This is a genomic window from Paenibacillus senegalensis JC66, from assembly GCF_000285515.1.
GTDB classification, from domain to species: Bacteria; Bacillota; Bacilli; order Paenibacillales; family NBRC-103111; genus Paenibacillus_L; species Paenibacillus_L senegalensis.
Window position 1 is genome coordinate 338,989 of the sequence record NZ_HE610960.1, and the last position, 43,837, is coordinate 382,825.

The 43,837-nt window shown below is 50.5% G+C and carries 42 protein-coding genes and 1 pseudogene (1 of these 43 cut by a window edge); 2 read left to right on the top strand and 41 right to left on the bottom strand.

Annotated features, from left to right (window positions below; all coding sequences use genetic code 11):
- The 7 genes from PSHG_RS17180 to PSHG_RS17210 all read right to left on the bottom strand — a co-directional run.
- Positions 1-972 carry the 5' portion of a helix-turn-helix transcriptional regulator gene (locus tag PSHG_RS17180; RefSeq protein WP_010275206.1) on the bottom strand. 42 nt of this gene lie to the left of the window's left edge, so 972 of the gene's 1,014 nt are visible here — the first part of the coding sequence; the start codon lies at positions 970-972; its stop codon lies off the left edge, out of view.
- Between the two features lie 301 nt (positions 973-1,273).
- The gene (locus tag PSHG_RS30650; RefSeq protein ID WP_157213465.1) at positions 1,274-1,432 is read right to left on the bottom strand and encodes a hypothetical protein; all 159 of its coding nucleotides are present in this window, start codon (positions 1,430-1,432) and stop codon (positions 1,274-1,276) included.
- A gap of 15 nt (positions 1,433-1,447) precedes the next feature.
- Positions 1,448-2,269, bottom strand: coding sequence for an ABC transporter ATP-binding protein (locus PSHG_RS17190; protein ID WP_010275209.1), 822 nt, complete (start codon positions 2,267-2,269; stop codon positions 1,448-1,450).
- Between the two features lie 144 nt (positions 2,270-2,413).
- Positions 2,414-3,454 (bottom strand): FecCD family ABC transporter permease, encoded by a 1,041-nt coding sequence (locus tag PSHG_RS17195; protein ID WP_010275211.1) that lies wholly within the window; start codon positions 3,452-3,454, stop codon positions 2,414-2,416.
- Positions 3,455-3,458: 4 nt separating this feature from the next.
- Positions 3,459-4,475, bottom strand: a complete 1,017-nt coding sequence (locus PSHG_RS17200; RefSeq protein WP_010275214.1) for a FecCD family ABC transporter permease — start codon at positions 4,473-4,475, stop codon at positions 3,459-3,461.
- Between the two features lie 110 nt (positions 4,476-4,585).
- A complete protein-coding gene (locus tag PSHG_RS17205) occupies positions 4,586-5,644 on the bottom strand; it encodes an ABC transporter substrate-binding protein (RefSeq protein WP_010275217.1) in 1,059 nt (352 codons plus the stop codon).
- 127 nt (positions 5,645-5,771) lie between these two features.
- Positions 5,772-7,394 (bottom strand): AraC family transcriptional regulator, encoded by a 1,623-nt coding sequence (locus tag PSHG_RS17210; RefSeq protein ID WP_010275218.1) that lies wholly within the window; start codon positions 7,392-7,394, stop codon positions 5,772-5,774.
- A 341-nt stretch (positions 7,395-7,735) separates the two neighbouring features.
- On the opposite strand from PSHG_RS17210, the gene PSHG_RS17220 reads away from it, so the two are divergent.
- Positions 7,736-8,281 (top strand): dihydrofolate reductase family protein, encoded by a 546-nt coding sequence (locus tag PSHG_RS17220; protein WP_010275220.1) that lies wholly within the window; start codon positions 7,736-7,738, stop codon positions 8,279-8,281.
- Here the strand turns inward: PSHG_RS17220 and PSHG_RS17225 are convergent.
- The 16 genes from PSHG_RS17225 to PSHG_RS17300 form a co-directional block, all read right to left on the bottom strand.
- Positions 8,251-8,784 carry a GNAT family N-acetyltransferase gene (locus tag PSHG_RS17225; protein WP_010275222.1) on the bottom strand — a complete coding sequence of 178 codons (534 nt, stop codon included), beginning with the start codon at positions 8,782-8,784 and terminating at the stop codon, positions 8,251-8,253. The two genes, PSHG_RS17220 and PSHG_RS17225, sit on opposite strands and share 31 nt — an antisense overlap.
- A gap of 850 nt (positions 8,785-9,634) precedes the next feature.
- Complete coding sequence (locus tag PSHG_RS29480; protein WP_052310075.1) at positions 9,635-10,081, bottom strand: hypothetical protein; 447 nt, start codon at positions 10,079-10,081, stop codon at positions 9,635-9,637.
- A 19-nt stretch (positions 10,082-10,100) separates the two neighbouring features.
- Complete coding sequence (locus tag PSHG_RS29485; RefSeq protein ID WP_052310076.1) at positions 10,101-10,445, bottom strand: hypothetical protein; 345 nt, start codon at positions 10,443-10,445, stop codon at positions 10,101-10,103.
- Between the two features lie 605 nt (positions 10,446-11,050).
- On the bottom strand, positions 11,051-12,328 hold the full coding sequence (locus tag PSHG_RS17240; RefSeq protein ID WP_010275227.1) for a glycosyltransferase family 2 protein: 1,278 nt from the start codon (positions 12,326-12,328) through the stop codon (positions 11,051-11,053).
- Entirely contained in the window at positions 12,321-14,066 is a 1,746-nt protein-coding gene (locus tag PSHG_RS17245) for a polysaccharide deacetylase family protein (protein WP_010275231.1), read from the bottom strand. Before PSHG_RS17245 ends, PSHG_RS17240 begins: the two co-directional genes overlap by 8 nt.
- Positions 14,056-14,832 (bottom strand): GGDEF domain-containing protein, encoded by a 777-nt coding sequence (locus PSHG_RS17250; RefSeq protein ID WP_010275233.1) that lies wholly within the window; start codon positions 14,830-14,832, stop codon positions 14,056-14,058. Before PSHG_RS17250 ends, PSHG_RS17245 begins: the two co-directional genes overlap by 11 nt.
- Entirely contained in the window at positions 14,813-15,892 is a 1,080-nt protein-coding gene (locus PSHG_RS17255; protein WP_010275236.1) for a hypothetical protein, read from the bottom strand. The genes PSHG_RS17250 and PSHG_RS17255 overlap by 20 nt, the downstream gene beginning before the upstream one ends.
- 279 nt (positions 15,893-16,171) lie before the next feature.
- Complete coding sequence (locus PSHG_RS17260; RefSeq protein ID WP_010275239.1) at positions 16,172-16,999, bottom strand: ABC transporter ATP-binding protein; 828 nt, start codon at positions 16,997-16,999, stop codon at positions 16,172-16,174.
- Between the two features lie 26 nt (positions 17,000-17,025).
- Positions 17,026-18,069 (bottom strand): FecCD family ABC transporter permease, encoded by a 1,044-nt coding sequence (locus PSHG_RS17265; RefSeq protein ID WP_010275243.1) that lies wholly within the window; start codon positions 18,067-18,069, stop codon positions 17,026-17,028.
- The gene (locus PSHG_RS17270) at positions 18,066-19,097 is read right to left on the bottom strand and encodes a FecCD family ABC transporter permease (RefSeq protein WP_010275246.1); all 1,032 of its coding nucleotides are present in this window, start codon (positions 19,095-19,097) and stop codon (positions 18,066-18,068) included. Before PSHG_RS17270 ends, PSHG_RS17265 begins: the two co-directional genes overlap by 4 nt.
- A complete protein-coding gene (locus tag PSHG_RS17275; RefSeq protein WP_010275249.1) occupies positions 19,097-20,191 on the bottom strand; it encodes an ABC transporter substrate-binding protein in 1,095 nt (364 codons plus the stop codon). The genes PSHG_RS17270 and PSHG_RS17275 overlap by 1 nt, the downstream gene beginning before the upstream one ends.
- Before the next feature lie 75 nt (positions 20,192-20,266).
- The gene (locus PSHG_RS17280; protein WP_010275253.1) at positions 20,267-20,740 is read right to left on the bottom strand and encodes a hypothetical protein; all 474 of its coding nucleotides are present in this window, start codon (positions 20,738-20,740) and stop codon (positions 20,267-20,269) included.
- A 49-nt stretch (positions 20,741-20,789) separates the two neighbouring features.
- The gene (locus tag PSHG_RS17285) at positions 20,790-21,986 is read right to left on the bottom strand and encodes a GTP-binding protein (RefSeq protein ID WP_010275255.1); all 1,197 of its coding nucleotides are present in this window, start codon (positions 21,984-21,986) and stop codon (positions 20,790-20,792) included.
- 23 nt (positions 21,987-22,009) lie between these two features.
- Positions 22,010-22,540 (bottom strand): dCTP deaminase, encoded by a 531-nt coding sequence (gene dcd / locus PSHG_RS17290; protein ID WP_010275257.1) that lies wholly within the window; start codon positions 22,538-22,540, stop codon positions 22,010-22,012.
- Between the two features lie 357 nt (positions 22,541-22,897).
- Positions 22,898-23,959 carry a CobW family GTP-binding protein gene (locus tag PSHG_RS17295; RefSeq protein WP_010275259.1) on the bottom strand — a complete coding sequence of 354 codons (1,062 nt, stop codon included), beginning with the start codon at positions 23,957-23,959 and terminating at the stop codon, positions 22,898-22,900.
- Between the two features lie 53 nt (positions 23,960-24,012).
- Complete coding sequence (locus PSHG_RS17300) at positions 24,013-24,390, bottom strand: (2Fe-2S) ferredoxin domain-containing protein (protein ID WP_010275262.1); 378 nt, start codon at positions 24,388-24,390, stop codon at positions 24,013-24,015.
- 363 nt (positions 24,391-24,753) lie between these two features.
- Between PSHG_RS17300 and PSHG_RS27980 the strand changes: the two are divergent.
- Positions 24,754-25,762 (top strand): annotated as a pseudogene (locus PSHG_RS27980) (CobW family GTP-binding protein).
- Between the two features lie 45 nt (positions 25,763-25,807).
- On the opposite strand, the gene PSHG_RS17310 reads toward PSHG_RS27980, so the two are convergent.
- The 18 genes from PSHG_RS17310 to PSHG_RS17385 all read right to left on the bottom strand — a co-directional run bounded on the left by PSHG_RS17310 (position 25,808) and on the right by PSHG_RS17385 (position 43,369).
- Positions 25,808-26,263 carry a Fur family transcriptional regulator gene (locus tag PSHG_RS17310; protein WP_010275267.1) on the bottom strand — a complete coding sequence of 152 codons (456 nt, stop codon included), beginning with the start codon at positions 26,261-26,263 and terminating at the stop codon, positions 25,808-25,810.
- 212 nt (positions 26,264-26,475) lie between these two features.
- A complete protein-coding gene (locus tag PSHG_RS17315; protein ID WP_010275273.1) occupies positions 26,476-27,165 on the bottom strand; it encodes a class I SAM-dependent methyltransferase in 690 nt (229 codons plus the stop codon).
- 45 nt (positions 27,166-27,210) lie between these two features.
- Positions 27,211-28,086, bottom strand: coding sequence for a class I SAM-dependent methyltransferase (locus PSHG_RS17320; RefSeq protein WP_010275275.1), 876 nt, complete (start codon positions 28,084-28,086; stop codon positions 27,211-27,213).
- A 133-nt stretch (positions 28,087-28,219) separates the two neighbouring features.
- Positions 28,220-28,987 (bottom strand): ABC transporter ATP-binding protein, encoded by a 768-nt coding sequence (locus PSHG_RS17325; RefSeq protein ID WP_235782082.1) that lies wholly within the window; start codon positions 28,985-28,987, stop codon positions 28,220-28,222.
- Positions 28,988-29,005: 18 nt separating this feature from the next.
- Positions 29,006-30,121: a FecCD family ABC transporter permease gene (locus PSHG_RS17330; RefSeq protein WP_010275281.1), complete on the bottom strand. Its 1,116-nt coding sequence runs from the start codon at positions 30,119-30,121 to the stop codon at positions 29,006-29,008.
- Positions 30,121-31,326, bottom strand: a complete 1,206-nt coding sequence (locus PSHG_RS17335; protein ID WP_010275284.1) for an ABC transporter substrate-binding protein — start codon at positions 31,324-31,326, stop codon at positions 30,121-30,123. Before PSHG_RS17335 ends, PSHG_RS17330 begins: the two co-directional genes overlap by 1 nt.
- 75 nt (positions 31,327-31,401) lie before the next feature.
- Positions 31,402-31,551, bottom strand: a complete 150-nt coding sequence (gene rpmG, locus PSHG_RS27985; RefSeq protein ID WP_010275295.1) for a 50S ribosomal protein L33 — start codon at positions 31,549-31,551, stop codon at positions 31,402-31,404.
- Positions 31,552-31,598: 47 nt separating this feature from the next.
- Positions 31,599-32,822 (bottom strand): GTP-binding protein, encoded by a 1,224-nt coding sequence (locus tag PSHG_RS17340; RefSeq protein ID WP_010275298.1) that lies wholly within the window; start codon positions 32,820-32,822, stop codon positions 31,599-31,601.
- A gap of 484 nt (positions 32,823-33,306) precedes the next feature.
- On the bottom strand, positions 33,307-33,606 hold the full coding sequence (locus tag PSHG_RS27990; protein ID WP_454185240.1) for a DUF3024 domain-containing protein: 300 nt from the start codon (positions 33,604-33,606) through the stop codon (positions 33,307-33,309).
- Between the two features lie 205 nt (positions 33,607-33,811).
- On the bottom strand, positions 33,812-34,081 hold the full coding sequence (gene rpsN / locus PSHG_RS17350) for a 30S ribosomal protein S14 (protein WP_026021441.1): 270 nt from the start codon (positions 34,079-34,081) through the stop codon (positions 33,812-33,814).
- 339 nt (positions 34,082-34,420) lie between these two features.
- Complete coding sequence (locus PSHG_RS27995) at positions 34,421-35,854, bottom strand: ABC transporter ATP-binding protein (RefSeq protein WP_010275304.1); 1,434 nt, start codon at positions 35,852-35,854, stop codon at positions 34,421-34,423.
- Positions 35,851-36,546, bottom strand: a complete 696-nt coding sequence (locus tag PSHG_RS17360; RefSeq protein ID WP_148497781.1) for an energy-coupling factor transporter transmembrane component T — start codon at positions 36,544-36,546, stop codon at positions 35,851-35,853. The genes PSHG_RS27995 and PSHG_RS17360 overlap by 4 nt, the downstream gene beginning before the upstream one ends.
- Complete coding sequence (locus PSHG_RS17365) at positions 36,543-38,285, bottom strand: ABC transporter ATP-binding protein (protein ID WP_010275309.1); 1,743 nt, start codon at positions 38,283-38,285, stop codon at positions 36,543-36,545. Before PSHG_RS17365 ends, PSHG_RS17360 begins: the two co-directional genes overlap by 4 nt.
- Positions 38,282-40,126, bottom strand: a complete 1,845-nt coding sequence (locus tag PSHG_RS17370) for an ABC transporter ATP-binding protein (RefSeq protein ID WP_010275311.1) — start codon at positions 40,124-40,126, stop codon at positions 38,282-38,284. The genes PSHG_RS17365 and PSHG_RS17370 overlap by 4 nt, the downstream gene beginning before the upstream one ends.
- A gap of 2 nt (positions 40,127-40,128) precedes the next feature.
- Positions 40,129-40,734 carry an MptD family putative ECF transporter S component gene (locus PSHG_RS17375; protein ID WP_010275314.1) on the bottom strand — a complete coding sequence of 202 codons (606 nt, stop codon included), beginning with the start codon at positions 40,732-40,734 and terminating at the stop codon, positions 40,129-40,131.
- Positions 40,735-40,840: 106 nt separating this feature from the next.
- On the bottom strand, positions 40,841-41,008 hold the full coding sequence (locus PSHG_RS31215) for a hypothetical protein (protein ID WP_210436475.1): 168 nt from the start codon (positions 41,006-41,008) through the stop codon (positions 40,841-40,843).
- An 11-nt stretch (positions 41,009-41,019) separates the two neighbouring features.
- Positions 41,020-42,228 (bottom strand): MATE family efflux transporter, encoded by a 1,209-nt coding sequence (locus tag PSHG_RS28000; RefSeq protein ID WP_210436476.1) that lies wholly within the window; start codon positions 42,226-42,228, stop codon positions 41,020-41,022.
- A gap of 157 nt (positions 42,229-42,385) precedes the next feature.
- On the bottom strand, positions 42,386-43,369 hold the full coding sequence (locus PSHG_RS17385) for a helix-turn-helix transcriptional regulator (protein ID WP_010275317.1): 984 nt from the start codon (positions 43,367-43,369) through the stop codon (positions 42,386-42,388).
- Between the last annotated feature and the right edge of the window lie 468 nt (positions 43,370-43,837).

Consider the following 43,837-nt stretch of genomic DNA (forward strand, 5'->3'; position numbering starts at 1 on the left):
CAAATCTACGATTTCACCGGAAAGGGTTTCGGGGGATAGTACCCGGACTTGGCCGGCAAATCCCAGGATAAGCTCCAAAGCCTCCTGCTTATCGTTAAACCTCAGCGTAGTTCGGATCCAGTTGCTGCGATCCGCTGGACTGCTATCCGCCAAGCTGCTGCCGGCTGGACCATTGTCAGCTGGCGCCATCTGCTCCGCCTGAACAAACTTGCCGGAAAAGCGGAGTCTTTTATAAGCAGCTGGATCCATTTCAACCTGCACTTCATAGGTAGGCAGACTTTGGATAAACTCATCCTTGGACTTGCGCCAATAAGCCGCAAGATCGAAATTCGCCGGCCTGTTGAAGCTTTCCTCTTCAAGAACCGCAGAACGAATGCGTGATATGCGATAATTGCGCAGCTCTCCATTTCGGGATGCGACGAGATACCACCGGTTGCCTTTGGCCACCAGTCCTAATGGTTCGATCAATCTTTCACTCTTTTCCCCGTTGGCCTGTTCATAATGGATCGTCAGCCTTTTGCTTTCCCAGACAGCCCGCTGGACGATCTTAAATGCGTTAACGGTTTCTTTCGATGATCTCCATGTGCTCGTATCTATATAGACCCGCTCCCAAACCGCCTGGGCTTCGTTCCTGTAATGGACGGGCAGGGAGGCCAGCAGCTTTTGCCTCGTATCCAACGCCTGGCGGTTTAACCCCAAATCCTCGAGGAGCTCCCCCGGCGGAAACAAAAACATTGCCTTCATATCATCGATAGTCAAGCCGCTCAGTTTGCTTCGGAAGTTGTCCAGCAGCTTCCACCCCCCGCCTTTTCCTCTATCCGCCACTACAGGGATTCCAGACGAACCTAAGGCATCCATATCTCTCAGAATCGTGCGTTCAGACACCTCCAGCTCAGCTGCTAATTCTTTGGCTGTCATTTTTCCCCGGTTCTGAAGCAGAATCATAATGCTCATCAGCCTGTCCGCTCTCATGAAGCCACCCTCTCTATCAATCTCAGCAATACACTGTGCCAACCCGATTTTGGATTCCGGTTTGCTTGGGAATCTTCATGTTCCAAGTTATGATACGGGAACGATAGGAAGTCAGCTGGCAACGATTGTTGATTTAATTCTGTATAAATGTCGATATTCAACAAAGATTTATATGCGTATATGCGGTTGTTAAAATGAAAGAGTTTATTTTCGGAAAAATAACAGGCACAAAAATGGCGTAAGCAAAAAACATAACATGACAATTATTGACGTGTTTTTATTATACAACGGATGAAAAAGTTTAGAAAGACAGTGTGCGGCGAACAGCTCCGTTCCCATTTTTACAGCAAGGCCTCCCGTTCTTCATCGCCTCCGGCACCATCACCTGCCAGGATTGAATATGCATCCGGGGATACCATCGCCTGCTGGTTCCTCCATCGGTAAAGCTTGCCCTTCTCATATGCCGACCTCATCTTTACGCAGGCGAGCTGCTCTCCCTACTGCGTACGACATGCCGCCCTTTGCCATGCGGAATAAACAGTGGAGTTCCGAAGATTGGATCGAACGACAGTTCACACTGCATATTGAAGACGGCTGCGACTGTTTCCAATGTCATTACGTCCTCCGGTTTGCCGGCCGCATATACCGATTTGTTCTGGATCGCCACGATTTGATGAGCGTAACGGCAGGCCAGATTCACATCGTGAAGCACCATGACAATCGTACGCTGCTCGCGTTCGTTCAACTCATAGAGCAAATCGAGAATTTCAATCTGGTGAGTCATATCGAGATAGGTCGTCGGCTCATCCAGCAGCAAAATATTGGTTTGCTGCGCCAAGGTCATGGCAATCCAGGCCCGCTGACGCTGTCCGCCGGACAAGGAATCTACCGTTCGGTCAGCCAGCCCGGTCAATTTGGTGTCCTCGAGCGCCTGATTCACGACATGTTCATCCTCGCTGGACCACTGCCGCAGCCAGCTCTGGTGCGGATAACGCCCTTGACGAACCAGCTCCTTAACCGTCAGCCCCTCGGGAGCTACCGGCCCCTGGGGCAGTATGGCCAGCTTCTGGGCCACTTCTTTCGTACGCAGCCGGGAAATATCCTTGCCATCCAACAGCACAGCCCCGTTGTCGGGCTTCAACAGCCTGCAGATCGTACGCAGCAAGGAAGACTTCCCGCAGCCGTTGCTCCCTACGAACACGGTAATTTTTCCTTCTTGAATCTGCAAATTCAAATTTTCCAAAACACGCTCCTTGCCGTAAGAAAGCGCAAGTGATTTCGTCTCCAAGGTTTGCATGCTCGCTTGTTCCTCCCGTTTTGTCTGTCAAGTAAAAAGCCCCACAAAGTGCAGGGATGCTTCGAGGCAAATTCCGAGTACGGTGCGGGGAGCCTCCAACAGCTTGTAAATTCTATAAGCTTAAGAAAAACTGCGGCGCCCTCACTATCGATTTCGGTTGCGGTAGAGCAGGTAAATAAAGAACGGAGCGCCTACGGCTGCCGTAAACACGCCCGCCGGGATGTCCTGGGGGAGAAATAGCGTCCGTCCCACCGTATCGGCAAGCAGCAGTACCAGGCCGCCGATCAGAGCAGCTGTCGGGATAAGACCTCCGAAGGAGGGGCCCACCAATTTTCGGGCAATGTGGGGCGCCACCAGACCAACAAAGCCAATAGCCCCGGCGACCGCTACGGCCGAACCGGCAAGCGCTACGCTGATTAACAGCAGCACTGCGCGCTGGCGCTGCAGCGAAGAGCCGAGTCCCATGGCGACATCGTCTCCTAACTCCTGAACTGTAATATTGCGGGCATAGATAAAAGCGAACGGAATAAACACCACAACCCAAGGCAGCAGCGTCAGCACATTACTCCACGAGGAGCCGTACACGCTTCCTGCCATCCAGATGTACGCCTGACCTGCGGACTGAGACGGACTGACCGATATCATCAGCATCGTCAAGGCACTCATCACCGCGGAAACGCCAATACCGATCAACACCAGTCGCGTAGAGGTTACTCCTTTGCTCCAGGCCAGCAAATAAATGACGACCGATACCAGGCCCGCCCCGCAAAAAGCGGCTACAGGCAGCAAGTGGATGCTGACATTCCCCGCAAAATAAGCAATAAAAGCGACCGCAGCAAAGGATGCGCCGCCGGTAATACCGATAATGTCCGGGGATGCCAGCGGATTGCGCACGATCCCCTGCAGAATCGCACCGGCCACACCAAGTGCCGCTCCGGCTAGCAGGGCGACAACCATACGCGGAAGCCGTAAAATATTCAAGATCAGCACATGTTCATCCGAGCCTTGTCCCGTCATCGTCTGGATTACATTGTGCGGAGAAATAAATTCATTGCCCAGACAAATGCTTATGAAAAAAACAGCAAGGTTCAACAGGACAAGAGACGCGATCATCATCACCGTTCGTTTTTGGACAATAAAAGATATCTTCTCCCGCCTGCTTCGTACAACAAATGATTTCGGCATGATGTCACCCCTTCTGTGCAAGGCCTTTGCGTGCGATGTAAACAAAAAACGGCGCCCCTATCAATGCGGTCATAATGCCCACCGGTACTTCTCCCGGCATAATGATGAAGCGTACCGCTACATCGGCCAGCAGCATCAGGATAGAACCAAGCACTGCACTGTAGGGAATCACCCAGCGATAATCAACGCCGACGAAAAAACGGGCAACATGCGGCATAACCAGGCCTACAAAACCGATAGCCCCGACAGTGGCCACCGTGCTTCCCGCCAATACGACAACAGTGAGAGCGATGACTGTTTTGACGAGGATTGTTTTTTGACCCAGGCCTTTGGCGATATCCTCACCCGATGTCAAAATATTGATCGGCCGCCCGAGAAGCAAAGCCGCCGCAATCGCAGGGATCATATAGGGCAGCACAAGCAGCAGCGTATCCGTTTCTCTGCCCGCTATAGAACCGGCCAGCCAGAAAAGCACATCCTGCAGGCCGGACTCGTTCAAGACGAGAATGCCTTGGGTGAAGGAAGAAAACAATGCGGTCATCGCCGCTCCGGCAAGAACGATCTTCACCGGGGTCAGCCCTTCCCGCCCCAAAGAGCCGAGAGCATAGACCGTGGCGGCCGCGACGCCTGCTCCAAGAAATGCAAACCAGATCAGATGGGAAAACGAGCTGATCGGCAGAAAGGAAAGGGCTATAACAACAAAAAACACGGCTCCCGCATTTACGCCAAATATGCCGGGAGAAGCAAGCGGATTGCGGGTCAACGCCTGCATAAGCGCACCGGCCATGGCCAGATTCATGCCGGCTACAGTGGCCATAATGGCACGCGGCAGCCTTGCCGTTTGTACGATGACATGCACATCCGAGCTTACATCATAATGAAAGAACGATTCGACGGCCGCCTGAAAAGGAATTTTCGTTGCTCCCAAAACAATGCTGGTCAGGAAAGCGGCGACAAGTAAAAAAAGGCCGAACATCAGCCCCGCTGCCTTGGATGATGTTCGACGAAATAATGGAATCACACACTCTCTCTCCTTCTGTACTAGATCCTAGCCAAGCTTCCTGCTATATCAAGAATTGGTCGATATCTCCCCGGCAAAAATCAAACTGAGGTGCCTCAGAGTTCCAAACTCTACTCGAGCACTTCCAGGTATTCGAATAAATCTTCGACCATCAAAGTTGCCGCAATCGGACCGGATCCATTGTTCCAGACGGCCGTATCCACTTCAAACACTTTGCCGTTTTGAACTGCGCGCAAATTGGCCCATAACGGATGCGACATCCAGGAGTTTCGCAAATCCAGTCTGCCGTCATCCCGGCCAAGGCTTGTCTGGTCAAAAATGATATCGGCGTTCATCTGAGGAATATGTTCGCTTGATGTCAGCTTGACGCCCCATTCCTCCCCTTTTTGATTGTCCGGACGAGAGATGCCCAGTTCATCGAGAACTAACGCAGCAAAACCGGTATAAACGATTCTCACATGATCGGAACGGAAATCGACGACCGCAACCTCGGTTTCACTCAGGCGGTCTCCCATTTTTTCTTTGAATTCCGCTATCTTCTGTTCCCATTCCTGAAGAAACGCCTGCTCCTCCTCTTGTTTATTGAGCGCGGCCGCGGTTATAGCCAAAGAATCTCTCCAGATATGCACTTCTTCGGTCATCACAGTAGGTGCAATCGCATCTAACTGATCATAGATTTTCTCATGCCGCGTTTTCGAAGCTATAATGACATCGGGCTTCAGAAGCGTGATCGCTTCAAGATTCGGCTGGTTTTCCGACCCCAGATTCGTCACGCCCTCCATCTGATCGCGGATATAATGGTACCACGGCTGCTCAATCCACGATTCCACGGCGCCCGCGGGTTGAACCCCAAGCAGGAGAGCCGAGTCGGTCGCTCCCTGGAACAGGGTCACCACTTTAACGGGGGTTCCGGTCAACTCCTTCTCGCCCATGGCGTGCTTCACAATCCGCTTGCCTTCCTGTGCCTGTTCTCCATCCGATGCCGGGCTGCCGTCAGGGGCAGGGCTGCTATCCGGACCTCTATCTGCTTCGGCAGCCCCCTGTTCCGCCGCCGGCGAAGGCGAAGCAGCCTCTCCTCCATCGCCGCCGTTGGCGCATGCCGCTAAAGCCACCAACAGAATGCTCAGCAGTGCAAAAATCATGACCCTCTTGCTGAAAAGTCTATTCATTTAGCTGTCTCTCCTCTTCGCTCACTGAACGTGTTTGGTATTGATAATCATTATCAATTATAAGTCAATACCGCACAAAGGCCATGGACTTTTCCGACTTTTTTCACTCTCCTGCGAGGCCGCCCTCTTAATTGTCCATCCCGAATACTTCATATGCTTTTTGCAGCAGCAATTGATGCGACATCGCATTGTAGCTCGTATACAGATGACGCGCATGAAGCAGATTATGCACCTTGATGTCGCCCTGCTCGCAGTGCTTGCGAAACGCTTCGCTCTGCAGCAGTCTGCGGGCCTGCTCATACATGGCAAGGTCTGCGCAGCGGCTGCCATCATGCTGAAAGCTGAAAATCAAGATACGGTCCGTATCATATCGAAACAGTTCCTCTGCCGTTACCTCCTTGTAATGAGCGATTTCAGCCACTCCTTCAGGAACGGCGAACTGCAAATCTTCATAGAGGACGTCTCCGATGTTTCGTTTACCGAATAAGTAGATGTCATTATGAACGCCGATGCCGACAATAAGCACCCGCTCCTGGCCCAGCTTTCTTTGCAGACGGCGGCGAACCTTGACAACCCTATCATCGTAGCGGTCCAGCCATTGATCCGCCGCATGCTGCTTGCCGATGATGCGGGCAATTTTTTGCAGGTGCGTACGCCAGCCCTCCGTATATTCCATCAAGAACGTTGGCGCAATCTGATCCATCAGCGGATCGCCAGACGCCGGGGACGCATCTCGTCTTCCCTGGACAAGAATCAGATCCGGCCGGGTCTCCCTGAGCCGCTCCAGCTCCGACCCGGACTGGCCCAGCGTCAGTGTATTCGGCAGCAAAGCAGAGGCGACGGGAAAGGCATCGTTGATTACAGCTGCATAAGGCTTCGTATCCAACGCGAGCAAATGCCCGGTGACAAGATGATTCAGCGAGGCGATTTTTCCCTCCTGGCGAATCCGGTTCACATAGACGGTGGGGGCTGCTCCGGTTGCTTTTTTGAACTTGCGGCTGAAGTAAAATTCATCGTGAAATCCGAGACTTAGCGCGATGGAGCGAACCGGCTCGTCAGACTGGATAATTCTGCGTTTTGCCTGACGGATGCGCAGATCGGAGAAGTAGGCTAGCGGGGTTTGGTTGTACAGCTTTTTGAAAACGCGCGTGTAGTAATCCGGATTGAGCCCGGCCATAGCGGCCAATTCATCACGGGTCACCGGTTCGGAAAGATGCTTTTTCATATAGTCGACAGTGCGTTTTAAATTTTGCCTGATATCCGCCTGACGCTTGATTTCATCCTGTTCGAGCACGTTAATTAGCAATTCCTGAAAACGTACATTTGCCCTCATCACATTCCATGTTCCGCCATCGTCAAGCAAGCGCCCGATTTCCGCAATAGCGCCGGTTAACAAGCGCTCATTCCAGTCATTCAGCTGAATGGGCTCCTCCAGATGAACAGGAGTGTAGTCCTCTCCCTGAGCTTCTGCAAACAGTGCTTCGAACCGGATATCGTAGTAAAACGGTTGACTATCGTTAAGCTCCAGCTCTACCCGCGCCCCGCCAGGCACCACCCACAGCTGCCGGCTGCGCAAGTCATAGCTTTGTGAATTGATGCGGATCTGTCCGGAAGATTGCACAAATACAAGCAGCGACAACTGAGCGGGCAATTGCCGATACGACTGGGTATCAGCGGAATGTTTCCTTACGCCTCGCAGCCGAAATAAACTATCCGCCCAATGTCCGGAAAATTCCACAGGGTTGCTCATACCTATTCATCTCCATCCTCAAGCCGAACTTTTTGAGAACCATTCTCACTGGTGAATATAGTATAAATAAGATTATTTATAACATCAACTACAAAAATACGGATGGATAACAGCTCCTTAAGGGCAGAAATTTCCATTCAAGAACAGCAATCGTTTCGCACGGCCCGCCCACATTTACTCACCCTATTTTACAAGGAAAATCGTAATCGCATGCATTTATAAACAGTCCCTTTGCATGGTACGGATTCGAAATTTCCAATCATGATCCTTTTATAATATGACAATAGATGTCGTCTATACAATATATACTTGTCTTAAAGGGTAAAGAAAGGAGAATAAAGATGCAGGTAAAACGGAAGGTCGTTCTCTTTATCGCGACAAGTTTGGATGGCTATATCGCTGCCAAAGATGAATCTCTGGAATGGTTATTTAAGGTCGAAGGGGAAGGTGATAATGGTTTTGCGGAATTTTATGGTACGACTGATACGGTGCTGATGGGTAAAAAAACGTATGACTGGGTCAAGAAGCATGAGCCAAATGAATTTCCGTATGCCCTTAAAGCCTGCTACGTGTTTACTCGTACTCCCCGTAATAATACGGAAGAGGTGCAGTTTGTCCATGGAGATATCCCTGCATTTGTCGACCAGCTTAAAACCAGGGAAGGAAAAAACATTTGGCTTGTAGGCGGGGGCCAGCTGCTACACTCTTTTCTGGAGAATGACCTGGTAGACGAGCTGATCGTAACTGTAGCCCCTGCCGTACTGGGTGGCGGAATTCCGCTATTCCCCGAGGGTAAATACCAATTGGAGCTCCGCCTTAAAGGAATGCGAAGATTTAATCAGTTTGTCGAGCTGCATTATGAGGTGAAAAGGGGCTTGGAAAAGTAGATAAGCGGACCGTCCCACGCTGGCGGATGCGATTCCAGTCTCGTATACGCTCCGCCAGTGTAGGATTGGATGACCGATTGCCAAAATTTCTGTGCAATCTTATTTTCCTTCTCCTGCTTAACCTCCCACAATCCCGGATGTGTATCGAAGATGGTAAGAGCGGCCTGTCTGCCAACCCCTTTTTTTCTCCATTTACGCATGATAAAAAACTCAGCAATCGTCTTTGTGTCCGGCTTGTTTAAAATGCTGTGATCGTTAATTAAAGCAAAACCTGCCAGGCTGTCATTCACTCTGATGAGATAGGCGGCTCTTCCCTCCGCATCTCTGCCATGCGGCGTCCAGTAATGATCTAAATAGTTATAGTCAAACAACCCAAACGGACTCGGGTCGTCATGACTATGTTCGCTGGCATCGTATTGATAGAATTGGATAAGATTGCGGATAACTTGTTTTTCATGCACGTCAGCTTGGACCACTTGAATGTTGTAATTTGTATTGTTCATTTTAATAGTTCCTTTGTTTGTTTGTGTTAATAGTTCCTTTGTTTGTTCGTGTTAATAGTTCCTTTGTTTGTGTTAATACCTCAATTCATAACCTTGTTATAACTTTTACGAAATTTCGTATGAAACACTGGCTGCAGCTCCTTTAAACCCCGGCATCTGTACGGACTCAACTCTTAGACCCGGTATTTGTACGATTTGTCATACAAATCTCGGGTAATCGCCCTTCAATCCCTGCATTTGTACGATTTGTCATACAAATCTTGGGTAATTGCCCTTCAATCCCCTGTATTTGTACGACGTTTCATACAAATCTCCGGTATTCGCACTTCAACCCCACTCATTTGTACGACATTTCGTACAAAATGCAGAAAACAAGCCCGCGCAGCCCACGAACTCCGCGAACTCCACGAACCTCGCGCGTCCCGCTAACCTTGGCTATTTTCATGCTGGAGTTGTGCCTGAGAATTCAATGGCATGACGGTTATCGCATACATTTCCGCATACATTCCGCCTCGGCGCTCACGGCAGCGTTGATTGTATGCAGTTTTTCGCGTATTTTCCGCCTCGCGGCGTCTCCGGCAGCGGCGTTTGGATGCGATTTTTCCGCATAGATTTCGCTCGCGAGGGCGGCTTCCGCCGAATTCCGGCTTCCTGCAATCTAGAATATTTCCCATGGTGCATTCGCCGATTCTGTTACTCCATTGGTTCACGGTGCATTTATCCGGCTTTGCGACTTCGTTGTCCCATGGTGCATTTTCCGATTACGTGTCTTCATCCTTCATGATGTATGCGTCCGATTTCGTCACACCATCCGTTCACGGGCATTCGTCCGGTTCAGTCACCCCGCTGTTCATGATGCATTTTCCGGTTTCGGGACTTCATCGTTCATCGTGTAATGGACAAACCAGCGGCCTAGTTCGGTGAGATGGTAGGGCTTATCATCGTCAAAGGCTGACTTCATCAAGTTGCTGCCGGATGCGGAGGAGTTTTTTCTGGCTTGTTTCAAAAAGTTCCCACTATCGTCCTTTTCCCGAAACTGGCGGATAATCATGCCAAGAGAAAGCTCGTGAATCAGCAGCTTGAATAGATCGGCTTCCGCCGAATCCTCCCTGACCTCAGTGCCGTGGAGCCGCATCCAAATCTCGTATCGGGTTATCCCCGGTTCTCTATAGATTTCGCGGATAATACGGAAATGGGCTTCGTTGTATGTATCTATCCATGTAATGAACATTTTAATAACATCGTCACTACAAAGTTGATCAATGGCAGCCGCATTGACCAGCAAATTTTTTATCAATGTCCGCTTTTCTTCGCTTTCAGCAGCGCTCCACTCGCGAAGGCATTTTTTTGACCAAGGATAAATATTCCGGGCTCTGCACTCTCATACTCACCAATTCGTCGGACTGATCGACCCTAAGCATAACCTCTGCCAGGGTACGGCCAATTTCCGAGATCTCATTTTCTTGGACTTGCAGCCAGGCTAACAGGATCTTTTGGAACTTCCTGTAATCATGCTCTGACCACGCTACTCCGGCTGCGCCGATTAGACTGCCTGCGGCGGGAATTCCGCCTAATGCCGACAGCACGACCCTGGCGACACTGTTGCCGATCCCTGATTCCACGGTCTGCAGCAATTCCTGCTTGATTTGACCTGATTCCATGTACACGCCTCCTATACGACAGTAATGGATTTGTGACGCCGAATTAATGAAAATGCCATTGGGGACGATGAATTTGTGGCGATTCCTTTATGACGTGACCTTTGTGAAAATTTTTGTTGCGGTTCTTTTGTGACGATGGCCTTTGTGAAGATTCTTTGTGGCGATTCCTTTGTGACGATCATTTGTTGAAGACGAAATCTACAGCCTAGGTATTCCGCTGCTTCCCTTCCTATCTTTCTTCCTATAATTAAACGTTGAAAAGTACCGGCTTTATTTTTTGAAACAAGATATGGGAATTGAACCTCAGGGATTTGACCACTGAGCTTCTTCTTCACGAGAACAACCCGGCCATTGATCGCTTTTATCTTGGGCCGGGTCGTAAGCTGTCTATTAAGTCTCTTCCATGATTATACATCTGATAGGCTGATTGCGATAGTCCTGAGTCCTTAACTATTAGGGGGCGGTTAAAATTTCAGTTGGATGCCAAAGTTTTCGGGTGAGATAGGGCAAACAAACCCTTCTTTCCCTCTTTGCCCGTAAATCGTTCTAGCCGGCTGTCTTTCTCAGGAGATTTACTAGCCGGCTTTCCTTCTCAGGAGATCGTTCTAACCGGCTTTTTTCCTCTTCTCTTGCCCGAACCGTTCCGTTTTGTACCATTTCACTTCCTGTCCGGACCATACGCGCTTCGCTTCGAGATACATGGCCTGAACGACCAGGACAAGCCACAGCTGCGCATACGAGAAATACATGAGCAGTGTGATGAGAAAGTTTTTGGCATTCAATTCGGTTTTCTCAATTCCGAGCGTTACCATTACTTGTGCAACATATAACAGATAAGCCAGCACCCAGAGCACGATCGAAACGGGGCCCACCTGCAAATTCAAATCTACGAACAAATTCGTGACAAATAACGCGTGTGAGACGATCACACCGAGAAAAAACATGAAGTAGGTGAAGAAAAAATAGATCAAGTCGAAGCCGATTCGCTTCTGCTTTAATGAGCGGAAGCGCGACAAAAATTTCAGCACGACATACTGATTTCCGCGCGCCCAACGGATCCGCTGCTTCCACCACACCTTCCATGTCTCCGGTTCCTGCTCCCATGTAATAGCCATCGGAACAAAGCGAATATGGTAGCCGAGCTCATATACGCGGATCGTCAGCTCCGTGTCTTCGGCCAGCGCGCGTACATCCCATCCTCCCAGCTCATCAATCAATTCCTTGCGAATGGCAAAGTTCGTTCCGGGAATCGTTGTTATCCCAAACCAGTGAAACCGCCCGGCCTGGGCCATCCATTGGAAGCAAATCGTTTCAATATTGATGAAGCGGGTCAGCAAATTTTTAGCCGCGTTAATAACGCGGAATTTCCCGACGGCGACGCCGGCTTTAGGATCATTTAACAATGTCAATACAAGATAATATACCGCCTTGCGCTCCGGAGTATTATCGGCGTCATAGACAACAATAATTTCACCGCTCGCGTGGCTAAGGCCGAAATTAAGCGCCCCGGATTTGCCTCTTCCAGCGTGGGGCGGCTTGGTGTGAACCGCCTTGAACCAGGCGTATTTTTTAGCAAACCGTTCTGCGATTTCCCCGGTGAGGTCCGAGGAGTTGTCGTTAATGACGATGATTTCAAGCTTGTCTTTCGGATAATCGAGACGGGCCATTGCTTTTAAGGTTCGCTCCAGAACTACCTCTTCGTTGTGTGCGGGAATAAGAACGCTAACCTTCGGCAGATCCTTCTCCTTCAGCTTCTCCTCCCACTTCCGAACCGGCCGTTCATGGCGGCGGGAGTGCAGGAAGCCTCCCTGCATTAGGAACATGTGATAAAGAAGCATGATCCAGATGACCGACAAAGCTCCGTAAAACACCACATTAGCCATTAGCATTCCGCTCCTTGAATAGTCTTTTACGCAGCGTCAGCCGCATCTGTATGGTGTATAACAGGAAAAGTGCAATCATGATTGCAACGACCGTCGCGATCGACCACATCAACACCTGAACGAACCCGAACAACCCCCGCGTTTCCCAGAAGATCGACAATCGGTCCGACCAGCTGCTTTCAACGATTAGGCTGCCCTGTTCGTTCGAGTTAACTGCTACCGCATCCGTCTGTACAAGAGGACTCATCTGCCGCAAATCGATCCATTTCAAGCCCGGAACCTGCTCGATCTCCTCGATCATTCGGTTCAATCCTTCCAACCCGAGATACGGATGGTAAAAGAACCCCATAACCCCGTCATCAATCGCCAGCATCGTCTTAATGCTTTCTCGAAATGGGACGAGCGGATCCGGTAAATTGACATCGTAAAAACCAAGCGTCTCCGGAAGCAAGGTCATCCCGTGCAGCATAGCCGGCTTTGATGGATACGGAGCTGAATTCATAACCTGCCAGTTTTCGTCAGTCAGTTGAACCTGTCCGAGAAACAGATTGAAATAATCGGCAGTAATTTCATACCCCTGCTGGCTCATCGTATAATGAGGCGGTTCAAAAGCAAGCGGATGCAAGCCAAGCTGAAACAGCTCATGAATGCCTGCCTCGATTCTCTTGCGGGTATACTCTTCTTCGTATTGGCGGGTGCTGCTTACATACTGTTCGTATTCGCCGTCAGTTGCAAAATCATGGCGGTCCTTGATTTGTATATCTTCATCCGGAGCACCGGCGATCGGATGGTTGTTCTCAACATCCCAGAATTCAAACCCTTCCCCGGTTTCCGTACTGCGATACTGATGGGTATAGCCATGCAGCACGATCGAGCCGCCGGCTTTTTGCAAATCACGCAGTACTCTAACCAGTGCCGGATTTTCATGCAAGTGATGCCATTTTCCGGTTTCTGGATGGGTATAAACCGGAATGACCGCAATCATAAAGGGAATGCCTTTATCGGCAAGATATTGTCCGCTCTGACGGACCAGTTCCGGATCTGAGAACGGATGTACGTCTTCAAGCCGGACATAGGCGAGATGCTCGCCCGCCGGTTCCTTCCCGAAAAATGTCCATAATCCTTGACCGAGCAAGTAAGCAGACGTTCCAAATAAGCTATTCGCCGCATAGTAAGCATCACGCCCATGCTGGATAAACAACGGATGGGCCTGGTCACCGTTCCACCCGGTCCAGACAGTCCCGGTTTCTTCCCCGGCAGCAGTCACATGGTGAATATAGAAAGGATATTCGACAATCGCTTCAGCCTCACCCTTCTTACGTGTAACCCGGTCAATGTTGACCATGCCATGGTGAGTGATAGTTGAAAGCCGCTCCCGGAGCTGATCCGCATTTTCACCGATCGCGAGAAACGGCCCATCAAAAGACAGGATCGCCTCCTTGGCAGCTAACGGCAGCTGATCAGCAGTAGCGCCGTAGTAGACCAAATGCGTCACATTTTTGAGATCTTCGGCTTGTAAATCTGCCGCTCCTCGAAATTCCAGATCGTCCGCAAAATGACCAAGCACGATATCCAGCAGACGCACGTTCTGGTCAATTTCACCGCTTTCGGTCGAATGCACGACCATGACCCGATTTGCACCTGCCGCCTCCATGGAGGTCACCGGAAAAACCGCTTGCACGCTCAGCAGCATCAAAGCCAGGACCGTTAGAGCAATACGCTTTCTTTTAGGCAACATAAGTTACCAGCTCCTTTTCCGCTTGTTCTAAGAGATCCTGTGCGCTAGCCATCCCATCCGAATACTCCGCTAAACCAAACGTTAGAGATAGATGCACCTGCTTATCTTTATCAATCAGCGTATGAATTGCCAATGCTTCTTCAAGCTGGCGGATCACGTTGTCCGCGTCGTCAGCCGTCCGGCCTGGCAGTAAAACAGCAAACTTATGCCCGGAAAGCTGAAATTTGCGATCTTCCGTCCTCGTACAGCTCCATAATTTTTCGGAAAATTGATTCAGCAGATGAATCGTTTCCCGTTTCCCGTACATCGAACGGAATGAATGAAAATATTTGATATCGATAATGATAAGTGAGAAAGGCTTCCTGTGGTTACAGGCATGTTCATAAGCTTCCTGCATGGTACGAAGCTGCAGTGCGGAACTGTCCATTGGCATTCGTACGGCCAGCCAGTGATGGAGACGGCCCGTCATATACGCAGTCGCCAAAAAAGCGGCAGTCCAGCCGAGCAGTTCCATGGAAAACCACCCAACGCCAGCCCGCTGCAAACCAATACCAAGAAACATTGCAGCGGCCAGACTTGCAGCGAGTCCCGACATTCCTCCCCAGACCGTTCCAGCAAAACCGACGAGCAGCATACAAACCAGAATGGGCCACAGTTGGGCAAACGGATTGAAGAGAGCCGCACATAAGCCAAGTAACAGCACGAACGCCACAGTAAAGCCCGGAAGAGAGTAATCATGCATTTTTTCAGCGTAATAAGCCTTCATTATACATTCTCCTTTCCGCCAGCAAGGGAACCAAATTATCGAAAATATGCGTATCGTTGTTGTTCATATACCCGCCATAGCTTTTCCGGTTAAAGGGGGACAGCGACTGCAGCCGCACCATCCGGTCATACAGTTCCCTGGCAAAATCAGCCTCGCCCTGCTCGAGCGCGATCCACACCGCTAAGCCATATACGGCAGGGGATTCGTAGGCAACGGTTGGAAGCTCTGTCTCAGCGTCATAGCGGCCATACAACAACCCGCGCTGCTGAAATTGCTCTTTAATGAAAGTCCATAAGGGCTCCGCATCCATTCCTAGCTGTGCGCGATGGTAGGCGATGTACAGCTGATCGATCAAATTGATTTCATCGGCGTACCGGTATTCCTTCTGAAGAGCGTCATGGTATACCGGAAAGAAACGTCCGCGCACCGGAAGCTGCCGCAAAAAATCCATTGCTTCGCGGTATTGCTCTTCCGCTATAACACTATGCTCTGTCATCTGCCGAAGCGCATTCAAATTGAAGTAAGAAAGCGTCAGGCCCGGGCTTGTCCAATTGTGCTCGATGTCATAGAAATCTCTGTACGATCCGTCAACATACTGATTCTCCTGCAGAGTTCGGGCGATCCCGTTCGCTAATTGCAAATATTTTGTCTCCCCCCATCGGTCGTAAGCTGCGTACAATGCCTCTGCGGCACGCAAGTCATCTACGAGTGCGTTAGTTGTCACTCCCGCCTCGGCTTTCCAGGCTATCCAGCCTTCGTTTAGGAAATGGCGCCGAAGCACCATCAAGTTATCGTCGAAACGCTGCTGGTTGCCGCTTTCCACCCAATAGAGCAGCCAAAGTCCAAGCGATTCGGATAATGATTGTTCTCCGCGTGCCAAATCTTGATCTGTTGATTCACCCGGGAGCAAATTCGTTTTTAACGTCCCGTTTGAGTTGATCATGTTGCGAATAATGAAGCCTTCTCCCGGGAGAGAGCTTTTATTTCCCGATATCACGAACAGAAGCAGTAAAGTTATGATTGCGGCGAAACCGGCTGTACCATACCCTGCCACCTTCATCCCATACCCCCGTTTCATACCGACGGCAGCCGTCGAATGTTCACGTCAGATTACGCTTCAATCTTAACGTGGACCGCGCCGCTCAACAATCCATAGTTATTGCTAAACGAGGAAAAACGAGGCTTTTCTGCATGAAAAAAACCAGCCTCAGATCGTTATAATCCAAGGCTGGGTTTAGTGAATAAATCAAATATGATCCAGATTTCAACGGTTTTCCGTGTCTATAATGTGTTGCCGCTTGTGGATGAAATTCATTCGCTCAGGAAAAATATGTCAATTTTACAGTCCTGTCGCTTTCGGATCCCTGGCTACACTTAGAGGAATAAAATACGGCCTGCCACCTTCAGGGTCCTCCACTACTCGTGCATGGATACCAAATACCGTTTCGAGCATGGAAGCCGTCATCACCGTTTCCGGGCGGCCATCGCCGGCAACCCGTCCCTGCTGCAGAACAATCATGCGGTCAGCAAGTTGCGCCGCCTGGTTGAGGTCATGAAGCACGATGATGACGGTCATGCCCTCCTCATGATTCAACCGCTGGACCAGCTCCATAATCTCCAATTGGTGCCGGATGTCCAGATACGTTGTCGGTTCGTCCAGCAGCAGGACAGATGTGGACTGGGCGAGGGCAAGGGCAATCCAGGCGCGCTGCCTCTCCCCTCCGGATAAGGAGTCCAGCAGCCGGTTCCGGTAATCGGACATTCCCGTAAGCGCAAGGGCCCGGTCAATAGCGGCATGATCCTGCTTTCTTAACATTTTTAACGGTCCTGCATGGGGATAGCGGCCCTGCTCGACAAGCTCGTGCACCGTAAGGCTGCTTGGCACATCGGGAGATTGCGGCAGAATCGCCATTCGCCGCGCTACCTCGGAAGAAGAGAGCGTGGCAATCGCTCTTCCGTCCAAATACACGTTTCCTTGATCAGGTTTTAACAACCTGGCAAACGCCTTTAGCAGGGTCGATTTTCCCGATCCGTTCGTTCCCACAAGCGCTGTAATTTGCCCTGTATGAATCGACAAATTCATATCCGGTAAAATAACCGCGGCATCATAGCATAATTGCAGATTTTTTGCTTCCAATACGACATTCGCCTGCTGACTCATCTCCATCTATCCTTTCCCCTACCTGATTGGTTTCATCTCTTGATATGCTTGCGGGCCAAATATAGAAAGAACGGTGCGCCGATAAAAGCTGTCACCGCACCGACCGGCAAAGAGGCAGGACGGCCGCCCTCGAACAGCGGAATCGATAGCCCTTGTGAAAGAATATCCGAGCCAACAAGGATCCAGGCAGCAACAAGCGCACTAAACGGGAAAAGTCTTCTGGCATCCTGTCCAACGATTTGTCTCGCAATATGCGGACCCATCAAGCCGATAAAGCCAACAGCTCCAACAATGGACACCGCTCCAGCTGTTAACAGAGCGGCAATGAGAAGCAGTCCGGCTCTCGCCGGGCGGACAGGCACCCCGATTCCCCGGGCAATCCCGTCACCGAGCTGCAGCGCATTGGCCAGTCCTGCACTCATTAAACCGACCGGAACCATAATAAGAAACCATGGCCATAGGATATTCCAATGGACCCACACCCTCCCGTTTAACGAGCCGATTGTCCATAGCAGAATACTGCCGATCGCCTCCGAGTGCCGCAGCAGGATTAAGGAAGTACAAGCAGACAGAAATGCGGATACCAAAAGACCGATGATAGCAAACCGCAAGGCATCTCCTCTACGGCTCCAGCCAAGCAGATAAATAACCGTTACGGAAAGGATTCCGCCTGCCAAAGCAAATAGAGGAGTCTGGACAGTTAAGTTAGCGGAACCGCCGATATAAGTGATAAAGACGACCAGCATCAAAACGCTGCCTGCGGATACACCAAGCAGCCCCGGTTCCGCCAGCGGATTGCGCGTAACGGATTGCAGAATTGCTCCGGCAAGTCCGAGCATAGCCCCCGCCACAAGCGCAATCAAAGTTCGCGGCAATCTAAGCTCCCATACAATCTGCCGATGAAACGGTTCGACTTGATTGTTCAGCAAGGCCATGACTACTTCACGCGGTGACAGGGAAACTTGGCCCAATGCGATGTGTAAAATAAAAAATACGGTAAGTCCCAGTAAAAAAAACAGCCCCCAAATCCGAAAGCGCCGAGTGTACGGAGCGTCCATTGTGCTGCGATCCATCATTGCGCCCCTCGCCTCCTCATGACAAACATCAGGATGAGAACAGGCACCCCGACAAGCGTTGTCCATAAGCCAACCGGTACCTCCCGGGGAGTGAATACGGTTTTGGCGAACAAATCAGCGGTCACGAGCAATACCGCCCCAACCGCCGCGGAACAAGGGAGGACCCATCTGGCATCTTCCGTTCTTAAAATGGCTCTTGTCAAATAGGGAGCAAGCAGGGCAATATAGCCAATTGGACCGCACTGGGCGACAACAGCTGCTACCATGACTGCACTTGCAGCCAGCAGGAGCAGGCGAAGCCGAGCGACATTCTGCCCGAGCGCTTCGGCCTGTTCGTCTCCAAGGCGCAGCAAGTTCAGCGGTTTAATAAACAGCATTGCGGCGGGGATGCCGATCACGGCCCACGGAAGCAAATATTCAACATGATCCCAATGGCGACCCGCCAGGCTGCCCATCAAGTACCTGTACAGCAGATTGATATCATTCTGCGTTCCCATTGTAATCAACCATACAATCATTCCGTTCAGCATCGCGGTCACGGCTGTCCCCATTAAAATAATACTTGCGCTTTCGCTTCTTCCATATACGGAAGCAAGCACGATCGCTCCCCCGGCTAGTCCGCCTACCAGCCCCAGCAGCGGATGCAAGCCGTAAGGAACTGGCAAGTGGAACACCGTAATCACCGCGATGACCAGGGCGCTCCCAGCAGATACGCCAAGCAGATCAGGGCTAGCCAACGGATTTCGCAGACCGGTTTGCATCAATACTCCCGAAATGCCAAGCATAGCGCCGGATAGCGCTCCGAGTACGAAACGCGGCAGCCGCAGCTCCAGAACAGAAGTTACGGCAAGCTCGGAGCCGCTGCGGGACAATAAAATATCGGCTAGCTCCTTCGAGCTTACAACCGGATAGCCAAGCTTTAAGGCCAAGAAGCCGGCGGCAGCGCCGGTGAAGACCAGAAGCAGAACGAGGACGAGCGTCCGGCCCGTCCTTGTCGTTCTGGTATTGGTTCGGATTATTTCTCCCACTACTGCTCAGACCCCTTAAAGGTATCGGGATATAAGGTGCTCATCGCTTCATCCATCACGATACTGAGTGACCGCGTGCCTCTTCCGTTCGCCCAGATCGCCGTTCTGACCTCCGTAATTTGGCTGTCTTGAACCGCCTTTAGCTTGCCCCAGAGCGGGTTAGCCGCAAATTGTTCGGACAGCGGCGGGGAGTCGGGACTAAAGCTAAATGTCTCAATAAAAATATGATCGGGATCGGTTTCCAGCACCTTCTCCAGTGAGTAGGCCATCCCTCCTGCCTGGTGGCCTCCGTCCTCCGCCGGTGCCGGCCACGGATATGGAGTGAGTTCCGCCAGCAAAGAACCGACCAGGGATCCTTCCGTATCGATTCCGAAGTTGACATCAGCACCATAAAGAATTAAAGCACTTCGATTGTTCGGGGAGTTCTCTTTGTAATGATCAATCTTGTCCAGAAATGCTTTTTTAGCTGCTGCAGCAGCATCCTCTTTTCCGGTCCATTCCCCCATCATCTCGAGAAAAGCGACCGAGTCCTCGTATGTCTTCAATTCGGCAATATACAATGGAGCGATACTTTTCAGCCCGTCTCTTAACATATCATGCGTGCCTTTGAGCCCTATGACCACATCAGGATTTGCCTGTGCGATATCCTCCAGGCTAGGCTCCATAAAGCCTCCCCCGATTTGTACAAAAGAAGACGGACTGTCTCCGAAAAACTCGGGTTGAAAAGCAATACTGTCCGGTACGACGGCGACCGGTGCCAGTCCGAGCTCTGCCAAGCTGTCTACGCAGATTTCAGTCAAACAAGCGACACGCTCCACCGTAGCGGGCAATTCCAGTAAAGCTCCGGTGCTATCTGTCGCGTTTATCCCGCTCTCCTCCGGATTAGCTGCAGAAGAATTGCCATTGGAATCCCCCCCAGCCTGTGACGGATCGGCAGACTTGTCCACCTCACCTGCAGGAGACTCGTTTGCAGGTGTTGGTGATGGCGATGGCGGATCTCCTCCATCGGCGGCTTTCCCGCATCCTGCCATTAGCAGCAAGACCAGCGCCGCTCCAAGCCATTTGATTTTGTAATTTGTCCTTACCCTTTTCACGTCTCTACCTCCAACTAAACAATTCTATGATTTCTACTGCTATTCTATTTTATTATAATCGTAAAAATTACTCTTTTAAAGTGTAATGTTTACGTTTTTTGCCGCCTGCTCCTCTTCGAGCTGGAAAGCTTCGGCGCATCGCTGCATCAGCAGACAGAAAGAACGGTTGTGGGCGATAAAAAAGGATGAAAGATCATACCGGTTTTGCGATGGCTCCAGGGTAACCAGCAAACGATGCCTCATCCGTCGCATTGCGAAATTGACGAAACGTTCCGTTTTCTCCGAAGCGATAAACGTAATATACGCGTATAGAGAATGATCCTCAGGTTCATCCAGCACACTTACGCCAGCGCAGGAAAACTCGGTTTGAATGCCCATTCGCTTAAACATGGCGAGTACGGGAAACAGCTCAGCGTCAATTACAGCGTTCCCCAGAACCACCGTTTGCTTGGCCCGCCTTCTAGGCTTGGCCCGCTGAACCCAGCGGGCCAATTCCGACTCGCGGCGATTCCACAATGTCTCGGAATGGCGACTAATTATCTCCTCCACTCCACTCTTCGTACTAATAAGTCAGTCTCTCCCTTCATGCTAACGCTTTTTAAAACTTTGGCAGCGGATCTTTAAGAGTGCGCCAGCTGCCTGCCATTTCCCGGGGTGTTAACAGAGCTTCATCTAATGTGCTTATGATACTCTCTTTATCAAGGCCGACACCGATAAACACCAGCTTGGTCACCCGGTCTCCCCATTCATCGTCCCAATCCGGAGATTTCGGAAAGTCACTGCCGAAGTAAGCATAGCGCTCTTCTTCAGATAACGCGGCTACCCACAACCCCGCTGGCGACAACTGCCGCGAAACGCCTGCCTGGCTGAAGGAAATGGCCATATTGTTTCTCGTAGCGATCCATAAAATTCCTTTGGAACGAACAACCTCTTTTGGCCATTTTCCGAGCCACTTCAGCAGACGCTCTGGATGGAACGGAATTTTTCGGGTGTAGACGAATGAAGTGATTCCATATTCTTCGGTTTCCGGTGTATGCTGTTCTTTTTTCAGCTCTTGAATCCATCCCGCGGATTGGCTAGCGGCTTCAAAGTCAAACCTATGCGTATTCAAAATCTCTCGCGGATTCACCTTGCCATGACTCGTACGGATGATTTTGGCCCGTGGCTGCAGTCCTTTTAAGGCCGTCTCCAGCCTGGACAGTTCAGCATCACTCACCATATCACATTTATTTATGATCAGCACATCGCAAAACTCTACCTGATCTGTTAAGAGGTGGACAATTCCTCTTGTATCTCCTTCCCCCGCTTCCTGATTTCGGTCTTTTAACAGTTCCCTGCTATTGTAATCCTGCCAAAAGTGATAGGCATCGACAACGGTTACCATACAATCCAGCCGGGTCAGCTTGGACAGATCGATCCCTTGCTCCTCATCGACATAGGTAAAGGTTTGGGCTACTGGCAAAGGTTCGCCTATCCCGGTCGATTCGATCAAGATATAATCAAATCGTTTTTCTTTCGCCAGCCTTTCAACCTCCTGAAGCAAATCGTCCCGGAGCGTACAGCAAATACAGCCATTGGACAGCTCCACCAGCTTTTCTTCCGTCCGACTCAAACCTCCGCCATCCCGAACCAATCCCGCATCAATATTGACCTCGCTCAGATCGTTGACAATAACCGCCACCTTCATCCCTTCACGATTGTTCAGGACATGGTTCAAAATTGTCGTTTTCCCTGCACCCAGATAACCGCTCAGTACAGTTACCGGAACCTTGCCGTCCTCAGCCAGCACGCTCATGCTTTCTTCAACTCCCGTTATATTTATTGGCTATCCAAATGAATTCGGCTGCCTACTGCATTCCGCTGCCCCTGGTATTTTCCGCTGTAATGATGTGCCGCTCTGCGATCCATTTGGGCAAACACGAGCTGGCATATTCTGCGGCCTGCTGACAGCTTAATCGGCAGCCGGCTGGCATTGAACAGCTCCAATGTGATCTGCCCTTCAAATCCCGGGTCCACCCACCCTGCATTTTGAATGAACAACCCCATTCGTCCAATCGAGCTTCGACCTTCCACAAAAGCGGTCACATCCCCCGGCAGACGGATCGTCTCTACAGTAGTCGCCAGCAAAAAGGACTGCGGAGGAATAACGACTTCCCCGGTTTCGAACGCTTCATAGTCAGGCTCGCTGTCAAGCGCCATGATATCGGACAAGTATTCATTCACCTTCAGAAAATGCGTCCCCAAGCGCAAATCTACGGATGCCGGCTGGATCTGAACCTCGGTTAGCGGCTCAATGATCAGTCTCTGCTGCCGGATCCATTCCCGAATCGTCCGGTCTGATAAAATCATTGGTTTCTTGCCTCCTTTCAATCAAGGCTCCCCTTATAAGCAGTATCTATAACCCTTATCAACAATAAGATCAAATCAATAATAAGACCTTATTAACAATATTTTAATAGTAATTTTTACGATATATGAACGAACTGAATTTGGTCAACCGGAATGAAACACAGGCCCCAAAAAAACTAGTGCCTGGTTGATTTCCATGTGGGATTTTCCGCACCAAACACTAGTAAATAGGGTTGGGTTTAAAAATATGATCGTTTCTGAAATGGCAATTGTTGCTATAGGAATAGCAGTTTGCTTTGTGCGTATTGTCAATAATTTAACGATGAAAAAGTCCGGGCGCAATCCCTGCGTTCAAAGTTAGAGCGCAGCTTCCAGCTTCCGCTTAAGCTCCTGCTTGGAAAATTGTTCACCGAGAAAAACAGCAACATCCTGAACGCTGCCCTGCGGTTTAATAGGCAAAATATCCAGCTGTTGATAGGCGTATTGAAACATCATCCGCTCACTGCTGTCCGCCTCCGTAAAAATACCTTTGGCCCGGTATATATTACCCGGCAGCTCGCTTATCATCTGCTCAAAGCGGGTACTGTCCAATGGGCCATCGAAATAATGCGTATAAACCATTACGTGATCGTAAGAATGATGATGATGCGAATGATCACCGTGATGCTCGCAATGTTCATCGTGTTCGTGATGCTCATGACCGTGTTCGTGATGCCCATGGAGTTCGCGCTGTCCATCAGTGTCATGTTGATGCTCGGAATGTCTGAAGGGTTCCTTCCTTTGAATATCCTCAAAAGAAGGCTTTTCACCCTCGAGTAACACCTGATTAAGCGTTTCTTCGCTGATTTCACAATAAACGGTCGGATATATGGAGGTGTGCGGGTTAATCTCTGCCATTAGACGTTTCGATTCATTTAGCTCTGCTGTGCTGACAAGATCAGCTTTATTCAATAAAAGCAGCGAGGCACATCGAATTTGATCTTCTATCAGATGATAGGTTTTACCAGTCCCCTTCCGCCGCCACTCGAGGAAGTGGCCTGCATCTACAATCGAAATCATCGTTCGGATATCGATAGGCACTAGCAGGGCCGCCTCTGTCACCGCTTCAAAAATTTCCAGCGGGTTAGCAACACCTGTCGCTTCTATAAGGATCAAGTCAGGTGAAGTTTCTAAAATCAGGTTGCGAATCTCCATTCCCAAATCGCCGCGAATCGTACAGCAAATGCAGCCGCTCAGCATTTCCCGCATAGGAATCATTTCATTCACCAGCTGACCATCGAGATTGACATCTCCTACCTCATTCATAATAACAGCGGGGCGCAGCCGCCCTTTGGAGTAATATTCCAGAATCCTCGTAAGCAGCGTTGTTTTTCCGCTGCCTAGAAAACCCGATAAAATGATCACCGGCACCTTGTCCATCAATGTCTATACCCTCTCTTTCCAGCCATCTAAACCTGATATTCATACCTGCTCTAAAATAACGACGGCCTGCCCGCGATCTTCTCTTTACCTGCGACGGAGCGCCCAGAAGCAATAAAGTGATGATCGAACGTATAGGCTATTTGTTCGTCCAGCCGTTTTCCCACAAGATGCTTGCGAACAATCTTCCTTCCCGATTCCGGAGAAATGTCCTTATACCATATTCCATCCGGATAGGCGATCACTACACAAGCATCCGCGCATCGCCCATTGCAGCGGGTTCTCGTAGTATGAATCCGTTTATCCGCTCCGAGCAGGGCAATTTCATCCCGGATCGCTTGGGTCACCTCTTCAGCTTGCCGCATCATACAGCTGCCGCCGTTGCATATGAGCAGATGGCAGCTGGTCTCTTGCAAATTCCATGTTGTCATGAATATATCTCCTTTCTGAAAATGATGAGTAATTGAATGTCGCCTATACTTAATTAGTAATTATTACGATTATACATACAAACTATGTTCTGTTCAACATACTTTGTCCGGCGCGGCTATGCTTTGCCAACTCTACCATACTTCGTCCGGCGCGGCTATGCTTTGCCAACTCTACCGTACTTTGTTCAGTCATACTTTGTTCGCTCAGGTGTTAAGGTGTTAGTTTTTTCGATCCAACCGTACTCCGCTTGGTTTGCTAATCCGCGGTCGTTGCCAGGATGTTTGACAAATGAAAAAAGGAGGTTTATACTCAATAAATAGTAAATTTTACAATTAAGAAATGCTTATAAAGGAGTGAACTTTATGTCAAATTTGCAAGCCGATCCTCGTGTTCCCGTTACGGTCCTTACCGGATTCCTGGGCGCTGGCAAAACAACGCTGCTGAACCATGTACTTACAGCCGATCATGGAGAAAAAAGTTGCGGTCATCGTTAACGAGTTTGGCGAGGTAGGTATTGATAATCAGCTGGTCGTCGGTGCGGATGAGGAAATCTTCGAAATGAACAACGGATGTATTTGCTGCACAGTACGAGGGGACCTAATTCGTATTCTCGGTCAGCTCATGGAAGCGAAGCTCGGCACAGGCGGCGGCCGCAAAGCGGATTTTGATCGCGTGCTTATCGAAACGACAGGACTCGCCGATCCGGCTCCGGTAGCCCAAACCTTTTTTGTAGACCCTGAGATTTCCCAATTTTTCAAGCTCGATGCCATCGTAACGGTCGTAGACGCTAAACATGTCGGACAGCATCTCGACGAAGGCCACGAGGCACAGGAACAAGTCGCCTTCGCGGACGTTCTGCTTCTGAACAAAACGGACCTCGTTTCCGAAGAAGAGCTCCAAAAGCTGGAACAGCGCCTACATACGATGAATTCGGCTGCCAAGCTTTACCGTACCCAGCAGGCACAAATAGATATCAAACAAATTCTCGGAATCGGCGCCTTCGATCTGGAGAAAAAACTGGAGATCGAACCCGGATTTCTTGAAGAGGAAGCGCATGATCATGACCATGATGATGAGGTCACCTCGCTCTTCTTCCGTGAGACGCGTCCGCTTGACTTGGACAAGGTGGAACGTTTTATTAAGGAGTGGCTCGTCGATCACGGCGTGGATACATTCCGCTACAAAGGTGTCCTGAACATTAAGGGAGTCAAGAAACGCGTTGTATTCCAAGGGATCCATATGCTGTTTGGCTCTTATCCCGACCGGGATTGGCGTCAAAATGAAGTGCCGATCAGCGAATTTGTGATCATTGGCCGCAATCTGGATGAGGAATGGTTCCGCAAACAGTTTGCCGATTGTGTGGCCAGCTGACCGATTATAAAGTAAAGAAAAGGCCTCGCAGCCGAGCAATGCTGATTACTGGCTGCGAGGTTTTGTTATTGCGGAATAAATCTGACACTGCTCGCAAAAGCCATAAATTTCAAAGCGATGATCGGTAACTTTAAAGTTTTTGGGCAAATCCATCAGATGATCCATCGGACAAAAATCGAAAGGCACCGTTTTCTCGCAGCCCAAACAAATCAAATGGTGATGATGATGCGTCAAACAGCAGCGTTTGAATTTCAACCCGCTGTCCATGAAATAAACCTGTTCCAGCACCCCCATATCACTTAAAAGACGCAAATTTCGATATACCGTACCAAAACTGACGCTGGGATACAGCTTGCTCATGTGATTATAAACGTCTTTCGGAGTCAAGTATTTTTCATGATCTGTAAAAATTTGCATGAGTGTCCGGCGCTGTTCGGTGACTCGAAGGCCGTTCCGGTTCATGGCTTCGAGCATTTGATTCATTTGGTTAGCTGCACCCATTAATTGACCACTCCTCCTTCTACAAGCTTTCGCTGCCGCTTCGCTGATCGTGCACCGCTGCTTCGAACGAGGACGAGCGTTAGCGCAAGAATACCTAGACATCTCGCAAGTACCAGTCCGCAGATAATGTTTTCATACACGGCAAGAAATGGGGATGCTAAGTGAATGTCAAAAAGCAGCATTCATTCCATAAGTGCGAGTCTGATCAGCCTCTATAGAGGCGCTGTAAAGCGAAACAAATAAGCTTCTTCATACTCATATTGAACGCGATCCCGCACATTTTGGAAAAATCGCTCATTGGGGGACAACGGTATGAATGTTTTTGGAGTCAGTCGGGTAATGCCCGCCGCGAACCCTTCCGCGAAGAAAGCCCCGGCAATATCATCGAGCGAGTGAAGATTCATGGAAAGTTTGCCGCCGCGGTTGATTTTCTCCCGCATTTGAGGCAGGCTCGGGTTGTTGCTGTAATCGCTATAGCTTGCATAATATACGCCTCCGGGCTTGAGCGCTGCTTTCATTTTTCGGGCGTGCTCCCGCAGATCAGCGATCAGATAAATAACCGCGGTGCTAATGGCCAGATCGAAGCGCTGACCCCATTGTTCCGGAGACGCCGTTGCTGTATACGTGATCGGCAAGTCTCCTTTCCGCTCATTTGCTACCCGTATCGATTCAACACCCAGATCGGTTCCAACAGCCTCCTTGAACGGATAACGTGCGTAAAGAAACCGCAGAAACCCGCCCTGATTGCAGCCAAAATCGAGAATGCTTAGATCACTCATCCGCTCCTTTTCCACCATATGATCCAGCACCTTCTCCCAAAAGGGGCCATGGCTATCCTCCATGGTCTGCTCGTCTTCCGAAGGTTCGTGCCACCAACGGTCATACAACGATTCCTCCTTCATGCCGCTCATTCCCTCCCCATTTTTAGTAATTATTACTACTAGAATTCATGCTCCTTCGACTTTTAATGCCCGGCTCGTATGAAGCTTTTCCGGTCTCCAATACAAGAGCGCCGCTTTGAACTGGTGTGTGTACAGATACCCTCCATTGTGTTCAGTCACATATTGATGGAGGATGGCTTCCGCAGCTTTACGGTCATAGTCCGTATCCAGAATAGCGGCCAGATTGTCCTTAATCAGCTGTTCTTCGCTGTCGTAGCGGTAGGTCCGCTGCAGATCAATAATCTTGCAGCTGGCATCGATTCCTAACTCATACAGCATATTAGTTAAATAGATGTAATCCCGCCGCTGAAATTTGATTTTGCAGCCGAGCTGACGATGGATTTCATACAAGTGCGGTTTTTCCGGCCCGCTAGTCAGTCCAATGATCGCCAGGCGTTTAGCTGCAAAGTTCATGTTCAGAAGCGCCTGGTCAATCTGCTGCATCCTGTAGTAACAGTTGATCCCAAAGACCACGTCAAAGGATTCAGCAGGCGGCATATACTCTTCCCACTTGGCGTGAATGAACCGGGTATGCGGAAGACCTTGCCGCCTGGTCTCCTCCTGCAAATAATCGAGCACAATGCGGGAACTGTCCACACAAGTCAGCTCAGAGGCCTTCTCCGCGGCAGCAAACGTGTAATTGCCCCAGCCCGGACCGACCTCCAGCACACTGTCACCAGGCTCAATGAGACGGAGAAGCTCAGTCCGAATAGCTGCCGCATAGTCATCCAGCGCATTCGCTTTTTTCGGAATAAACGTTTCCCAGAACGCTTCTTCCTTGCTATCATCCGTCATTCGTTCCGGCAGCTCGCCATTCCAGTCCTTCATTCCTTCCTGCCAGAGCTGTTTGAAATTCATGTCAAATCGCACACCGTGATACATAAAATTCCTCCTTCTGCCCTAGAATGCCTGCAACAACAAGGGCCTTAACCGCTGTGTCGCTAGCTTCAGTTTGCTGGTTTGCTGGTTTGCTAGCTTCGGTTTGCTAGTTTGCTGTATCGCTAGCATCAGTTTGCTATACCGGCAGCGGCTCTACAGCGGTCATTTTCATCCCGTGAGCCGCCTGTTCAATTTCCATTCGCACCCCATAAACGGCCTCCATATTGGGGGCGGTAAACACTTCTTCTGGTGAGCCGCTGGCAAATACAGTGCCGTCCTTGAGCATATAAACGACATCCGAATAGCGGGCAGCCAGCTCCAGATCGTGCAAAATCAGTACAACCAGAATTCCGGAACGCTTCGCCAACCCGCGGACGATTTCCAGCACTTCAAGCTGATGACGGATGTCTAGCGCAGAAGTCGGCTCATCGAGCAGCAGCATATCCGGCTGTTGAGCCAACGCGCGGGCGATCAACACTTTCTGCCGTTCGCCTCCGCTCAGCTCATCCATATATCGCTCGGCATAGTGCTCCAATCGAAGCTCGGCAAGCAAAGTCTCGACAATGTGCAAATCCTGCTGCTTAACTCCCCAACGAATGTAGGGCTTGCGTCCAAGCATCACCGTTTCCAGGACCGTAAACGGGAATCCGGATGAAGCTTGCTGCGGCACATAAGCCTGAATTTTCGCCAGATCGGTTGATCGGATCGAACGAACATCCACACCGCCGATCTTCACTGCCCCCTTCTGTGGCGGAAGAATAGAGGCCATGCTTTTGAGCAGCGTTGTCTTTCCCGCCCCATTCGGCCCAACAATGCTGGTCACCTCGCCCTTGCTGAGGGTCATATGAATATTACGCAGGATGACCGCAGAACGGTAACCAAACGACAAGCCCGCAATGTTCACAAACAAGGCTCTCCCCCCTTACGTCCAGTACTCCCGGCGTTTTTTGATTAGCAAGTAAACGAAAAAAGGTGCGCCGAAAAAGGCAGTCACGATCCCGACCGGAATCTCGATCGGAGACAGCAGCAGCCGGGCAACGGTATCCGACAACAGCAGAAGCAAAGCTCCGGTCAGGCATGAGCAGGGCAGTAAATAGCGGTAATCCGTGCCGATCAACATCCGGCTGATATGCGGCGCCACCAGCCCGATGAACCCGATAATCCCGGTAAAAGCTATCGTGGTCGACGCCATCAGCGTCACCACAAGCAGACAGATCCAGCGCATTCGCTTCACTTTGACGCCGAGCGTCTGCGCAACCTCCTCACCGGATACGAGTGCGTTCAAATCCCATGCGTATTTCATCAATACGATGAGCGATACAGCAAATAACGGCAAAAGAATGTGCAGTACTTCCCATTTGGCTCCCCAAAAGCCGCCCATGAGCCAGACGATCAAATCTTTGAGCGCCTCGTTATTGGAAAAATACTTGAGCGCCGATACACCAGCTGCGAACAATTGGCCGATTGCCACGCCTGCAAGCAGCAGCACCGTAGTGGAGCTGCTTCTCAAGCGAGCGATACCGTAGACGACCCCTACGGCCAAACAACCGAATACAAAAGCATTGAAAGCGATCAGCCATTGTCCGCTATGGACAAGATTGATGCCAAAAGCGCTGGCGCCCGCCACAATGGCGAGCGCTGCGCCGAACGAGGCCCCGCTGGAAACGCCCAGCGTGAACGGGTCCGCCAGCGGATTGCGCAGCAGCGCCTGCATAATTGCGCCTGCGGCAGCGAGAGCTATGCCGGTCACCACCGCCATGACAATTCGCGGAAGGCGGACTTCACGCACGATATATGCGTTCATTTCATCTACCGCGCCTCCCGTCAGCATCGCCCACAGATCCTGCAGCGGCACATTGGCCGAGCCTTTCATAACCGCCGCTGCTGCTACAAGCACCAGCAAAACAAGAAGCAGGGCAAGCAGGAGAAGCTTGCGCAGAGAGCTGCTGCGATACAGGAATGCCATAGGGCGAGCTGGCGATACGGGCTCTACTGATTCCAGTGACTGCGTCTCGTTGTGGCGAATCGATTTCTCCATCAATGATTCTCCTTGAACGAATAATACCAAATCCCTTGATAAGGAACGCCAAGCCATTGTTCAAAATATTGTTTGGCGAAAGCTTCCGGGTCAACATCCTCAAAGCGGTCGGGATACAGCCATTTGGCAAGCTGCAGCACCCCGATATACCGTTTATCCGACCCGATAAAATTCGTATGGAAAAAATACACTTCCCGATTTTTTCCGGCATTTAGCTGGTCAATAGATGAGATCGATACAATATTGGAAAATGCCTCTTCAAGCGGCTCCGCATCTACGGCCTCATACCCGCCAAGCCAGGTGCCGTGCAGCGTAATGACGTCCGGATTTCGCGTAAGCACATATTCTTCATCGACCATGATCGTCGTCGAGGCTTCAGCCGGATTCCACTGCAAATCGGCCGCATCTTTGCCCCCAGCCAAAATCGTGGCGTAGCCTTCACCGACTCCTGGCTCACCGCCTAACGATTCGCTCGGAAAAATGCGATAGCCCCCATTGGAGTTCAGAAAACCTGCGGACAGCGCCATGACGCTCTTTTTATCACCTTCATCTATCGTTTGGATCCGTTCAGCCGGGATGCTTTCGATTTGCTGCTTCCATTCCAGAAACTGCTCAGCCCTCTCTTCTTGAGCGAATAGCTTGCCAAGCAGTTTCCATTCTTCATCGACCTGATCTGGCAAGTAATTGTTCATGCGGATGACCTTAATACCGGCAGGCTCCAGTTTTTCTTCCAGCTGCTCATCGGGCCGATTCGTATAAGCGAATACAACCTGCGGCCGCAAGCTGAGAATCGTTTCGAGATTAACCTGTCCGGTTTCCCCGACCTCCGGCAAGCTGTCGAGACCGAGATACGGGTTGTTTTTGACCGTATTGTCGCCAGTAGCAATAATCCGATCGCCCGCTCCGAGAAGAGTGATCGCTTCTGCCGTATTCCGGTTGATGACGACCGCCGTCTCAATCGGAATATCCAGTGTAATTTGCTTGCCGCTTGTGTCCGTGAACGTCCAAGTGGCCGGCTCAGTCTCTGCTGGCGGACTAGCTTGCCCGGATTGTTCCCCTGAATTTGTTTGCCCGGACTGTTCCCCTGCCACATTCGGCTCGGGAGCGCTCTTGTCGGCCGAGCATCCTGTGACCAAAAGCGCGATAATGATTGCACAGATCAAGCTTGTGAAGCCGCCTGTCTTGACTAAATTTCGGGTGAACAACTTGCCTCTCCTCCGTAATATGTAATATTTACGATTAATGTGGAATGAAATACCCGGACATTAGTCCGGGCAAGATTACCTCGTTTCCCGATGCAAGGTCATCCGTCTCAGACGCGGGCTATACTTGCGAAGCTCCAACCGCTCCGGATGAGTTTTCTTGTTCTTCGTGGTCGTATAGTTACGGTCTCCCGTCTCCGTACATGCTAATGTAACAATAACTCTCATGGCAAAACACCTCCGCTTTTTAATGAAATGAAATTCGTCAAAACCTTCTAGTTCATGGATGCCGCCGTTTGTGCCTCTTCCGTCGCAGCTATATTCGGAAACTCGTCTGGAAACTGGCTCCAGTCCTGAGTCATTTCGGCATCGGTTAACAAACATGCATCCAAGCTTGCGACAAGCTCAGCCCGATTCATCTCGATCCCGATAAACACCACTTTGTTGATGCGATCACCGTAGAGAGAATGCCACTGGACTGCGAGCTCAGGCTCATCCTGCAGCATTGCTTCCCGCTCATTCTCCGGCAGGGCAGCAATCCAATAACCGGAAGGGCCAAACTGAATGGAAGGCCCTGCCTGGCTCAAACTTTGCGCGTGCGAATTGCGGGTAGCCAGCCAGACCATTCCCTTTGCCCTGACGACTTCAACCGGCCAGTCTTCCATCCACTGCATCAGCCTTCCTGGGTGAAACGGCTTCTGACGCTCGTATACAAAGGAAGAAATGCCGTACTCCTCTGTCTCCGGTGTATGAGACTCCTTTTCCATTTCCTTAATCCATCCTGCTGACGTACTGGCTTCCTCAAAATTGAACAGTCCGGTATTTAGAATCTCGGACGGATCCACCCTGCCTTGCTCGGTTCGAATGATCTTTGCCCGCGGCTGAAGCTTCCTCAAGACTCCTTCCAGCTCCTCGAGCTCCTCTTCACCCACCAAGTCGCATTTATTGAGCAGAAGAACATCACAAAACTCAATCTGATCAATCAGCAGATCAACCACTTCACGTGTATCATCTTCACCAACAGCCTGGCTGCGCTCCAGCAGTGTCTCGCCGGATGAAAAGTCGTGCCAGAACCGGTAGGCGTCAACGACGGTCACCATACAATCCAAGCGGCAGAATTGGGACAGGTCGATGCCCTGCTCTTCATCGATATAAGAGAACGTCTGCGCAACCGGAACCGGCTCGCCTACACCTGTCGATTCGATCAGGATATAATCGAAACGGTTTTCCTTCGCCAGCTTCTCCACCTCGAGCAGCAAATCCTCGCGGAGGGTACAACAGATGCAGCCATTGGACATTTCCACCAGTTTTTCATTTGTGCGCGAGAGTCCGCCACTGTCTTTAACGAGCGAAGCATCAATATTCACTTCACTTAAATCATTAACAATCACAGCAACCCGCAGTCCGCTGCGGTTGTTCAGCACATGGTTGAGCACCGTTGTTTTACCCGAGCCGAGGTAACCGCTCAGGACAGTTACAGGCAGCTTGTTCGTGGTCATTCCATCACCTTCTTTGTTTAAACTTGACTATTCGCCAGAATTTCGTTGTCAGCGTTTGAGCTGGCTAAATTCGTGCTGCTGGAGATTCTATTGCTAAACTTGTGTTACCAGAATTTTCAAGCAGCTGCATTTCTAGAGTCTGCATTTCCTTGTGATATGATTCCGCGGCACAGATACAAGGAGTTGTAGAACAATTGTTATACTGCAAGGCAGCTCGAGACTGTGAGGCTGTTTCGTTCTTTTGTGTAATTATTACTATTTGAACCGACAAAAAAACAAGCTATTTCGCCTTATTAGTAATAATTACACTTGAAATAGTCTAGCAACAAACCTTCATTCTGTCAATTCAAAAAACACGAATTTATCTCTCAAACCAAACGGTCATACATTTCGCCTCAGCAACCTCTGGTTCGCTCACCGCACACTGTCTACCACAGACTGGCTCACCTCTGCTTCGCTCGAATTTACCGTCAAGCCATAAGGGCTATGAAATCCAAAAAACTCCTTCATGATCCAATTCAACCTGTTCCAGCTGACGTTCGAAATCCCAATGAGGGCTAATGGATTTCACACCAGCCCATTGCCGGCCTCCGTTATACGCCAATACGCTCCATTTGCCATTTTTCAGCTGAAATTGGGCAATCCCTGTGCGAACCCATTGGCGGCTGTGATAATCCGGCCGCTCTTCCCATAAAGTCAGTTGATCGTCTCCCCATTCGTAGAAAATGCGGACCGAGGAACGCACACCCCTGGGAACTTTTACTTCAATGTATCCATCTAAAATTTTTTAGAGCCGGTAAATTGTAAATGGATCCATAAACTCTTCTCCTCCGATATCAGCCGCTAAGCATTTTGCACAAATTCCAATGGGGATTTTTTAACAAAACAAACCATGAGCATAGCGATTTACCTTGTGTCTAGAGATTTGCCTTGTGTCTAGATTAGTTGCCGCTTGCCGAAGGAATCCTATTATGCTGCAAAATGCACATTTACCAGCTGGATTTTCTAACTCCGGGTATTTGCCCTTTATGAGCCAGTTCGCGAAATACAATGCGGGATACTTTATATTTGCGTAAATATCCCCGCGGCCTGCCTGTTACTTGGCAGCGGGAATGCAGCCTGGTTGGGGAAGCATCTCTCGGCAGTTTGCTTAATCCTTCATAGTCTTTCTTTTCCTTAAGCTCTCTTCTGATCTCGGCATACTTGGCAACAGCAGCTTGTCTTTTCTTTTCCTTGGCGACTTTCGATTTCTTAGCGATGTGAAACTCCTCCTTATTCGTAAATATTACTATTATTATAACCGCATTGATGTCAAACTTCAAACCTTAGGTTTGTCGCAGGTGCCATTCTTTGCCGTCCATCACACACAATATGAATACTCTAACGGTACACGCCTTTCTCTGCATACTCTCGATTACGCCCACTCTGACTAAATCCTCAAGCGGAACGCCTTTCGCCGCATACTCGTATGGCGCCCGCCTAAGGATACAATTCGAGCGGCACACGCCTTTCGCTAAATCCTCAAGCGGCACACGCCTCACGTTAATTTGTTTGCAGGAACTCCATTAGCCGCATCACTTCTTCGGCCTGCTCATGGGTCACAGGCAAGTCTCTTTGCAGCCGATTGTCACGGAAAACAGCAGCCGGTCGCAGGCTCCGAACACCAATTCATGGTCGTGTGTAATGACCAATACAGTTGCGCCATTATCAGCCATTTGGCGAATCAGCCTCACGACTCGGCGCATATTGCGGCCGTCCAGGCCTGAGGTCGGCTCATCTAAGATGAGCATATCGGGGCGGTTCATCAATCCGACAGCGAAGACAAGACGCTGCTTTTGCCCGCCAGACAATGATGCAGGGTGACGATCGCGGACCTCCCACAAATCCAGCTCTTTGAGCAGTCTTTCCGCTCGTTCAACTGCGTCCGCCTCCTTTTCATGCGACAGCATGAGTTCCTTTAGCACGCTGTCCGCAAACAATTGATAGTCGCTTTCCTGCATGACAAACCACAGCCTGCGCATGCGTTCTTTGGCTTTCGCCGGCTTGCCGTCCATCACGATCGTACCGGAGCGCTCCTGAACGAGCCCGCAAAGCGATTTGGCAAGCGTCGTCTTGCCAGTTCCGTTGGGGCCTACAACTGCGATTACCTCTCCCGCCCGCAAGGAAAAACTGACCTCGGACAATACGGTTCCATGGAAACGTCCAGGCGATATTGCGACTTGCCGCAAAGCCATTCTCTCTCCCACCGGGCTCCCTCCTTTCCTGTCAGCAAGCGATGGGCGGATGACAGGCGAACGCAGCCCATAATCAGCCAGCCGTTCTTGCGGCAAAGCGAGCAGCTCGGATGGAGTCCATTCGGCTGCGATCTCGCCACCATGCATACAGATCACCCGGTCGGCGAATGGCAGCAAATAATACAATCGATGCTCGGCGATAATTAGCGTTTTGCCTTGAGCCTTCAGGTCAGCCAGCTGTTCTGCCAATTGGCGGGTAGCCGTCATATCGAGATTGGCCGAAGGCTCATCCATGACGAGCAGCGCGGGATCGGTCAGCCGTGCTGAGGCGACGGCCACCTTCTGTTTTTCGCCGCTGGACAGCCTGTGGACTTCGCTGTGCAGCAAGTGCGAGAGCCCTCCTTCTTCCGCTAACTGATCCACCCGCTCCCTAATAACTTGCCCATCCATCCCGTAATTTTCCCCGCAGAACGCAATTTCCTCCTCGACGATCGAAGTGAAAAATTGGCTGCGGGAATCCTGAAACACGCTGCCCACGAGGCGTCCGATGGACCATGGCTCCATATCCGCCACGCTGTTGCCGCCCAGTGATATCGTGCCGTTAAGCTGGCCCTCGTAAAAATGCGGGATTAAGCCGTTAACCAGCCTGGTGAGTGTCGTCTTTCCGCTGCCCGAAGGCCCTGTCACAACGACGCATTCTCCCTCCCGAATCGCCAGGCTCACCTGTTTAAGCTGTTCGCCTGAGTCGTGATATTGAAAAGATACATTGCGGATATCTACGATAATTGACGATTTCATTTAAGTCCTCCATAACCGAATAAGGCGATCAAGCAGCATGAATAAACGAGTAATACTGCGGCATCCTGCCACCGCAGGGCAACAGGATAGAGGCTTGTTTTTGGGCCCGGATGATCAATTCCTTTAGTTGCCGCTGAAGCAGCCAATTCGTCGGCAATTTTCAGGCTGCGCATCAAGAGCGGGACAATCGTATACTCGAACGTACGCAGTGGACGCAGCCAATTGCGCGGAGAAGCGGCAGACACCCCTCTCAGCCTTGCGTTTGTTTGAATCGCCTCCTGCTCCAGTCTTAGGATGGGTAAAAAACGTGTGCTGACCGCCAGGGCAACAAGTACTCCCATCGGAATACGGACGGTGCGAAGCGCGACGATCAGCTGTCCCGCAGGCACTCTTCCCAGCGAGACAGCAGCCATCAATACAGGCAGCAGACGCAGGCCAAGCAGGGAAAAGAATGCGACAATCGTCCATAGTCCCGTTGGAGAAGCAGGGCTCCACTCTTTTGCGGCATACAACAAGGCAGCTGTGAGCAGAAACCAGAGCGTTGGTTTATATATCCCCTGCACCGCTAAATACAAGGCAATAAAGCCGATGAGCCATGGGAAGGTATGAAGCTCCCCTAGAAAGGAGACCAAGCCCGTGATCAGGACGATAAGCAATTGAACACGTGGATCGAATCCGATGCGCCTTTTCATCGTTTGATCCGCCATCCGTCCGTATTTTGCTGCAGCCGCCACAATTTCGCATACAGCCCCTCCCGCGCAAGCAGTTCGTCGTGCGTGCCCGCTTCCACCAGCTCACCCTGATCCAGCACCAGGATGTTATCCACATGCCGGATTGTCTTCAAGCGATGAGCAATCAGGATCACCGTCTTGTCAGAGACGAGTTCGTTAATCGCCTGCTGCACGGCCTCCTCATTTTCCGGATCGAGCGAAGCTGTCGCTTCATCCAACAGCACGATTGAAGCGTTCTTCAGCAAAGCGCGGGCAATCGAGATTCGCTGCTTCTCGCCTCCGGAAAGCGTCGAGCCGCCTTCTCCTACTGGAGTATCATAGCCTTGCGGCAGGCTGGAGATGAAGTCGTGACAGCAGGCTCGCTTAGCCGCCTCCTCCACCTCTTCCTGGGTCGCGTCCTTTTTGCCGAGACGAATGTTGTTGCCAATCGTATCCTGGAATAAGTACACATCTTGAAACACCATCGAAATGCCGGCAAGCAGCTTCTCCGGATCGATGTCGCGGATCGGCACGCCGCCGATCGTAATCGTCCCTTCCTGCACTTCCCAAAATCGGGCGATGAGCTTCGCTATCGTGCTTTTACCGCTCCCGGACGGCCCGACCAGTGCCGTGATCGTATTCGGCTCGATCGTGAACGACAAGTCTTTCAGCACCGGCGTGTCTGAATCGTACCCGAATGTCACACGATCGAATGCGATCCGCTGCCGAGGCAAGATCCCGAGCTCTCCCTGCATCGGGGCTTCCTGCCGAACGTCCATTATCCGCTGCGCACTGTAGGCGGAATAGCGCATCTCTGCGTAATTTGTGAGGACGGCAGTGAGCGGTTCGAACACCTTCGTGCCAATAAGCAGGAACAGCAGAAAAACAGGCAGCGACAGGGTGCCGCCCACTAGCAAATAACTGCCGAGACCAATCATCAACGTCATGCCGGAGCGGGCCAGCAGCATCGCCCCCATAATCATTGGCCCCATCACTCCTTCTAGGCGGATAGAAGCGCTCTTCAACTGGTCGAAGGACTGGCGCAGCCGTTCGAACCTTTGCCCGCCGATGTTGTGAGCCTTGATCTCGCGAATACCGGCCAAATATTCCTGCAGACGGCTGGCGGCTTCGTTCTTGGCTCGGACATGCCGCTCGCTCAGTCGCACCTGGATCGTGTCGGTTGCCCACAGAAGCAGTCCGCCAAACGGAATGGCGATGAACATGGCTAGCGCCATCCGCCAGTCAACGAACAACAGGGCAGCCAATGAGATTACTGGCAGCATGATCGCGCTGACGAGCTGCGGTACGTTATGGGAAATCGTCTGCTCGACTTGCGCATAGTCGCTTAACAGCAAATTGGTCAGATCGCCCGGATCGCGCTGGCCGAAAAAGCCGAGCGACAAGCGGCGAATGTGTTCGGCCAGCCGCAGCCGGCCTGATGCAGCCAAGCTGTAGGCCACCCGGTACGTTTTGTCGTATAAGGAAGCATAAGCGGCATACATGACGGCAAGCCAGAGGAACATGATTGCGCAGACGATCCACATCCGCCCGGTATCGAGACCCGTCTCCGGCTGAGCGAACGAGCGGTACACCGTATTAAAAATATCAACGAGCAGCGCAGCGGGAACTATTTTAACGAGGCCATCTAATAGGGCAGCTGCAACAGGGGCCCGCAAGCTGCCGATATTCCCCCCGGAGATATTATAGAAATAGTTCTTCATCGCTGCCCTCCTCCTACTGCTTCGTTCGCCTGCTTCGGAAAGCGTCTTTCCTTCGCCGCCAGCTTCCATGAGGCTGCACGGACATGGGCTTGCCACATCTGCTCGTAAACCCCTCCGTACATGCGCAGCTCGTCATGCGTTCCCCGTTCAACGATTTCGCCTTCCTTCACGACGAGAATCTGCTCCGCAGCACGGATAGTGGACAACCGGTGCGCTATGATCAGAACGGTTTTGCCCTTGACCAGCTCCGCCAGCCCCTGCTGAATCAAATGCTCATTCTCGGCATCCGCATACGCCGTCGCTTCGTCGAGCACGAGGATCGGCGCATCCTTGAGCAGCGCACGGGCAATCGCAATCCGCTGCGCCTCCCCGCCTGACAAGTAGGTGCCGCCTTCGCCGATCTTCGTCTCGTAGCCGTGCTCCAGCTTCTCGATGAATGCATGACAGCAGGCTGCTTTGGCTGCCGCCACTACTTCCTCTTTGGTCGCCTTGGTGTTGCCCATACGTATATTCTCTTCGATCGTATCGTAGAACAGATGGACATCCTGGAATACAAACGACACCAGCTCCATCAGCTTCTCCGTCCCGATGTCGCGGATCGGCACGCCGCCGATCGTAATGCTCCCCTCCTGCACATCCCAATACCGCAGCAGCAAGTTAGCTATCGTCGACTTACCGCCCCCGGAAGGGCCAACGAGCGCCGTCATTTCACCTGCACGCGCCACGAAGCTAAGGCCTTTCAGCACCGGCTTGTAATCTTTGCTATCCTCATTCTCGTAAGCAAAGTTCACGTTCTCGAACGCAATCTCGTAAGCAGCGGGCATGAGGGGTGCGGCCGGTTCTACGGTGACCGGTTCTGCAAACACCGCCTCGATCCGTTTGTTGCCTTCTACAACTTCCCGCAATCCGCCGCCCAGGTACAGTATTTTTAATAGCGGAACCGACAAGCTCGGAGAGACGATCAGAAACAGAATGAAGGTAATGGCAAACGACTGATCGCCTGGCCGGCCGCTCATCAGCAGAAGTCCGACGGGAACGACGAACGTAAACAACGAGACGACAATAACGAAAAACAAGGTAAAGGATCTCTTCACAAGGTTTGTGATGCGCAGCGAAATATCACGATACCGGTCAACCGCCTGCTTGAAGGTCAGAAACGAATCTGCCGTGATGCCGAACACCTTAACAGCCGGCATGCCCCGGATGTATTCCACTCCGGTCGCATTCATCTCTTCCACGGCAAACTGAAACTCGCGATACGCTTGCCTGCCAGTCTCGCTGCCAAACATGCGGGCCTGCAGCCAAAAAGAGACTCCGATCGGCACGAGCAGCACGAGGGCCATCCGCCAATCAAGCCAGAATAAGTAGCCGAGCAGAAGCAGGGGCATTATGATCGCGCTTACAACATCCGGGAGCTGATGGGCGATGAACTTTTCGATTTTTTCAACGCTGACCTCGATGATTTTTTTCAATTCGCCTGTAGCGGTTCGCGTATGATACCCCATCGGCACTTTGGCAACGTGCTCGGACAGCCTCACTCGAAGCCGATACAGAATGTCAAAAGCAGCGATATGCGAGCACATTGCGCCGATATACAGCGTCACCAGTACAGCGGCCAAGGCCGCTAGAGCGGCTAGGCCCCAGAATATAATCAAATTTTTGTCGATGCCTGCAGGCTGCTGCGCATGCAGCAGCAATTCCTCGACAATGCGATAAACCGCGATGAAGGGAACGATCTGCAGCACACTGGACACAACCGAAAAAAGGCATGCTGCCAGCAGAATCCCCTTTTTCTCGGCGGCGATACGAATCAGGCTGGAAAGATCAGAACGGGTATTCACCTTTATCCCGCCTTTCTTAGCATGCCTGCTTTAACGAAATGCCGATTCAGCAGCTTCGCGGCAAATAAGCTGCCGAGCAGGCTCATTCCGAACGAAAAGACTATGCTCGCTGTCATCCATGCCGGTGAATAAGCAAAATACAGCATGCGGTCGCGTATATCGGCCGAATACACACTTTCCAGGTAGTCGCTGCCGTATACATAGATAGTGACATAGCCGCCCACTCCGAATAACGCTCCGTACACAGCGTAAGCAATCGCTTGTCTGGAGAGCCGCCGATATTGGCTGCCGTCGCCGGGGATAAGCACAGCCTCTCCGAGCAGTCCTGCCGCAGCAAAGAAAAGCAGCATAAGCGGAACGCCCATAATCGTATAGATTAATCCCGTCACGATCGATAGCAGAAACAGCCCCCCTTTTTTCCCGATCTTAATAGCCATGATCAGATATACCACCGCGGAGAAAAACAAGCAGACACCAGAAGTAAGCGGCATGGCGGAAGTAGCCATCACGGGCATCAAAGCGAATCCGACAACTGCATTGACGACATAAATCAAAACGCTGAATACTCCAATAAGGATGAAATCTTTTGTTTTCAGTTTGACCTTCATCTGCTTCGCCTCCATCTCTAGTTTCAGATAAGTACACTCATGATAGTAATTGTAATAATTACGATTATAACCTACCTTGTCAATCTTTCAATCTAAAATTTTTCAATTAGTTGACAGCTATTTGCTTGTCTTTGGAACGGAATACAGCAAATTGCTTCTTCACCATGAGTACCGTCCACAGCACAATAATAGCGTCAATCCCAAGCGATCCCCAGTAAATGCCCGCGATCCCCGTCCACTTAGGCAGCAGCAGCATCACCGGTACAAAAAACACGAATTGCCGGGCTATCCCAATGAGGGCCGCAGGTTTTCCTCTGCCGCAGGAAAAAAAGTCATAGCCATGAACACCATCGACAAAACAGGAAGGATCCCCATATAAATTCGGAAGTACATTAAATAGGTCTCTGTGAATATTTGATCAGGCAGCATAAATGCAAGAATAGTCTCAGGAGCAATCAAGGAAATAATCCAGAAGGGCAAGGTCAACAGCATCGAAACCAGCGAAAAAATGACGTACGCACTCATCACACGCCCATACTGATCTGCACCATAATTAATTCCAATTACCGGCTGCAAAGCACGCATTAGTCCGAAAATAGGTGTTAGCAAAAAAGTAAACACGCGATAAACAACACCGTAAAAAGCAATATCAAATACGGTGCCATATTGAGCGAGCGCATTGAAAACAACAACGGCTTGCAGCAGGCTCATCACGATCATGATGAAGGAAGACAAGCCCAGACCGATGATCGATTTAATGGCTGCTGCGTCCACATGAAAGGAGAATGCCCTTGTCTGGAAGGAAGACAATCCTTTGCCGAAATAAATGAACCCAAGCAAAGTGTAGACTATCATACCGATATTGGTCGCCCATGCAGCTCCTTCTACGCCTAGATCCAGGGCGGCGACCAGAATGAAGTTGGCCAGAATGTCGGCCGCTAAACCGATGCCCATAACAACTGCCGCCGATTTCATCTTGCCCTCGGCTCTTACGATCATGTTGGCTGCCAGGCCATAAATCCAAAAAAACGCACCGATCACGGTAATTCTAAAGTATTGATCTCCCAGCAATAAGGCTTCGCCTTCCCCGCCCATCATCTTCAGCAGTTGAGTCGAGAATAGCAGCCCCAAGATCATATAAAGGAGCGTTACTATTAAAGAAAGAAAATTAACATTTCCCAGCAAACGATGCTGGGTTGCTGCATCCCCTCGGCCAATAGCAATGCTTAGCACCGATCCGGCGCCAACGCCGATCAAAGAGCCGATGCCCAAGCTGATCTGCGTTAAAGGGTATGCCACCGATATACCTGCCAGGGCATTCTCTCCTACGTAGCGCCCCACAAAAATAGCCGCAATCACAGCGTTCAAGCCATACAGCACCATAGCAATGATCGCCGGCCATGATAATTTGAACATTACGCTCCACATGTTCCCATTCAAGATGAACTGCTTTTGCTTCTCCTTCTCATCCACTTCTGCTTGAATGCTCTCCATCAAACCATCCCTTTCATCTATTGTCGGTTATGAATGATCACGGCAAATCTTGCTGGCTGATTAGCGGCAGTTGGTCCGCAGGCTGGATTTCATTATTTCATTTGTTGCTCTTCTTCCTCCACCAGCAGACGGATTATTCATAACGCTGAACGGATTTTTAAGTGTTGGAGGTTTGACTGGAATGGAAGGAAGCTCTCCTTACTTCACTAGGGTTATAGCCAATAGTTTTGCGGAATAAGGCGGAGAAGTGGCTGAAATTGTGATAACCGACCATACTAGCGGCTTCGCTCACATTCACCTTTCCCTCTTCAAGTATTTTTCTTGCCTCATTCATTCGCAAACTGCGCACATAACCAAATACCGTTGTGCCGAAAAGCTCTTTAAAGCCGAGCTTGAGCTTGTAATCGTTGAGGCCGCATAGTCTCGCAAGCTCCACCAAACTAGGCGGCTGCCTCCACGTATGAGATAAAAATTGCCTAGCCTCGTAGAGGCAGCGAATATCTTCCGCGGTCAGTTGGGACTTGCTCTGCTCTCTTTTTGCCCCTGCATGATCCAAATGAAAGGCTAACAATTCGTATGCCTTCCCTTCTAAGTAAAGTCTTCGAAGGGCGCCGGAATAAGGACACTGTTTCATTTGTTCCACAATAAGCGAAATCTGAGGGGCATCCGCCACTTGTGTACAGAAGAACGATTTCTCCAGAAAAGAGTCTAGTTCGGGAAGGTGCATATTCAAATGCCGTATGTCCATACGAATCTCCATTTGCAGCATACGTTCATGCGGAGAAAGCTCGGCATGAACTTTTTCATCACGGACAAAGAGCAGTGAAGAGGTTCCTGATTTTAAATCATAGTTGCGCGAGCCGCCTGATAGTTCCCAGTTCCCACTTCCTTCTAAAGAGTATGAAATTTCCAAATGAGGATATTGAACATCGATATCCAAAGCAAACAAATCGCGAAATCTGGCGTCAAACCAATTGATTTCCAATCCTTTCTTCAAATAAATCCGTTGACAGGTCCCCTCTCCGATTTCAGTCGGTATGGAGTATATTTCATGCTCTGCTTGCTGTGAGGATAGATGGACGTTATATTCAAACTCCTGGAACACTTTTTCCAAGCTATCGGTACCTACTTGCAGTTTCACAATTATAGTCCTCCGTTCTACACGATCTCAATTTCAAAAGTAGCGGTCTTCACGATCCAGTATACACGAACAGAAAAGTTTTTCATATATGCAATTATTTTTACCTTGGTAAAATTTTTGTCGTTAAAAAAGCTCCCGGTTGGGACTGAAAGGTCATCATTCCGGAAGCGTCATCCTATCGTAACGCTGCTAAGGTTACTTTCTGTTTAATTTCCTTTGTAATATCATTTCATCTTCGATTGACAACTGCTCTTTTGAATCAGGCTTGGTCTCTGCGATTTTCTTAACTTTTAATTTCCTGGCAGTCAGCCATTCCTCTCCCGGCCTCATAGTCGTCTCGGATGCGGGTAAACATCATCCGTTTCGATCACCTCATCAATTAAATACAAGTACCCGTTCTGCCTGCCATTGTGATATCTGCTGCCATTCTCATCCAATGCGACTATCGATGGCTTATGCGAGAAAATT

What these genes read in the sequence shown, in the direction of transcription:
- PSHG_RS30650 (WP_157213465.1), bottom strand. Translation starts at nt 1,432, where the DNA reads ATGAGAAGGGCAAGCTTTACCGATGGAGGAACCAGCAGGCGATGGTAT.
- PSHG_RS17190 (WP_010275209.1), bottom strand. Translation starts at nt 2,269, where the DNA reads ATGCAAACCTTGGAGACGAAATCACTTGCGCTTTCTTACGGCAAGGAG.
- PSHG_RS17195 (WP_010275211.1), bottom strand. Translation starts at nt 3,454, where the DNA reads ATGCCGAAATCATTTGTTGTACGAAGCAGGCGGGAGAAGATATCTTTT.
- PSHG_RS17205 (WP_010275217.1), bottom strand. Translation starts at nt 5,644, where the DNA reads ATGAATAGACTTTTCAGCAAGAGGGTCATGATTTTTGCACTGCTGAGC.
- PSHG_RS17210 (WP_010275218.1), bottom strand. Translation starts at nt 7,394, where the DNA reads ATGAGCAACCCTGTGGAATTTTCCGGACATTGGGCGGATAGTTTATTT.
- PSHG_RS17220 (WP_010275220.1), top strand. Translation starts at nt 7,736, where the DNA reads ATGCAGGTAAAACGGAAGGTCGTTCTCTTTATCGCGACAAGTTTGGAT.
- PSHG_RS17225 (WP_010275222.1), bottom strand. Translation starts at nt 8,784, where the DNA reads ATGAACAATACAAATTACAACATTCAAGTGGTCCAAGCTGACGTGCAT.
- PSHG_RS29485 (WP_052310076.1), bottom strand. Translation starts at nt 10,445, where the DNA reads ATGGAATCAGGTCAAATCAAGCAGGAATTGCTGCAGACCGTGGAATCA.
- PSHG_RS17240 (WP_010275227.1), bottom strand. Translation starts at nt 12,328, where the DNA reads ATGGCTAATGTGGTGTTTTACGGAGCTTTGTCGGTCATCTGGATCATG.
- PSHG_RS17245 (WP_010275231.1), bottom strand. Translation starts at nt 14,066, where the DNA reads ATGTTGCCTAAAAGAAAGCGTATTGCTCTAACGGTCCTGGCTTTGATG.
- PSHG_RS17250 (WP_010275233.1), bottom strand. Translation starts at nt 14,832, where the DNA reads ATGAAGGCTTATTACGCTGAAAAAATGCATGATTACTCTCTTCCGGGC.
- PSHG_RS17255 (WP_010275236.1), bottom strand. Translation starts at nt 15,892, where the DNA reads ATGAAGGTGGCAGGGTATGGTACAGCCGGTTTCGCCGCAATCATAACT.
- PSHG_RS17260 (WP_010275239.1), bottom strand. Translation starts at nt 16,999, where the DNA reads ATGGAGATGAGTCAGCAGGCGAATGTCGTATTGGAAGCAAAAAATCTG.
- PSHG_RS17265 (WP_010275243.1), bottom strand. Translation starts at nt 18,069, where the DNA reads ATGATGGATCGCAGCACAATGGACGCTCCGTACACTCGGCGCTTTCGG.
- PSHG_RS17285 (WP_010275255.1), bottom strand. Translation starts at nt 21,986, where the DNA reads ATGAGCGTGCTGGCTGAGGACGGCAAGGTTCCGGTAACTGTACTGAGC.
- dcd (WP_010275257.1), bottom strand. Translation starts at nt 22,540, where the DNA reads ATGATTTTATCAGACCGGACGATTCGGGAATGGATCCGGCAGCAGAGA.
- PSHG_RS17295 (WP_010275259.1), bottom strand. Translation starts at nt 23,959, where the DNA reads ATGGACAAGGTGCCGGTGATCATTTTATCGGGTTTTCTAGGCAGCGGA.
- PSHG_RS17300 (WP_010275262.1), bottom strand. Translation starts at nt 24,390, where the DNA reads ATGACAACATGGAATTTGCAAGAGACCAGCTGCCATCTGCTCATATGC.
- PSHG_RS17310 (WP_010275267.1), bottom strand. Translation starts at nt 26,263, where the DNA reads ATGGGTGCAGCTAACCAAATGAATCAAATGCTCGAAGCCATGAACCGG.
- PSHG_RS17315 (WP_010275273.1), bottom strand. Translation starts at nt 27,165, where the DNA reads ATGAAGGAGGAATCGTTGTATGACCGTTGGTGGCACGAACCTTCGGAA.
- PSHG_RS17320 (WP_010275275.1), bottom strand. Translation starts at nt 28,086, where the DNA reads ATGTATCACGGTGTGCGATTTGACATGAATTTCAAACAGCTCTGGCAG.
- PSHG_RS17330 (WP_010275281.1), bottom strand. Translation starts at nt 30,121, where the DNA reads ATGGAGAAATCGATTCGCCACAACGAGACGCAGTCACTGGAATCAGTA.
- rpmG (WP_010275295.1), bottom strand. Translation starts at nt 31,551, where the DNA reads ATGAGAGTTATTGTTACATTAGCATGTACGGAGACGGGAGACCGTAAC.
- PSHG_RS17340 (WP_010275298.1), bottom strand. Translation starts at nt 32,822, where the DNA reads ATGACCACGAACAAGCTGCCTGTAACTGTCCTGAGCGGTTACCTCGGC.
- PSHG_RS27995 (WP_010275304.1), bottom strand. Translation starts at nt 35,854, where the DNA reads ATGAAATCGTCAATTATCGTAGATATCCGCAATGTATCTTTTCAATAT.
- PSHG_RS17360 (WP_148497781.1), bottom strand. Translation starts at nt 36,546, where the DNA reads ATGAAAAGGCGCATCGGATTCGATCCACGTGTTCAATTGCTTATCGTC.
- PSHG_RS17365 (WP_010275309.1), bottom strand. Translation starts at nt 38,285, where the DNA reads ATGAAGAACTATTTCTATAATATCTCCGGGGGGAATATCGGCAGCTTG.
- PSHG_RS17375 (WP_010275314.1), bottom strand. Translation starts at nt 40,734, where the DNA reads ATGAAGGTCAAACTGAAAACAAAAGATTTCATCCTTATTGGAGTATTC.
- PSHG_RS28000 (WP_210436476.1), bottom strand. Translation starts at nt 42,228, where the DNA reads ATGGAGAGCATTCAAGCAGAAGTGGATGAGAAGGAGAAGCAAAAGCAG.